Origin of the sequence: uncultured Campylobacter sp. (assembly GCF_937981295.1) — a bacterium.
Classification (GTDB): domain Bacteria; phylum Campylobacterota; class Campylobacteria; order Campylobacterales; family Campylobacteraceae; genus Campylobacter_B.
The window spans coordinates 1-55073 of sequence record NZ_CALJPC010000067.1 but is presented as its reverse complement, the minus strand read 5'-3'; the positions used below and the strand labels follow the sequence as shown (position 1 = coordinate 55073).

Here is a 55073-nt window from a genome sequence, read left to right as displayed (position 1 = left end):
CCCAGCGCGCAGGATGCTAAGATTATCGCGAGCAGAATTTTACGTAAAATTTTAAGTGATTGGACTTTGGATGTTGCGTAGATGACGTGCGCACAAAGTATTATAAAAAAGGCGCCTGCGACAAAATCGAAAAATATGTAATAAGCAAATTCTCCAAATATCCCCAAATCATAGCTGCTTTCTAAAATTTTTTGATCTATGATATATAGCGTGCCGAATTTCGCCGCTAAAAACGCAGCCGTAAGCAGGATCGGATGCAGCAGCGCCCTGCCTGCAAGCAGGTCTGCGCAAATGTGCCTCAGGAAATTTATCAATCTTTTTACGCTAGGCTCCTTTGAGATTTCGCCGCTTGCGGCATCTTTCGTAAAATTTTCGTCGTCTTGGTTAAGTTTAAATTTGATCTTAGATCGAGATAAATTTTAGCTTGAGAGCTTTTAAAAATCGCTTAGCGGCAAAGGCATAAATTCGCGCGTTTGGAGCGGGTCGCGTATTTTGACGCCGTTCAAATCATTTTCCTATCGCAAGCTGTTTTGCGAGCGGGCACATATTGCAAAAGGCGCGGACGAAATAGGGCATCAACTAGCTTGTCCATCCGCTCGTAGCATTCAAAATTTTATCAATCTTTATAGTTTGCGGCGGTAGGTTTGCACGCAGCGAGGTTTGTGTGCGGCCGGCTAGCCTGCAGCATGGTTTACGCAGCATGGTTTACGCAGCATGGTTTACGCAGCAGGCGGCGGGTGGATTAAATTTTGATTTATCGTTAGCGAGGGTGCGCCCCTTTTCGCAGCGGATGCGAAGTAGGGCGCAAATTTTATAAATTTTCGACGGATCGCCGAGTTCAAAGCGTAAAAATTACGCGCCTAAAACTACAGCCGACAAAAGCCCCCATAAAATGGCCTCTATCGCTAGCACCGAGTGAAGTATGGCCTTACTCATCGCTTCTCCTTTGTTTTTAATTTCATTATTTGCTCGGCTCGGGCCGCTAGGGGCGTACCCGATCGATCTATGAGCGGGATTATATAAGATGATTGTGTTCTTAATGTGTCTTTTGAAATTTAGGATAAAATTTCTCCGTTCGTTGCAAAGCACGAGCGAGCGGCGGCAGATTTCAGGCAAAATTCGGCCGTCTGCGTTAAGGCGCGGCAAATTTAAGCGAGCCTGCCGCCCGCCGTAATGTGCGGTAAAGTCGTAAAGAGCGGCAAAGTCGTAGCACGCGGTAAATTTAAAGCAGATTTCCGACCTCGTCGCGGCGCACGAGGCGTCCGCTGCAAATCGATATAAAATTTAAAGTAGAATTTTATGTGAATGCGGCGCGCGACACGCCCGCACTTTTTTACGTCGTCAAAGCTTGCATCATCAAAGATTGCATCGGCCAGGATTGTGCCGTCAGGGCCCGTATCGTCAAAGCTTGCATCGGCGTGGCTTGCGCCTGTGGGGCGAAATTTTACGGCGAGTTATGAATTGCAAGACGCAGATCATCCGCACCGTCTTGATCTGAAATTTAAAGCGGAATTTTAACGCGCGCCTCGGTTCCGACGCCGGGTTCGCTTTCGTATTCGATCTGGCCGCCTAAAAGATCAAGCGCCGTGCGTACGATGCTAAGTCCAAGCCCGCTGCCGAGCTCCTTATGCGATTCCTCGCACTGATAAAATCGGTCAAAAATTTTATCCAGCTTCTCGCGCGAGATGCCGATGCCTTCGTCTTTGATGCTCACCTGCGCAAAGCCATCGCAAGCGCGGCAACAAACGAAAATTTTACCGCTCGGCTGCGAGTATTTAAGCGCGTTTTCGATCAAATTTCGCCAAATTTGATTTAGCAGTCCCGCGTTTGATCGCACGCTAAGCGGCGATAAATTTAGCTCAAACTCGTGCCCTTCGTAGCTTTGGCTCAGCGATATGATGCATTGCCTAAGCTGCTCGTCGATACGTACCGTCTCATCTAGGTGCACCGCCGCGCCGCTATCAAGTCTCGTTAGCTTTAGCATATCGGTGCAGAGCTTGCTTAGGCGGTTTGCTTCCGCGCCGATGGAGGCTGCGTATCGCACGGCGCGCTCCTCGCTCACGCCGCCCTCTATCATCTCGCTTAACGCGGCGATCGAAGAGATCGGCGTTTTCATCTCGTGCGAGACGTTTGAGACGAACTCCTTTTGCAGCTGCTCGTGCTTTTGCAGCTTCTGCGCCATTTTATTGACGTTTACTACGAGCTCGTCCAGTTCGTGCATATAGACGTAATCAGTGCGGTGTCCGTGTAGCTTGCGCTCGGCACGCGCCTTAAAATCGCCGTTTGCGATCGCGGTGATCGCGCCTAGTAGCCGCTTGATCGGGCGAAATAAAATTTTAAGTCCGAAGTAAAGCAGGGTAAAATTTAGCGCCATCGTGATTAGACAGATGATCGCGCACAGCGCCACTCCGTCCCAAAAGCCGCCGATCTTGCCGCCGATACCGATGTAAAAAAGCATGCAAACCGCAAAGCAGACGATGAAATTTATCACGCCGAATGCGAACGAAGAGTAAAACGCGATGAAGCTTTTAAGGCCGATGAGGTATTTTTTCATGCTCGCTCCTTTTTTACGGCTTTGTAGCCGAGCCCACGCACGGTGATTATCTCAAAATCCTTGGAGTTTTCAAATTTCGCCCGTAGCTTTTTGATGTGCGTATCGACGACGCGCTCGTCGCTGTCCGTTTCGTAACCCCAAATTTCGCTCATTATCTCAAATCTCGTAAAAATTCTGTCCGCATAGCTTAGCAGCAAAAACAAAAGACGAAATTCCTTCGGCGCTAGGCTTATCCGCTCGCCCTCGGTGCGGATGCTAAGCGTATCGTAGTCAAGCTCGCTTCCGCCGATGAGAAGTCGCTTTTCGTTTGCGATCTTCGCGCGCCGCAGTAGCGCATGCACGCGCAGCACGAGCTCTTTTAAATTTATCGGCTTGCTCATATAATCGTCCGCGCCGCTTTTAAAGCCCGTCTGCATATCCTCGATCTCGCTTTTTGCCGTTATAATCAGTATCGGCTGGCTCTTGCCGTCGCGCCTAACGTATCTGCTAAGCTCAAAGCCGTCCATCTTAGGCATCATCACGTCCGAGATGATCAGATCGAAGTGCGCCTCGTCTAACGCCTCTGTCGCCTGCTTGCCGTCGAAGGCGCAGCTCACGCTAAAACCCTCATCAAGCAGCTTTTCTCTTATCGCCGAGCTCAAAGCCTCGTCGTCTTCGACCAGTAAAATATTAAGCATAATCGCTCCCGTTTTGCTAAATTTATGCGCTTAAATTTATACATAAAATTTTAAGAAACAATGAGATATTATACGTAAATTTTTTCAAGGAGTAAAGAATGAATTTCAAAAAAACCATATCGGCTGCCGTTATTGCAGCTTCGGTTCTGGCGCTATTTAGCGGATGCGCGAAAGAGAGTTCTCGCGTAGTGCAAACCCCTACGGTAGCGAGTCTAAATACCAACTACTCGGGCGAGCGGATCGCCGTGTCGGTAGGACGTTTTAACAACCAATCCTCTTACAACAACGGGGTGTTCTCCGACGGGGAGGACAGACTGGGCAACCAAGCGCAGACAATTTTGATCTCAAGCTTACAACAAACAGGACGTTTCTCAGTGCTTGATCGCACGAATATGCGCGCCATTAAAGAGGAAAGCGCAATCTCTAAAAGCGCACAAAGCTTAAAAGGTGCCAGATATGTTATCACCGGCGACGTGACTGAGTTTGGCCGCAAGACGACCGGAGATCATCAGCTGTTTGGAATTTTGGGTAAAGGAAAGACCCAAACCGCGTATTCTAAAGTAAATTTAAACATCGTTGATGTTAGAACGTCCGAGGTGGTCTTTTCGACTCAGGGCGCGGGCGAGTATGAGCTATCAAACCGCGAAGTGTTAGGTTTCGGCGGCACTGCGGGCTATGATTCGACGCTAAACGGCAAGGTGCTAAGCCTAGCGATCATCGAAGCGGTCAATAATCTCGTAAACGGCCTTGAAAACGGCGCGTTTAAAGTGAGATAAGGATTAAATTTGAAAGCAGGTAGCGCTCTTGCGCTTGCCGCTGCTGCCGTGATCTTTTGCGGCTGCGGCGGCGGGACGCGGAATCAAATTTATTACTGGGACGGCAGCTACACGGACTCGACCTATCAGTATCTAAAGCAGGAAGGCGACGTGGGCGAACAGATCGAAGCGCTTGAAAAATCTATCCAAAAGGCATACGAAAAGGGGCTTAAAGTCCCGCCGGGGCTTTATTCGCATCTGGGGCTTTTGTATCTAAGCGCGGGCAACAGCGCGAGGGCGAGGGAGAGCTTTGAAAAAGAAGCTCAGGCCTTCCCTGAATCAAAGCCGTTTTTGACCTTCGTTACAAACCCAGCCGCGCTTAAAAAGGCTGAGGCTGCGACCAAGTCGGGCGCTGATAAAGTCCAAGGATCAAGCGGACGCGAAGCCGCCAAAGCAGCCTCTGCGAAGCAAGGCAAAGCTGCCGCGAAACAGGGCGGCAAAACGAATAAAAAGGCTAAAAAATGAAAAATAAAGCTCAAATAGCGATTTTTAGCGTATTCGTGGCGCTGTTTTTTAGCGCGTGCGCTCTAAGTGAGCCTGAAATTTACGACTACTCGGCGCTTCAGCAGGCTAAGCCGCGATCGATTTTGGTGCTGATGCCGACAAACGAGACTACCGAAGTGGATGCGGGTCCCGCCGTGCTTGCCAACGCGATCTATCCGCTAAGTGAGGCGGGCTATTATGTATTTTCGCCTGCGCTCGTGCATGAGACCTTCAAAAATAACGGAATTTACGAGGCGAGCGAGATCCAAAACGTCTCCGCGCACAAGCTAAGACAGATTTTCGGCGCAGACGCCGTGCTATACATGGATGTCGTCAAATACGGCACTTCGTATATGCTACTAAATAGTGCGACCGTCGTGGCGGTCAATGCCAAGCTCGTGGATCTGCGAAGCGGCGCGACGCTTTGGGAGGGCTCGGCGCAGGTAAGCGACGACTCGAGCAGAGGCAGTAGCGATCTTGTAGGCATGCTGATCTCCGCGGTTATCAAACAGATCGGCGATACCGTCTCCGATGCGGGATACAAGCTCTCTGCGAGCGCAGATGCGATGCTTCTAGCTCAGAACTGCAAAAAATGCTTGCTCTACGGTCCGTATTCACCGCACTACGGCCAAGATAGGCAGCTTGGCGGCGGCAAATAAATTTAAAAAGGACGAAAATGAAACTAGCCGAGGCGCTGATACTGCGCGCAGATATACAAAAACGCATCGAGCAGCTAAAATCAAGGCTCGCGGACAACGCGAAGGTGCAAGAGGGCGAGAATCCTAGCGAAGAACCAAAGGCGCTGCTAGCCGAGCTAGACGTGCTTACAGGCGAGCTTGAGCGGCTAATCGTTCGGATAAATTTAACCAACTGCACCGCAAAAGCAGACGGCAAGAGCCTAACCGAGCTAATCGCTAAGCGCGACATACTCACGCTAAAAGCGGGCGCGCTGCGTGCATTCGCGCAAGCTGCCGCGCAAAAGGTGGACGTTTATTCGCGTAGCGAGATTAAAATTTTAAGCACGGTCGACGTCGCGGCGCTGCAAAAGCAGGTGGACGAGCTAGCAAAGCAGATCAGGCAGCTTGATACGACGCTGCAAGGCGCGAACTGGCAGACCGATCTGATCGAAAGCTAAAACCGTTAAATTTAAAATTTCGGGTAAGTATCGCAAGAGGCGAGTACGAAACTCACCTGCGAAGCAGGTTTATGGCAGCGCTCGCGGAAACGGGCGCACCCCTTTTACGATTTATTTTCAGTAAATTTACAGGGGCAATGTAACTACGCAATGTAACTACCGCGTACTGATCTAGCGATACCGAGGGCGGGAATGGGGAAATTTTAAACGAAATTTTGATTTTAACGACGCGATTTGCGGGATTGCGGTAAAATCTAGCGGCGATTTGGACGGGCTTGATGCTCAAATTTTGCGTTAAATTAAGGCGCGCTTGCTATTTTGCATTTGACCCGTCTGGCGTCAAATTTTACAAAAATCATAAATTTAGCCAAATTTAAAGGATGAAATTTGAAATTTAAAACCCTTGCGCTAACGGCCGCATTTTGCTTTGCGACCGGCGTAAATGCGGAGCTTGCGACAGAAGCGAATTCCATAAATTTTAGAAAAACGAGCGGCGCGGAACAAAATCTCGCGGACGCAAAAGACGTCAAATTTAAAGACGCGCATTTTAAAGATACAGATACCGCGGCGCACGGCGCAAGCCCAAACTCATCTCAAAAAGCAACTCTCATTGACGAAGCGAAAAATTTCTACCGCGTGGACGAGCGGCTGTTTCGCAGCGCGCAGCTTGACGGGAGCGATGCCGCGAAACTGCATGAGCTTGGCATCAAAAGCATCGTAAATCTGCGCCATTTCAGCAGAGGCGGCGACAGAAGGGCGTTTGGGGATCAATTTTGGCTCTCGAACAAGCCGCTTCAAAGCTGGGAGATAAGGCCCGCGCAGATAGCGGACGTCTTGCGCACCATTCGCGAGCGCCAAAAGGAGGGCGCCGTGCTCGTGCACTGCTATCACGGAGCCGATCGCACGGGGCTTGTGGTGGCGATGTACCGCGTGATCTATCAGGGCTGGAGCCTGGACGCCGCGCGCAGCGAGATGATAGACGGCGGATACGGCTTTCACTCCATGTGGCAGGATATCGCGGACTTTTTGACGCCGCAAAACGAAGCGCTCGTAAGAGCCGAGCTTGGAATTTAGACGAAATTTCGCCCGTCCGTCAAACGGCGGCAAAATTTGTAAATTTAATAATGACAAAGTGCCGTTTATAACGAAATTTTAGAATACGAGCTACGTATATTTTCTAGGGCGAGGCTCGAGATACACCAAAATGGGAGGGCAAAAAACGAGCTGCAAAGACGCGCGGAATTTGAGCAAAAATTTGAGGCGTGCAAACAAAAGGCGCGGGAAATTTTAAATTTATAGATATCGATAAAATTTCACTCTTTGCGGCAAGTTAAATTTAAAACCGCAAATTTCTGCAAAAACAAAGAGGCCTTAAAATAATAAAATTTAAGTTGTAAAATTTTACGCATTTTTCTACTTAAAATTATCATACTCTTTTTTCAAATATGCGCTCATATCGCTCCGGTGTGCGTACCACAACCAAAATCAGCTAAATTTTAAAAGCCTGATTTGCGCTTGCGGCGACGGGGCGCGTAAAACGCCGCAAATATCAGACAAAATATCTGTAAATTTAGCCGAAACGCAGTAAAATTCGAGCGGCAAATTTAGCAAAAGGAGCGATCGTGGAAAATTTATTACTAGCGCAGTTGCGCGAGGCGCTACCGCAGGACATGCGCGTGCCAAGCGAACTTGAGACGCTTTATGCGTGGATCGAAGCAAACGGCTTTTATGACGACGCTGGCGGGCGCAGACGCGGCTATCTCTACCCGCAGGATCGGCTGAAGCAGAGCTGGAGCGACGATGAGCGCGAGGGCGGCACGGACATCGTCTTTTTCACGGATGAGCCGAAAAATCGCGACGAGGAGCTAAGGTATTGGTTTTACGGCGAGGATCGTGAGCTTGCCGCGGAGATCAAGCAGAGGCTTTGCGTGTTCGCAGGCAGCGGCTCGGAGGGCTCGATGTGCGCGCTGTGGCTGGATGATGCGGGCGAGACGAAGATCGTACATATGGGCTCCGGCTCGGGCTCGACCATGACCTGCGTTTTGGCTCGCAGCGGGCTTGATTTTTTGCGATTGCTTGCGATCGGATACGATGAAATCTGCTGGGATGAGGATTTTGGCGCTCCGCCAAACAGCAAGGATGACGATTTTATCGTGCATCCAAACGTGAAATTTCAGCAGTGGGTAACACAGACGTTTAAAACGACGATCCCGCAGACTGCGCTTGAGCTCGTCACTCCCGCGCATCTAGACGACGAGAACCCGAGCGATGAGTTTTTGATCTGGGTAAATCGCGTCGCGGAATAAAATTTAAAGCGGCTTTTGCGCCGTTTAATGAAGTATTGCGGGGTTTGCTTTTGCTGGAAACCTTGAAATTTAAGCTTTTACTGGCTAATTTAAAAAGCGCAAATTTAATGGATATCTTTTTATTAAAATTTGGCGGCGGTATCCATATAGAAAAGCATTAATCATCTATTACTATTTCTGCTGTTCTTAAAATTTTTAATAAATCCACTCGATAGAATTTAACTCTTTGCAGTGTGGCAGCGAAATTTCGCAGTTATCTGAAATGCGGGTGCGATGTAAGTTGCCGCGTCTTTAGGAATTTAAATGGAATTTAGCTAAGTTCCTTGTGGATAAGCTGATGATATACCAAACACATGGAGGTTCTGTCAGTTTATTAGTAAAGAACTGATTGAGACTAAATTCTAAAGCAGAAAAAACAAGGCTAAAAGCTTTTCAGTAGTTTTGGCGATAGGTTGTCTTTAAGTGTCGCATCAGAGAAAATTGTGACTGCAGCGACGTTAGGCAACGCGCAGAGCGAAAAAATGGCGCGAGCATCTGTATCGGCGTAGCGCTTTTAGGCTTCGTACGAAAGATCGTATCCAAACGATCTCTATTGTCAAATATCTGCATAAATTACGACGGATTTTTATCGAGGGCATGGGGGCGAGCTACAAGGTATATCCAGCGAATACGTCTTTGCAGCTAGCTGCGCGCAGGCATTTAAAAGACGGAAAGTAAAAGCGAACAGGTTGAAATCTGAAAGTATTAATAACTGCGCAATAGGTAAATTGCGCTCAGTGGCGAAGTGAGCGCAAACTTTTTGGCAGCTTTGAGCTGTTTGCACGCGCGTAGGGTGGCAGGCGCTACTTTACTTTAAATCTCTTTTTGGATCTTGGGTTTGCGCGCGCAGAGCAGCAAGCACTAAGCAGCTCGGCGCGGAGGTATCGTATTTTGCACCGCTTTCGCAGTAACTCTCCTTGATACCTGCCAGCTGACGCACTTTCTAGCAAGATGAGTGATTGTTGTTTTAGCATTGATGAGGATGAGCTTGGCAGGCTCATACAGCGTATACAAGCCCGGTAGCGTATAGTGAACGCGCGACTTTACGCGTTTAATTAATTTAATGGAGAGTTTGAAGTAGTGCTGTGGCGGATATGCATAGTTTTTTAGCGCCTTGTGGAAATTTAAGACGAATGTTATTGCGAGCGGGTGCAAATTTTTAGGTAAAATTTTATGCTCATTGATTTTTATATGGCTGCACTAAAGCATGCTCTATACGGAAAAATTTCGTATAAATTTTTAACGTAAACTTTGCCCATTTAGGGGGAGAGGAGAAGGGAATAAAATTTTACGATCAAAAGGGTGGGGGATTATTCAGCAGGCTGCGTGTGCAACGCAAAAATAGCGATGCAGGAAGCGTATCGAGTAGTGCGGATGAAACGAGACGATCTTCATCCGCCACTTTTTAAAATAAAATTTCGCGACTAAAAAAGCGATTTCGCCTTTGTAAATTTTAAAATTTTGCTAAAAATTCTTTGTATTTTTCTGCACTTTTTGCGATATATTCGCTATCTGGATGAAATGAAAATCCATAGCCAAAGTGGCACGGCAGGAGTTTAGCACCCGTAAAATTCATCGCGCATTTAAAAGGCGTGATAACTTCCTCTATGTCAAATCCGATCGTGCCGTCTTTTTTATAGTTGTTTCGCTCGTCGCCGATAGTGATCGCTAGGGCGAATTCTTTACCTTTTAGCTTGTCGCCGGTGCTGCCGTAAGCCCAGCCGTAGGCAAATACATCGTCGAACCATCGCTTTAAAAGCGGCGGATAGCTGTACCAATAAAGTGGAAACTGAATGATAATTTTATCGTGGCTCAAAAGTAACTCCTGCTCGCGCGCTACGTTTATTTTGCCGTTCGGATAAGCAGCGTAAATTTCGTGAATATCAAATTTATCCGCTTGCTTTTTGGCTACCTCGCGCCACGCCTTGTTTGCGTGCGAGCTTGCCATATCGGGATGAGCGATGATGATGAGATTTTTCATATTTTATCCTTGTTTTAAATTTCTTACATTATATGTTTTTTGGCTGAAATTTTGATTTATCATCTAGCATAATATGGATATGAAATTTCAAATGAAATTTTACTCCCACTCAAACTTTACTAGCAGGCTTGTAGTTTTTGCATGCGATTAGAAGTTAAATTTATAAGCAAATACGGCAGGCCCCAAAATCGATAGAATTTTATCTATTAAATTGTATTAAAAATTTTAAATGGTATGAAAAATGCGCCGAAAAATTCGGCGCAAATGAAAGGAATACTAATCTTAGATTAGCGCAGGAGCTACTAAAAATCCTAGAGCGACCGAAAGCGCAACCATAATGGTTCCCGGAAGGAAGAACGAGTGGTTAAATACAAATTTACCGACTCTAGTCGTTCCGGTATCGTCCATGGCGATCGCGCCGAGCGTCGTAGGATAAGTAGGGAGCACGAACAAGCCCGAAACGGCTGCAAACGATGCGACCAAGATCCAAATTTGACCTGAATTTTCAGGGCTGGTCATTCCAAGCGCGGCGGCGACGGCAGGCATCATAACCTTTGTGGTCGCAGCCTGCGAGTATAGCAAGCAGCTTAGGAAGTATAGCGCGACGGCTAGTACGAAAGGATACTGCGTAACGACATTTTTAGCTACCTCTTTGATGCTGTCGATGTGACCGTTAACGAAAGTAGTACCGAGCCACGCGATACCGATGACGCAGATGCACGCATTCATACCGCTTTGGAAGGTGCTGGTAGAGAGCAGCTTGCCCGTATCGATCTTGCACAAAACAGCGATAAGAAAGCCGATAGTTAGCATAAAGCTGATGATCGCGCTATCTCTTGAAAGAATCGGTTTTTCTACCAAGCCGACGCTCTTTGAGATCGCAAGCGCATAGCAAACAACGATCAAAACGCCGATAGCAAATATCGCAACCGATCTTTTCGCGTAAGGCTTCGGCTCTTTATACTCCTCGGCTTTGATCTCGGCTACAAGACCTTTTGAAAGTCTCTCTTTGTAAACAGGGTCTTTTGAAAGATCAAGATCGTAGAATTTATTTACAATGAAAGCCGTGATGATCATAGCTACGAAGGTAGTAGAGATGCAGATAAACAAGAGTTTAGGATAGCTAACGCCTAGCTTCTCGCACAGACCGCTCATAGCGACGAACGCCGCCGAAATAGGGCTCGCAGTGATCGCTACTTGAGACGAAACGACCGAGAGCGCAAGAGGAGCGGAAGGCTTGATGTTCTGTGTCTTTGCGACCTCGACGATAACCGGGATCATAGAAAACGCAGTATGTCCGGTGCCCGCAAGTATCGTAAGTAGATAGGTAACGATAGGCGCTAGGAAGTTGATCTGCTTAGGATTTTTCCTTAAAATTTTAGATGCTACCTGAACCAAATAATCAAGTCCACCTGCGACTTGCAGCGCCGTAATCGCGGAGATTACCGATGCGATAATTAGGATAACGTCAATCGGGATATCCTTCATATCAACCTTCATGCCCAAAATGGCTAGGACGACAACGCCCAAGCCGCCTGCATAACCGACGCCCATGCCGCCTAGCTTAACGCCTAGGTAGATGCCGCCGAGCAACACGATAAATTGCAATATCACCATAAAGTCCATTGCAAAACTCCTTATAAAGTAATTTTTTTAACGGCGCGCAGAATTCTAAAGATTTCAGCAGGTAAAATCCGAATTATCTTTATAATTCAGTGGTCGGAATTCTATGCGGAATTTTATCCTAAAATTTCGCAAGTGGAATTTTACTCCACGGAAGCTAAATCTAACTTGATGAAATTCTGCATCTACGGAATTCTGCACGATCAATTTTATCTATTAGAATTCTACTTTGCGGAATTTTGCCTATTAAATTAACCGACGAAATTCCGCGCCGCACCTAGTTTGAAACTATTTTTTGCTCATATGTGGGTTGAGCATAGATTTAGGCTCTAGGATCTTATCGATCTCCTCTTTTTTCAAATATCCGCGCTCTAGGCAGATTTCGCCGACGGATTTTCCGGTCTGAAGTGCCTCTTTGGCGATACTTGCGGATTTCTCGTAGCCAATGTAAGGATTAAACGCCGTAACGATACCGACGGAATTTAACACCGATTTTAGGCAAGCTTCAGGGTTTGCTTTTAGATGTTTGATAGCTTTTTCAGCTAGTGTATTCATCGCATTTTCCAAAAGCACGATCGAGTTAAATAGCGCATATGCGATGCCAGGCTCAAACGCATTAAGCTCAAATTCTCCGCGCTCGGAGCAAAGCATAATCGTAACGTCATTGCCGATAACCTCATAGCAAGCCTCGCCTACAACCTCAGCGATGACTGGATTTACTTTGCCCGGCATGATGGAGCTGCCCGGTTGCATCTTAGGAAGCTCTATTTCGCCTAGACCGCATCTAGGACCGGAGTTCATAAGACGTAGGTCGTTTGCGATTTTACTTAGGCGGACGGCTGCTGTTTTTAACGCGCCGCTAACGTGAACGAAATCGGCAGTATCTTGTGTAGCGGCGATGAAATCCTCTGCGGCTTTAAATTTAACGCCGGTGATCTCGCCCAGTTTTTTCTCGACTACGTTTTTGTAATCAGGGTGGCAGTTGATGCCCGTACCAATCGCCGTAGCGCCCATATTTAGGTAAGTCATCGACTCTCTAGCAGCTTTGATAAGTGCGATATCGGTTTTGATGTAGGTAGCAAAAGCGTTGAAAGTGTTTCCAAGAGTAGTAGGAACGGCGTCCTCAAGCTCTGTCCTTCCCATTTTGATGACATCTTTGTATTCTTTGGCTTTAACTTCAAGCTCTTTTTTCAAATTTTCCATAGCTTTTAGTAGATCGGTTAGCTTGGCGTAAGCGGCGACTTTGATCGAGCTAGGATAGGTATCGTTAGTGCTTTGACCCAAATTTGTGTGATCGTTTGGATGGAGGTATTGGTATTCGCCCTTTTTGTGTCCCATGCTCTCCAAAGCTATGTTAGTAATGACTTCGTTGGTATTCATATTCGTCGAAGTTCCGGCGCCGCCTTGGATCATATCGACTACGAATTGATCTCTGAACTCTCCTGCGATGAGCCTGTCGCAAGCTTTTGCAATCACGTCGGCTTTTTGTGCGTCTAGGACTCCGACCTCTTTATTGGCTAATGCAGCTGCTTTTTTGATTTGCGCAAATGCTTTGATAAAAAATGGATAGTCTTTGAGCGCTCGTCCGCTTAGGTGGAAGTTCTCTAGTGCCCTAAATGTTTGCACACCGTAGTAAAAATCGTCGGAAATTTCTAATTCACCGATGAAATCGTGTTCTTTTCTGGTCTTTGCCATAATAAGTCCTTTCGTTGAAATTGTTAATGGAATTTTAAAGCTTTTAGTATTAAAAGCAGCTTAAAACGTAACGAAAAATTAAAATTTAGAAATTAGTATGATTATTTAAGGCTTTAAATAGAATTTTACTTAAAAAATATTTTGGAATTCGCTACTAAGGCATAATTACACTTTAACAGAAATATCGTATCGCACGCAGATTATGAAAGTGAAATTATAAAAATTCTTGTTTAGCTTAAATTATAATTTGAAAAATTTGAACTTAAAGGCGATAAAATGGAATTTTTCATTGTATTTGTATTTACTGGCGTGAAACTATTTTTTGCGTTTTATAAAATAAACATATAGGAGTGAGATTATAATGACGATGGCAAACATAGCGATCGTAATTAGATGCAGATCTTGCTTGATTAGCTCCTCGTTTTCGCCGATGAAATATCCTAAGCTCATCAGTATTAATGTCCAAATCGCAGCTCCAAGCCCGGTAAATAGCACGAAGCGCGCGACATTCATCTTTGCAAGCCCCGCAGGAAGGCTGATGTATTGACGGATGCCAGGGATTAGGCGGCAGTTAAACGTTGAAATTTCGCCATGGCGGTTAAAAAACGCTTCGAATTTTGCAAATTTCTCCTCGGTGATGCCTACGTATTTGCCGTATTTAGCGATAATCTTACGTCCAAAAAAGTAGCATAGATAGTAATTAAACAGCGCGCCCGTAATACTGCCGCCAAGCCCACAAACAAATGCTAGAGCAAAGCTCATCTGCGATTTTGAGGCCAGATAGCCTGCAGGGATCATCACGACTTCACTTGGGAAAGGAAAGAAGCTGCTTTCTAAAAACATCATCACAAAAATGCCAAGGTATCCCCAACCTGCGACAAATTCTACGATAAAATTTACGATATTAGAAAGCATTTGAATTCCTTGATTTAATGTGTAAAAACCGGCTGTACTTAAAATTCCGCAAAATTTAACATCGGCAGAGCGAATAAATTTAGAATTTAACAATCCGACGATATAAGAGTGATCTTAAAATTTCACAAAATTTAGCGTATATAAAACAAAGGCGCGGGCTAAAATTTATCCCTGCAAGTTGCGCCGCAGCGAACTTGCATATAAATTTAATAGCCTCGCGCCTTAAAATTAAAACTATTTTGCGTATTCGATGTTTAATTTGCCGAATAGCTCGTTAGCCTTATCATCGATTTTTTTGTTTACTTTGCTTGGAAGTAATTGGTTTTTAATGAGATCTTTTACCTTTTCAAACGGCATAGTCTCAGCCTTTTTACTGCTTTCTTTGTAGATTACATGATATCCGAATTGTGTCTTTACCGGCGTTTTGCTCATCTCACCATCTTTTAGTGCAAACGCTGCTTTTTCAAACTCCGGCACCATCATCCCTTTGCCAAAAGAGCCCAAATCGCCACCGTTTTCTTTCGCACTTGGATCGATTGAAATTTCTTTAGCTAGCTTATTAAATTCCTCTTTTAAATTCTCTTTTTTGACTTTTGATAGCTTCGCAATCGCGTTTTTAGCAGCCTTTTCGTCTGCTACTAAGATATGGCTTGCAGTAACGGAATCTGGTTGCATGAAATTTTGTTTATTTTCATCATAAATTTTTTTAGCTTCCTCGTCGCTGACGCTTACGTCTTTAGCTTGCTCGCGTTGCCATAGATTAAATGCGATGCCATCTTTAGCAAGCTCTAGCTGATGTTTATATTCGTCGCTGTTTTCAATGCCTGATTTTTTCGCCTCTGCGATTAGAAGTTTGTATTTGATTAGATCGTCGATTAGTTTTTTCTTCTCATCGGCGGTTGGTTCCTGTCCGCCGTGCTGCATGCCTTGAGCTAAAAACGGTGCGACATCCTCATCCGTAATAGTGATATTTGCGTCTTTTGCAGTAGCCAAAACGCCTGCATTAAGCGAAGATATAGCCATAGCGGCAACAAAGCTGAAAGATAAAATTCTTTTCATTATTTTTCCTTTATTCGGTAAATTTCGCGCAATTATAAAAAAAGATAGTAAACAAAATAGCGAATGCTAGCAAATTCGGCGCGAATCCTGCGCCGAATTTTAAAAAGAGAGGAGTTAAAACGATGGAATGATTGCGCCTTTATATTGCGTCTCGATAAACTTTTTCACTTTCTCGCTTTGAATCGCTTTATCTAGCGCTTTGATTTTAGGGCTGTTTTCGTTGCCCTCCTTAACGCTAATGACGTTGGTGTAAGGATTGCCCTCCGCCTTTTCTAAAAACAGCGAATCTTTGATCGGATTTAAATTTGCGTTAAAGGCGAAATTTGAGTTGATAACCGCAATATCGACATCGCCTAAGGTGCGTGGAAGCGCGGCGCCTTCAAGCTCTAAAATTTCCAAATTTTTAGGGTTTTTCGTGATATCTAATGGCGTGCGAAGTTTAGCGTTTTGATCAACTTCGATGAGCCCCGCGGCTACGAGCAGATCAAGTGCGCGGCTTTCGTTGGTCGGATCGTTTGGCACGGCAACTTTGGCGCCATTTTTAAGATCTTTTAAATTTTTAATCTTATGGCTGTAGATGCCCATCGGCTCTAAATGCACGCCCACGGTCGCTTTTAACTTTGTGCCTTTATTAGCGTTAAATTCCTCCATATACGGCACATGTTGGAAAAATCCGGCATCTACGTCGCCGCTATCGGTAGCGAGGTTCGGGGTTACGTAGTCGTTGAAAACCTTGACCTCAAGATCGTAGCCTTGGGCTTTTAGATCAGGCTTAATCTGCTCTAAAATTTCGGCATGCGGTATCGGAGTAGCGGCGACTACGATTTTTTCGGCAAGAGCGAAGCTGACGACGCTGGCGCTAAGAAGCGAAGCGAGAAGAAATTTCTTCATATTTAATCCTTTTGGTTAAAATTTCTCGGTATTATAGCAGGTAGAATTTTTAATGTCAAGTGTTTTTATATGATTTTTTAAAATTTTATCTAAAATATTCTAAAATTCGATATTTATATATATATTTAAATACTACATTTTATTGTATAATGCAGAATTGGCACGCTTTAATGAGCGCTTTACATAAATTCCGCTAAAATCGCAAAATTTAAAATTTTAAAAAAAGGCTAAAGATGGCAGATTTTTACGACGCAAAAGCCGTAGAGGAGAGCTTTTATAAAATTTGGGAGCAGCGCGGTTACTTCGAGATCGACGGCAATAAAGATATCCAGCAAAAAGGCAAAAACTTTTGCATTATGATGCCCCCTCCAAACGTCACCGGAGTGCTTCATATCGGGCATTCGCTCACTTTTACCTTGCAAGATATCATGACGCGATACAAGCGAATGGACGGCTACCGCACGCTGTGGCAACCGGGATTAGACCACGCAGGCATTGCGACGCAAAACGTCGTCGAGCGCGAGCTTTTGGCGCAAGGGATCAAAAAAGAAACGATCGGGCGCGAAGAGTTTTTAAAGCACGTTTGGCGCTGGAAGGAGCAAAGCGGCGGGCAGATCGTAAAGCAGATGAAGCGCCTGGGCGTCACGCCCGCGTGGAGCAGACAGCGCTTCACGATGGACGAGGGGCTTAAAAACGCCGTGCGCAAAGCCTTCGTAAGCTTATACGACGCGGGGCTCATCGTGCGCGGAAACTACATGGTGAACTGGTGCACGCACGACGGCGCGCTAAGCGACGTGGAGGTCGAGCATAAGGAGAACAAAGGCAAACTTTATCATCTGCGTTATTACTTTGCGGACGGACAAAATTTATCAAATTTAAACGGATGCCGAGCGTCAAATTTAAGTGAGAATTCTGTTTCAAATTTAACTCAAAATGACGAGGCAAAGTATCGCGATGAAGATTTGCAGGTTGTGCAGAATTTTGCGAGTGCAGATAGAACAAATAGTTCATCAAGCGAGCAAAATTCAAACTCTTGCAAAGATTCGAGCGAGACGAGCCGCAACTACATAGTCGTGGCTACTACACGCCCTGAGACCTACTTCGGTGATACCGCCGTAATGGTAAATCCCGCGGACGAACGCTATAAAAATTTGATCGGCAAAAAAGTCGTGCTGCCGCTAATCAGTCGCGAGATAGAGATCATCGCCGACGAATACGTCGATATGAGCTTCGGAACGGGCGCCGTGAAGGTCACGCCTGCGCACGATACCAACGACTACGAGGTCGGCAAGCGCCACGAGCTGGAGTTTATCACCGTTTTTGACGAAAAAGGAATTTTAAACGAGCAGTGCGGTAAATTTCAAGGCCTAGAGCGGCTTGCCGCGCGCGATCAGATCGTAGCGGAGCTTGAGAGGCTGGGTTTTATCGAAAAAATAGAGGATTACGAAAATCAAGTCGGTTACTGCTACCGCTGCAAAAACGTCGTCGAGCCGTACATCTCGCAGCAGTGGTTCGTGCGCGCAGATATCGCAAAAGAAGCAATTGCCAAAGTAAATTCCGGCGAGGCGGAATTTTTCCCAAAGCACTGGATCAATAGCTTCAACGCCTGGATGCGCGAGCTGAAGGACTGGTGCATCAGCCGCCAACTGTGGTGGGGGCATAGAATTCCCGTGTTTTACTGCGACTGCGGCCATCAGTGGGCGGATGAGCGCGAGAGCCCCGATGCCTGCCCGAAATGCGGCGGCAAAAATTTTACCCAAGATCCCGACGTGCTCGATACATGGTTCTCAAGCGGTCTTTGGCCGATCAGCACGCTTGGCTGGGGTAACGGCGAGGTATTAAAAAACGAGAAATGGTTTGAGGAGGATTTGAGCGAATTTTATCCAAATACCATGCTAATTACCGGCTTTGACATTTTGTTTTTCTGGGTCGCGCGTATGATGTTTCAGTGCCAAAACGCCATGGGAGAGCTGCCGTTTCGCGACATCTATCTGCATGCCTTAGTTAAGGACAAAGACGGCAAAAAGATGAGCAAATCGAGCAAAAACGTAGTCGATCCGCTGCTAAAAATCGATGAATTTAGCGCCGATATTTTGCGCTTTACGCTTACGATTTTGTGCGTGCAGGGGCGCGATCTGCGCCTTAGCGACGATAAGCTTTTGATATATCGAAATTTTACGAATAAGCTTTATAACGCGAGCAAATTTTTGCTTTTAAACGCCTCTAAATTTGACGATTTGGACGCGGCGCGGATCAAAACGAGCCTCGGCAAATATATGCTTTCGCGCTTTAACTGCTGCGTGGGCGCGGTGCGGGAAAATTTAGACGAATACCGCTTCAACGACGCTGCGACCGAGCTTTATAAGTTTTTTTGGGACGAGTTTTGCGACTGGGGCATCGAGCTTAGCAAGGCGGACAAGGCCGCGATAGGCGAGCTGGGGATGATTTTTAAAGAAGCGATGAAGCTGCTAAGCCCGTTTATGCCGTTTCTAAGCGAGTATCTGTATCAGGAGCTAAGCGGCACGAAGCTGCAAGACGCACGCTCCATCATGGTGATGCGATACCCACAGCCTGGTGAGCGCGACGAGCGGATCGAAGAGCTATTTTCGCTCGTTATCAAAGCGATCGTTAGCATCCGCCGCGCAAAGGCGACGATCGAGCTCGGCAATGCGCGCGTAGCCAAAGCCTACGTCAAATCCGCAGTCGATCTAAGCGCCGCCGCGGACTATATCAAAACGCTAGCAAAGGTAGATGAAGTGGAATTTACGCAGCAAAATATCGCAAATTCCGCCCGCGACGTGAGCGAGAATTTAGAAAGCTTCGTGCCGCTTGAGGGGGTCGATCTTAGCGGCGTGATTTCGCGTCTTAACGCGCAAAAGGCAAAGCTGCAAAAAGAGATCGAAAAGCTCTCTGCAATGCTTGGCAATGAAAAATTTATCTCCTCCGCGCCCGCTGACGTCGTCGCCGCAAACCGCGAAGGGCTGCAAAGCGCGCAGGAAAAATTCGCCAAAGTATGCGACGAGCTAAAGGCGTTTGGCGAGTAGCCCGCTCGTTTGAGTCTAAATTTAAATCAAGGAGAAAAATATGTCAAAAGGTAGTATCGGTGGATTTACGTTAGGCACGGTCATAGCCGTCGCACTATCGTGGGGAGTCAATAAAAGCATAATGTGGGCGATAATCCACGGATTTTTAAGTTGGTTATACGTGATTTATTATTTCCTACTGAGGTAAAATTTCATCGGCAGCGCGCCGTTTTACGCGCTAAATTTTAAAATTTGAAGGATAAAAAATGAGCGAAAAAATAAAAATAGCAGTTTTAGGATATGGAAATTTAGGTCGCGGCGTAGAGCTTGCCGTGCGAAATAGCAAGGATTTGCAGCTTTCGGCGGTGTTTTCTCGCCGCGAGCCGCACAGCGTGCAAACGTGCGGCGCGCCGGTATTTAGCGCGGATGAAATTTTATCGCACAAGGGCGAATTTGACGTTTTGGTGCTTTGCGGCGGTAGCGCGACGGATCTGCCGACGCAGACGCCCGAGTTTGCGCAGAGCTTTAACGTCGTAGATAGCTTCGATACGCACGCAAAAATACCTGAGCACTTCGCCGCGGTAGACGCCGCCGCCAAAGCGGGCGGAAAAGTTGGTATCATCGCCGTAGGCTGGGATCCGGGACTGTTTTCGCTAAGCCGCCTATTTGGCGAGAGCGTGCTAGAAAACGGCAGCAGCTACACATTTTGGGGTAAAGGCGTAAGCCAAGGCCACTCAGACGCCATCCGCAGGATCGAGGGCGTCGTGGATGCACGCCAATACACCGTGCCGATAGAAAGCGCCTTGAAGCGAGTCCGCGCAGGCGAAACCCCGAGACTTAGCACGCGTGAAAAACACCTGCGCGAGTGCTACGTCGTGGCCGAAGACGGCGCCGATAAAGCGCGCATCGAAAAAGAGATAAAAACGATGCCCAATTACTTTGCCGACTACGATACGAGCGTGCATTTCGTAAGTCTTGCGACGCTTAAAAAAGAGCACGGCGGCATCCCTCACGGAGGATTCGTCTTGCGAAGCGGAGCGACGGGCGAGCGCGGAGAAAATAAACACTTGATCGAGTTTTCGCTAAAGCTTGACTCAAATCCCGAATTTACCGCAAGCGTGCTCGTAGCCTACGCCCGCGCGGCGTATCGCTTGGCGCAAAGAGGCGAGCGCGGCGCGTTTAGCGTATTTGACATCGCCCCGGCGCTTCTTTCGCCAAAGAGTGCTGATGAGCTAAGGCGCGAAATTTTATAAATTTCTGGGGCGTTTCGGCGGAATTATGAACGAGGAATTTTGAGTGATAAAGATAGAAAATTTAAAGAAATTTTACGGCAAGACCTGCGTGATCGACGATGTGAGCCTGGAGGTGAAACAGGGCGAAATTTTTGCTATCGTCGGCCGCAGCGGCGCGGGTAAAAGCACTCTGCTGCGCTGCATAAACGGCCTTGAGGATTATCAAGAAGGAAGCCTCAAGGTAGAAGGCAGGGAGGTAAGAGAGCTAAGCGCCGCGCAGATCCGTGAGCTGCGCAAAAATATCGGTATGATTTTTCAGCACTTCGCGCTTATGAGCCGCCGCACCGTCGCGCAAAACGTCGCCACGCCGTTAGCATTTTGGGGCCATCCCGAGGATCACACGAAGCGCCGCGTCGCCGAGCTTTTGGAGCTCGTAGGGCTTGCGGATAAAGCAAACGCCTATCCCAGCGAGCTTAGCGGCGGACAGAAGCAGCGCGTGGCGATCGCGCGCGCGCTTGCATTAAGCCCTAAAATTTTGCTTTCCGATGAGGCAACTTCGGCGCTTGATCCTAACACCACCGCTCAAATTTTATCGCTTCTGCGCCGCATCAATCGCGAGCTAGGCATCACGATCGTGCTCGTTACGCACGAGATGGAGGTCGTAAAGGGCATCGCGCAGCGAGCGATCCTACTTAAGGGCGGGCGCGTGAGCAACTCGGGCGATATCGTCTCGCTGTTTTTGCACCCGGATGAGAATATGAAGGAGTTTTTGGGCGAGGAGGAGGTGCTGCCCGCAAGCGGCGTGAATATCAGGCTCTTTTTCCCGCCTGCAGTCGCATTTGACAGCGTGATCACGCATATGGCGCGCGCTTTGGAGATAAATTTTAACATCGTCTGGGGCAAGCTCGAGCGGCTTGATAAAAACGTCGTCGGAAGCCTCGTCATCAACGTAGAGCCCGCACACGTCGCGCGCGTGGAGGAGTTTATCAAAAACGCGGGCGTAATCTACGAGATCGTATCGCAGGATGAGATCAAAAGCTGCGCCGCGATCTAGGTGCGATTTCGCGCCCTGTGCGCTTGCGCCGCACTAAATTTAAGGGCTTATGCGGCATAGCGAATTTAAAAGCTCGCGCGAGGTCGCGAACTCAAAGGCTGGCTCGGCGTTTTTGATTTGACGTGCGCGTCGTGGCATTAGTCGTGGCATTATAAATTTAATTAATTTCGCCGGCGGTTTAAATTTCTATTTTGCCGCGGTAAAATAAGCTCGGCAATGCGCTGTTGGTGCGCGCTCTGGCTAGCTTTGATTCGCGTTTAGAATTTGACTAGCCATAGCGAGGCGATTTAAATTTCAGAGATCCGCGACCGACCGAGCGCATTTAAACCGCGCCGCATTTGAAATTACAGGCGTTTAAATTTAAATTTGAATTTTTTCGGAATTTCACACTTACTTCACTTTTGCGGGAGTATAATTCCGCTAATTTTTTTTAAGGAGTACGTAATGAAAAAACTTACTTTGTTTGCGCTTAGTGCGCTATTTGCTGGCACTTTTGCCGTAGCTGCCGATATGGGCATGAAAGATGAGATGAAGGACGCCAATACATCAATGCATAATGGTGCGAAAGAGGTGAAAGCTGAGATGAAACATATGAAGCACGAGACGCATGGTATGAAAAAAGATGCCGTTAAAAAGGGCTCTCATGCAAAAAAAGAGATGAAAAAAGAGATTAAAAAAGAGATGTAGTGAGTAAAATTTTACTCGTAGAGGACGATGAGACCCTTTGCGATCTCATCGGCGAATATTTAAGAAGCGCGGGCTTTGACGTGTGCGTTTGCAGCGACGCTCAAAGTGCCGCAGATCTTGCTTATGAGCAAAAATTTGATCTTTTTATCTTTGACGTAAAAATCCCCAAAGGCGACGGTTTTTCACTTTTAAAAGAACTACGCAAGAACGGCGATCACACTCCTGCGATATTTGCTACGTCGCTAAATACGCTCGATGACCTTGAGGTCGGTTTTAAAAGCGGCTGCGACGATTATCTCAAAAAACCATACGAGCTAAAAGAGCTGCTGCTGCGCGTTAATTCGCTCATAAAGCGAAACTTCAGCCACAATTTTGATGATTTTGTAACTATTGACGACGAGTTTAAATTTTACTTTGCAAGCAAAGAGCTACGCAGATCGGGCGTGCCCGTCGCGCTTTCAAACAAAGAGCGCGAGCTGCTGGCGCTTTTTTTGCAAAATAAAAACAGGCTTTTGAGCAAGGATGAAATTTTCTCCGCGATCTACGCTTTTGACGAAACTCCGAGCGAGGAAGCGTTGCGAACTTATATCAAAAATCTACGCCGCGTCCTAGGCGAAGAGCACATCATAAACCGCCGCAACGCAGGGTATCTATATGTCTGAAAAGACCGCTTTAACGCTTAAAATTTTATCTTTGTATCTCATTTCAAGTGCGTTGTTTTTGGGATATTTTTTCAAGATAAATTACAGGATGAACGAAGCCGCGCTGCTTTCGCACAGGATAAAAGAGCTAAAAGAGATCAAAATAATGATCTATATGAAAGCAAGTATGGATGGGCTGGAATCGCTAGCGGACTTTGAGCGCGAAAAGGGCGTGAGTGCGTGTATATTTAAGCCAAACTCTGATGAAATTTACGGCTGTGACGGCGAGCTTGGCGCACTTGATAAAGCGAAGCTAAAGGCGGAATTTATAAGTGGCGGAAGGCTAGGAATTTATGAGAATCTGCAAAATATGGAGGAGCGAAACGCCTTTTCCAAGGCTAAAATCATTCTGCTTGGAAGTAGCGTGCAGGGCGAAATTTTAACGCTTCGTATCAAAACCGCAGCGATGATGATAGCACTTTTGGGTGTGATATTAGCCGTGGCGTTTTATCTGGTGCGGCTAGGTACAAAGCCGCTTTACGATAAGATTGACACGCTAAATCGCTTCATCAAGGATAGTACCCACGAGATTAATACTCCGCTTAGTATTATCTCCATGAGCGTCGAGACGATGCGGCACGCAGAGCTTGGAGAATACAACGCCAAGCGCGTCGCTAATATCGATCTTGCCGCCAAGACGCTTTCGCGCATCTACGAGGATCTCGTGTTTTTAACCTTCGGTATGAATAAGGAGGGCGAGATTAGCTCGATCGATCTAAAGAGCCTCGTCGCTTCGCGCTGCGAATATTTCGCGCCGTTTATCCAAAAACGCAGACTAAGCCTTAAAACCGATCTTTCGGATGCGAGCATGAGCGCAAATATTTATGAAATTTCGCGCCTGATCGACAATCTGCTAAGCAACGCCGTAAAATACGCCGATGCAGGCGGCTACGTGGATGTGCGGCTAAGGCACGGCGAGCTAGCGATCTCAAATAGCGGCGAGGGGATCGACAGGAAAAAGGGCGACGAAATTTTCAGGCGCTTTGCGCGCTTTAACTCAAGCGAGGGCGGCTTTGGAATCGGGCTTAGCATCGTAAGCGAGGTCTGCAAAAAATACTCCTTTTCTATCTCCTACGACAGCGTGCCGGGCGAGATAACGACCTTTCGCCTTACGTGGCGCGAATAGAATTTTAAAATTTAAAAGCGGCCGCCTGCGGTTTAAATTTAATCGTAGTTTGGTCGCTTAAATTCCGCGCAAAAAAAGGTCTAATCGCAGGGCGTTTAAATTTAATCGTCGCTTGTTTTTGTTCTAAAACGGAGCGCGGAAATTTAATCGCCCGCCCGCTTTGCGCTCGTAAAATGACCCTGAAAGTTATAGGTGCAGAATTTTATTCGTCCGCGATTTTATAAAATTTAGCTTTTATTTCTCGATAGATATATCCAGTGGACTATATTACTGAATAAAATCGGAACAGACATACCAAAAAACATTGAGCCGCCTCCAAAAAACGATAGCCAACCAAACAGGCTCTCTCTGCTCGCAAAAGTTGGAAACGTCCGCCCGTTGCCTACTTTGTGTGGGATGCCGTTTATGGCAAAATCGGCGTAGAAATAATTATTTAGAAGCCAATAGATAAAAGGTATGCCGATAAGCATAATTAGCTGCGTCTTGACGGCGGGAAGCTCTTTTTCATATAAGAATACGGCGATTGGATAATACACGCAGCTTAGCGCGAAAGCCGTTAAAATAGGTATCCACAATGCCGCGACGTAAAATTCCGCAAGCTGCGTGTGCGGGCTTATTTTGCCGATTGCGGCGATGTTTGGAAAAAACCGCTTCATAAATCCAACGAAGTCCGCGCATGCCGCGCTTACGTCTAAAATGTTTTCGGGTAGCACGAATACGCTAAGCGCCGTGATCGCAAACAGCGCAAAAACCGCCGCGTAAAGTCGCCCGAAAAATTTAGTGAATTTCGTATCGGGATACGGCGTATCTTGCTCTTGCGTGCCTTGTGAATTCGGCAAATCGCTCATCGTTCGCTCCTTTAATAAAGTTTGCGTGCCAAAACCCGGCTTGCGCTAAATTTTAAAATTTTATGCCTTATTATCCGGTAAATTTCACAATAAGGACCTGTTTTGGAATTTTACGGTCTAATTTGAAGCCAAATTTATTAAATTTAACCAGCAAAGCTTTGTTTAAAAACAAAGCGTCGCCACCTCTAACGCGCAGTGATCTAGGCGGGGTTTGGGCGGTAGACCTGCTTGCGTGCTAGCCGAAGCAAAGTAAAAGGGCGCTTCGCAAGTATAGCCCCTTCCGCTCCGCCTCTTCCGAGCAAGAATTTAAGCCTTATCGGAAGCGACAAATAAAATTTAAACCCGCGCGTAGCGTAGCAATTTCTCGTATCGTCTTAGCAGAAAGCCACTAAAATAAAGAAAGCCCTTTCATTTCACGCAAGCTCACAGCCAAGACCCAAAATTTAATTGCCTAACAAAAAAGCAAGTTGGCGTTGCTGCTCGCGAAATAACCGCGGAATCCTGCTAAATAAAATTTAAATTTAAAATTCCGAGTATTTCTGATAGTCGATCTGCGCGGAGTTTTTATTGATCGTATCGACCGTAGCTTCAGCGATCGCAAGTTCCTCGTTGGTGGGAATTACGAGCGTTTTGATTTTGCTATCTACCGCGCTTAAATTTCTAATCGAGCCGGTATTTTTTGCGTTTTTTGTCGCATCGATTTCGATGCCGATATGAGCGAGCCTCTCGCAGACATTTTGCCTAAAATGCGGCGCATTCTCGCCGATACCGCCGGTAAAGATCAAAGCGTCCACGCGCCCGAGCACGGCATAATACGCTCCGATCATCTTAACGACGCTGTACACGAGCATCTCAAACGCAAGTTTCGCGCGCGGCTCGCCATCCTCCATCTTTTCATATACCTTTCGCAGATCGCTTGCACCGCAGATGCCGAGCAGCCCGCTTTTCTTGTTCATTATGACATCCATATCCTGCGCGTTGTAGCCCGCGACGCGCTCGATGTATGGGATGATCGCAGGATCGATCGAGCCGCATCTGGTGCCCATGATGATCCCCTCAAGCGGCGTTAGCCCCATTGAGGTGTCGATGCACTTGCCGTTTTCTATGGCGCTCACGCTAGAGCCGTTGCCAAGATGTAGCGTAATGGCGTTGAAGTTTTCGTATTTTTTACGCAAAAATTTCGCTCCCATCGTCGAGACGAACCAATGCGACGTGCCGTGCGCGCCGTAGCGACGAACTTTGTATTTTTCGTAGAATTCATACGGCAGCGCGTACATATACGCATAAGGCGGGATGCTTTGATGAAATATCGTATCGAAAACCGCGACGTTTGGAATTTTAGGAGCGATCTTTAGGCAGGATTTGATGCCCGCTAAATTTGCAGGATTGTGTAGTGGTGCAAGCGGCGCAAGCTCGGCGATTTTAGCCATTACGTCATCATCTATGAGCGCGGGAGCGTCGAAATAATCCGCACCTTGGACTATTCTATGCCCGATGCCGCCTACTTGAGTTAGATCGTTGATTACTCCGCTTTGTTTTAAAAGATTGATCGCGATCGCGATCGCGGTCTCGTGATTTGGAATTTGCTCGTTTTCAACTTTTATGCTTCGTCCGTTGGCGCAATTGATGCTTCCGCTTGCGTGCGTCGAGCCGATCTCCTCGATGAGCCCACTTGCGATGCAGGCGTGATTTAGCATATCGTGGAATTTAAATTTAACCGAGCTCGAGCCAGAATTTATGACTAGGATATCCATTTAATTCTCTCCTGCTTGAATGGCGCTGATAAGTATCGTGTTTACGATATCGGCGACCTTGCAGCCGCGGCTTAGATCGTTTACCGGCTTTTTTAAGCCCTGTAAAATCGGTCCGATCGCCACGGCGCCTGCGGTGCGCTGAACGGCCTTATAACAGATATTTCCACAGTTAAGATCAGGGAAGATAAATACGTTCGCGCGCCCTGCGACCGCGGAGCCTGGCATCTTTTTCTTAGCGACCGCTGCATCGACTGCGGCATCGAATTGCAGCGGTCCGTCGATTAAAAGCGCCGGCGCCTTTTCGCGCGCTTTCTGCGTCGCAGTTTTTATGAATTCCACGCTTTCACCGCTACCACTATCGCCACTGGAGTAGCTCAGCATCGCCACACGCGGCTCAAGCCCGAACGCCTTTGCGGTCGCGGCGCTTGAGATCGCGATACCTGCCAGATACTCCGCGCTCGGGTTCGGCGCTACGGCGCAGTCGGCAAAAAGCAGCGCCTGCGTATCCAGGCACATTATAAATGCGCCGCTAACGCTCGCGATACCGGGCTTTGTCTTGATGATCTGAAGTGCGGGGCGGATCGTCTCCGCAGTAGTCGTGCTTGCGCCGCTTACCATCGCATCGGCTAGCCCTTCATACACGAGCATCGTGCCGAAATAGGTGCGGTCGCGAACGAGATCGCGCGCCTGCGCCTCGCTCATACCCTTTGCCTTGCGAAGCTCATATAGATCGCGCGCAAATTTTTCTAAGCTCGCATCCGTCTGCGGATCTAAAATTTTAACGCCGCTTAGATCGAGCCCCAGCTCGCTCGCGCTTTTTTGCACTTCGTCTTGCCGCCCTAAAAGGATCAAATTTGCCGCGCCGCTTTGTTTTATAATCGCAGCCGCGCGCAGAATTCTCTCATCGTCGCTTTCTGGTAGCACGACGGTTTTAACGTTCGCGCGAGCCTTGGCGTAGAGCTTGCTTTCAAATTTCAACGGGGTTAGAATTTCACAGCGCGTGGAGTTTGCGGCGTCCGTGAAGTAGCTCTTGTCGGCAACGACTTTATCAAGCTCTATCGCGCCGCTTTGGCAAGCGGAATTTTCGTCGTGAAATTTTGCATCGCTTTCGCAAGCAGAATTTTTGCCGCAAAGCTCCGATTTTTTAGAATTTGCACCCTCTTGTGCAGGTCTTAGCGCAGAAAATGAAATTTTATCCTCATATATGCTGGCAAAGCTTACCGCTTTTGCTGCGGTGATCAAGCGCGTGCCGATGCGCGCGGCAATTTCGTTAGGATAAAATCCGCAAACGGGGATATTTAGATCCTTTGCGATTTGTAAATTTAGCTCGCGCAGATCAGCTCCCGCTACGCCGCGAACCAGCACAAAATTACACTGCTCTAAAATTTGTGCGAAGCGCTCTATCGCCGCCTTTCGCACGCGCTCATCCTGCCCGTTTGCGAGCGCTTTTTCAAGTTCGCTCCTGCTAAAAAGGGCATTATCGCCAGCGATGCAAAGTTGCAAAACGTTGTGAAAGCTCATGGATAAAATTTTATCTAGTTTTTTTAGCTCGGATTGATAGGCGGCGGGTTCGTCGCATAGGAGCAAAATTCCGTTCATCGGTTGATCCTTTGAAATAAGATAGGCAATTGTAGCAAAATTTTGCTTGCGTGTTAATCAAAGATTTATCGTGAGGGTTTAGAATTTAGTAACTTTCAACAAAGGAGCGCACATGAAAAATTTAGTGATTTTGGCTCTTTTAGTGAGCCTCGCCGCGGCGAAAATCAACATAAACGAAGCTAGTCGCTACGAGCTGATGACGATCGGTGGGCTTGATGCGGGTAGGGCGGATATGCTTATGCAATACCGCCAAAAGCGCGAAATTTCAAGTGCAGATGAGCTAAAGGGCATCAACGGCTTTGCAAGTTACGATACCGCCAAACTGCAGAAGAGCTTTGAAATATCGCCTAGAGCTAACGTGCAGCAGCCGGTGCAGCCTGAGCGCGACATAGTCGTGGTCGAAAAGACCCGCACCCGCACGGTTTACGGAGGCTCTACTTATAGACGCGTGGAAAATTACGGAAACGGTATCACTATTACCGAAACCGGTACTTTTCCGCCTCCACCTCCACGAGGATATGATAGACGCGGCGGCATGCCGCCTCCTCCGCCACCCCCACCTCCTGGTGGTATGATGCCGCCGCCTCCCCCGCCTCCTGGTGGCATGATGCCTCCTCCGCCTCCGCCGCCGCATGGAGGGATAAAACCGCCTCCTCCACCGCCACCTTCGCGTGATGATTATTCTCGCAGGAGAAGTTCTGACAGTATGAGCGATAGCGATATCGGCGGAAGCTCGCGCCGTAACATGCCGGTGCCTATGCATATGGGAACGATCCGCTCAAAAAGATCCAGTAGCGTCACAAGCTTCGGCGACTGCGATCCGCAAAGCGGCAACTGCGCTAGCGTGGGCGTAGGCGTGCAGGTAGATAGAGGGTTTTAAAATTTAATTTTACGCAGGCGGGATTTAGAATTTTATAATAAAGATTCCGCCCGCCCTAAATTTACGGCTAAATTTTAAAATTTCGTAACGTAGAATTTAAAATTTCGCAGGAGTTGCTCTGTGCTACGATAAAATTCCAAAAAATTTTATAAATTTAATCGAGCCTAGCGTGGTAAAATTTCAAGCCAAAATTTTACGTTAAAACTGATGCGCCGCGTTTTGTCAAGATAAAATCTGCACCTTAAAATTTTAAATCTGAACATCCCGTCCGTTTTAAATTTATGGCTAAATTTTAAATTTGCCTTTTCTACTCTCGCTAAATTCCAAAATTTCGCCCTGTCTTGCTGCTATTAAATTTGAAATTCGACCCGATTTAGCGCCTAAAATTCGTGAAATTTAATTTACAAAATAATATAATCACAAAATTATTCCAACGAAACAGGATGGGCGTATGAAAGAAATTAGCGGATCGCAGATGATCGTGGAGGCGTTGCGGCAGGAGGGGGTCGAGGTTGTTTTCGGCTACCCGGGCGGCGCGGCGCTAAATATTTATGATGAAATTTACAAACAAAAATATTTCAGACACATTTTGGTGCGCCACGAGCAGGCTGCGGCGATGGCTGCGGACGGATATGCGCGCGCTAGCGGCAAGGTCGGCGTGGCGGTCGTCACGAGCGGACCCGGATTTACGAACGCGCTTACGGGGCTTGCTACGGCGTATAGCGATAGCATCCCGATCGTGCTTATCAGCGGACAGGTGGCGACCTCGCTCATCGGCACCGACGCCTTTCAAGAGATCGATGCGATCGGAATTTCACGCCCTTGCGTCAAGCACAACTATCTAGTTAAAACGATCGAAGAGCTGCCTAGAATTTTAAAAGAAGCCTTTTATATCGCTCGCAGCGGCAGACCTGGACCCGTGCACGTCGACATCCCTAAAGACGTAACGGCGAAGCTTGGTGTTTTTGAATATCCTAGCGAAATCAAGATGCAGACTTACAAGCCGAATTATAAGGGTAATTCTAAACAGATCAAAAAAGCCGTCGAGCTAATCTCAAACTCCAAAAAGCCTATCCTCTACATCGGAGGCGGCGTTATTAGCGCGGGCGCAAGCGAGCTGGTGCGCGAGCTTAGCGAGTTTGCGCAGATCCCGGTCGTGCAAACCCTTATGGCGCTAGGAGCCGTGCGAAGCGACGATAAATTAAATTTAGGTATGGTCGGCATGCACGGTAGTTACGCCGCAAACATGGCGCTTAGCGAGTCTGATCTGATAATCTGCTTGGGTGCGAGATTTGACGATCGCGTCACGGGTAAGCTTAGCGAATTCGGCAAAAACGCAAAGATCATCCACATTGATATCGATCCTAGCTCGATTTCAAAGATCGTAAACGCGGATTATCCGATCGTGGGCGACGTGAAATCGGTGCTAGAGGAGATGCTGCCGCGCATTAGAAGCGAGGTCAGCCCTGCAAATTTCGAGCAGTGGCGCGAGCTCATCCGCAAATACGATGAAATTCACCCGCTTAAATTTAATGACAGCGATGAAATTTTAAAGCCGCAGTGGGTTATACAAAGTACCGCAAAAATCGCGGGCGAGGACGCTATCATCGCTACGGACGTGGGGCAGCATCAGATGTGGGTCGCGCAGTTTTATCCGTTTTGCAAGCCACGCACTCTGCTAAGTAGCGGCGGGCAGGGCACGATGGGCTACGGCCTTCCTGCGGCATTGGGCGCGAAGGCCTATGCGGGAGATAGACCCGTTATAAATTTCAGCGGCGACGGCTCGATTTTGATGAATATCCAAGAGCTGATGACTGCGAGCGAGAGCGGCTTAAACGTCGTAAATATCGTATTAAACAACAATTTCTTAGGTATGGTGCGGCAGTGGCAGAGTCTATTTTACGGGCAGCGCTTCTCAGCGACCGATCTTAAAGTTCAGCCCGATTTTATAAAGCTTGCTGAAGGCTTCGGCGGCGTGGGCTTTAGCGTTAGCACCAAAGCGGAATTTGAAGATGCGCTGAAGCAGGCTCTTGCTAGCAAAAAGGTGAGCGTCATCGAGGCCAAGATCGATCGCTTTGAAAACGTCTGGCCGATGGTGCCCGCAGGCGGCGCGCTTTATAATATGATTTTTGAGCAGGAGTCTTAGGATGAATAGCATAAGAAGAGTAATATCGGTCGTCGTTACCGATGAGCACGGCGTTTTGTCGCGGATCTCGGGGCTTTTTGCAGGGCGCGGCTATAATATCGACAGTCTCACCGTTGCACCGATCCCAAATACCGGTCTATCGCGCCTTAGCATCGTCACTTCGGGCGACGAGCGCGTCATAGAGCAGATCACTAAGCAGCTTCATAAGCTGATCCCCGTCTACAAGGTCATTGAGGATGCAAAATTCGTCGAAAAGGAGATGGTTTTGGTAAAGATCGCGCTGGGCGAAAATTTAGCGGGGCTTGCTGCCGTTTTAAAAGCCTACAACGGCAGCATCGCAAACAGCGACGACAGCAAGATCGTCATCATGGCGTGCGACGACGCAGACCGCATCGACGGATTTTTAAAGACGATAAAAAAATACAATCCGATCGACATCGTCCGAGGCGGCAGCGTCGCGCTGGATATGTAAGCGGCGATAAAATTTAATCAAAGGAGCGCAAATGAAATTATCTAAAATTGCCGAAATTTTAAACATAGAGCTTAGCGGAGCGGATGCGGAGATCACCGCGATAAATTCGCTTCAAAACGCAAGGCAAAGCGAGCTAAGCTACTGCGATAGCGACAAAAACGAGAAATTTTTATTCGCCACCAAAGCAGCCGCCGTATTGGTAAAAATCGGCACCGCAGCCCCAAGCGGCGTGCGAGCGCTGGAGTGCGAAAACCCGCATCTAGCCTTTGCGATCTTAAGCGCGCATTTTGCTAAGCCGCTCATTCGCAGCGGCGCGCCCGCAAAGATCGCCGCCAGCGCGCAGATCGGGCAGGGCGTGCATATCGGCGTAAATTCCACGATCGGTGAGAACTGCGTCATTTTAAGCGGCGCGTATATTGGCGATGACGTGCATATCGGAAGCGGCTGCGTAATCCACGCAAACGCCGTCATCTACAATGACACGATCATCGGCGAGCGCTGCATAATCCACGCAAACGCCGTCATCGGAAGCGACGGTTTCGGCTACGCGCACACCAAAACGGGCGAGCACGTTAAAATTTATCACAACGGCAACGTCGTGCTGCAAGACGAGGTCGAGATCGGCGCGTGCACGACGATTGATCGCGCGGTGTTCGGCTCTACGATCGTTAAGCGCGGCAGCAAGATCGACAATCTCGTTCAGATCGGGCACAACTGCGAGCTAGGGCAAAACTGCCTCATCGTCTCTCAGGTGGGGCTTGCGGGCTCGACGACGCTTGGGCGCAACGTCGTGATGGGCGGACAGAGCGGCAGCGGCGGGCACGTAAGCGTGGGCGATTTCGCTCAGATCGCGGCGCGCGGCGGCATAAGCAAGGATCTAGCGGGCGGTAAAAACTACGCAGGGCATCCTATAATGGAGCTTGGCGAGTGGTTCAAGCTGCAAGCTAAGATCGTTAGATTTTTTAAAGATAAAAAGCACTAGCCGTTTTACCTTGGTTGACTTGCTTTAGTCGGTTCGGTTGATCGGCTTGATTTGATCGTTTTGATCGTTCGCTCTGATAGACTCCTCTAGCTAGCCTAGCAGGCTCGCGTCGTTTTAATGAAGTTTGAAGGCAGTTGGTGATTGTGGAGTGGTTTGCGTTGCCGTTTGGGTTTTGGCGTATTTTGTAATCGCTGCGGCGGTAAATTTTGCCCTTTTATCGGCACAATTCTGTCCGCGCTATTTTTCATCGTGCGCTTGCTTTGTGGGCGCGGTAGAATTTACTCTGCTAGTTTGGGTCGCATTGCTCGCAGTCATTGCGGCCAAGCTTTACGAGCGCTTTAAATCAGCGCAAATTTAATGAAAGGAAAAACTATGATAGAGATGTTTTTATGCTCCTATTTTGCGGGTGCGGCGACGCTTTTTGAGGACTATGCCGGGCAAAATATCCGCGCTAAAGAGGTGCTTTTTATCCCGACCGCCGCAAACGTCGAGGAGTACCGAGACTACGTGGACGAGGCGAAAGAGGCATTTGCCAAAATGGGCTTTGAGGTTCAAATTTTAGACGTTTCCAAGGCAAGCGAGGCCGAAGCCAAGGCAAAGATCGGCGCAGCGCAGGTGCTTTACGTAAGCGGCGGCAACACCTTTTATCTTTTGCGCGAGCTTAAAAAGAAGAATCTCGCAGGCCTGATCGCTAGTCGCGTCCGAAGCGGTGAGCTCGTGTATGTGGGCGAGTCGGCGGGCGCGATGATCGCGGCGCCTAACGTGGAGTACGCGAGCGTGATGGACGATGCGGGCGACTACGGAGCGGCGGTGCAAACGGGGCTTGATCTGGTGAAATTTTACCCCGTGCCGCACTACGGCGAGGAGCCGTTCGTGCAAAGCTCGGCCGAAATTTTGAAAATTTACGGCGGCAAGCTAAATTTGACGCCGATAAATAACGCCGAGGCGATCGCGGTGTACGGCGATAAATTTGAAATTTTAGGGTGGTAACTGCAGCGTAAAAGTAAAATTTAGTAATTAAACGCTTCATAAAATTTACGCTTATATTTTCGCATAGGGCTGCGAAGTGAAATTTTAACTTAGGTGTGCGAGCGTCGCTAACGAATAAATTTAATCAAAGGATTAAAATGAAAATACTACTTATCAACGGCGGAGCGCCGTTTAACGGCAAAGGCGGCAAGCTAAACAAAACTTTGCACGAGCTAGCCAAAAAAACACTACAAACCCTAGGGCACGAAACGCGCGAAACCACGATACATGAGGGCTACGACTTAGAGGGCGAGGTGGAGAAATTTCTATGGATGGACTCCGTGATCTGGCAGATGCCCGCGTGGTGGATGGGCGAGCCTTGGCTAGTCAAAAAGTACGTTGACGAGGTGTTTATGGGCGGCATAGGCAAGATAGTGGCAAACGACGGGCGACACAGCGCAAATCCAAACGACGGATACGGCACCGGCGGGCTGATAAAGGGCAAATCGCACATGCTAAGCGTCACTTGGAATGCGCCGCTTCAGGCATTTGACAAGCCAGGCGATTTTTTCGAGGGCGTGGGCGTGGACGGCGTTTATTTGCATTTTCATAAGGCAAATGAATTTTTAGGCACGAAAAGGCTGCCTACTTTTATGTGCAACGACGTCATTAAAAATCCCGATATGGAGCGCTTTATGAGGGATTACGAAGCGCATTTAAAAAGGGTTTTCGGCTAGTCTTAACGGACTCAAACGAGTTTATCTATTCGCAATACAGCACCAGACGAGCTAAAACGGATTTATAAAACGCTTCTTAAGTTCGGATATTACGTCGTTTGTGAAATTTTAAAATAATGCCAAGCAGTACTTGTTTGAGTGAGGCTTGCGACGCGCGAGGTTTTCGCAAACGAGATTCGAGCTTTGCTTGGCTGACTGACACTGCGTGATGTGCGGGAAGTGTGAAATTTGCGGCGTTGCGGCGTGAAATTTCAAGTCTTGCGGCGCGCGATTTATGCAGTCACTATATAAAATTTCATACGGCTGTCGCAGCTTTTAAATCTGTGCGAAATAAAACTTGCGAAACAACGTGGCATTTTGCGATCGTTTTTAATTTTGCAAATGCGCTGTATTTTGGCTCGGTGCGAGATAAAATTTTACGCGGCGCACTTTTATGTGATGTACGCGTCTGGCTTGCCGTTGCTCGTTAGTGCCATGTCAGCGAGTGCTAAGCATGGATGAGCGCGATGGCTGGCTCGTGTAACTATTAGCGTGCCGTTCAGTGCTGCTAGTGGCTTTAAGAGGCGCGATGTGTGTTTACAGGGGAAGAGATGCTAAAAATCGATATGCTAAAATTTCTTCGCTCGGGCGAGTTTGCAGGCGTAAGAAGCGGCTTGAGTTGCGCGCAGATCGCCTCGATGTTTGGCCCCGCAGACGCGAGCTTTAAGAGCGCGGGGGCTGAAATTTTAAGATACGGCGCCTTTGAGTTTCACTTTTTTCGGGACGAAATTTTTATGATTTTTTCGGATCATTTCAGAAGCGAGTCTCTAAATTTCGGCGGCGCAAGGGCGCGGCAAATCGAAATAGAGCCTTGGATATTATCGGGCTGTCCTGCTCCTATGGGTCTTGCGGCGGCAAAAGGCGCTTTAAATCGCGAGCGGATCGAGTATCGCGAGCGCGCAACGGATGAGGGTTTGGAGTTAAACTTAAACAGCGGCGTTACGCTTGCGTTTGAAAGCTTGAGCGGGTTGGGTGAGCCCCGCGGATACGAGCTTACCGCGTTTTGGATAAAATTTTAGCGGAATTTAAAAAGAGAAATATTTTCTTTTGCGCGCTTTTTAAATTTAGCTTTTAAATTTACTCTTCGTTGAATGAAAATGAATGAAAATCCAAGCTAAATTTCGGCAGAAGCGGCGCCTTGTATTGCGCACAGCACTGGAAAAAACCGAGCCGTATTAGCTGAAGAAATGCGGATTTAAAGATCGCGATAGCTTATAGCGACGTAGCTCCGCTTTTATGCCGCTACGGCGCGCCAGGATGAAGCGCCGAAATAAAATTTAAACAAAAGAGAATTTGATGCTTTTTGATACAAAATACGATGAAAAAAAGATCGCTAGCTTTAATCAGATGAATACGCTTTTAAGATGCGTGCTGCTGTTTTTTATCCTTGGCGCGGGTGCGGCGCTGTATATGTCCTACACCGCGGTGCTACCGTCTAGCCCAGAGGATTTGCAGACCATATAGGGGCGCGTCATATATGTGCAAACGAATAAGAGTAGAGGGGCTAGTTACTATAGGTTAAATTTAGTGGATAGCGCGCTTAAGCAGAGGCGTTTTTCTTTAGATGTTTACGGTACGCAGATAGACGGATACAAGGCCGCGATATACGACAAGGACGTAAAAATTTAGTACCAAAGGGTCAGGGGCGATACCGACCTTGCACGGCAGATCGCCCTTAAAGACGGGCAAATGGTTTTAAAATACGATTATGCTTTTGCAACCAGATTTTATTACAATACCATATCCGATTCCTATAGAATCACATATTTGAAATGGGGCGGCGGTACGCTTGCGCTTTTGATCGTTCAGATCGTTTTGACTCGGATAGCGAGGAGAAAATACCGCGCCAAATGGGGTTACTACGACAAGCCTACGAATAAAATTTAAAATCGGTCGTCGCCGAATAAATTTAGGCAAAATTTTGACCCGGTAAAATTTCGGATCGGCTTTTGCGCGCCGATTAAATTTACGCGTCCGCTGCGCCGCGAAATTTAAATCTTAATTTAAAGAGCGAAATCAAAGGAGTGAAAACGCTGCTTAAATTTCGCTTTTTAAAAATCGTTTTAGTAAAAGGGCGGGCAGAGATCGGGATTTTATCGCGGAATTTTGTTTTGGCAGCTCGCGAGAGCGGCGGAAACGCGCCCTTTGCTTTTTACTTGCGCGGTCAAGTTGGTGCTTTAAATTCTCGCCTTGAAACAGCGGTTTGGCTGTCGATGTAATCTTAGTCGCAAACTCATACTTTAAAATTTAGCTTTAGTGAAATGGCAGTGCAGCTTAAGCGTAAATTTTATCGTTATGCCTAAGTTTTACTTCAACGTCATGCGCGGTAAATTTATAAATTTCACGCTGCGCAATGTAAAAAAATCGGTCTGTAAATTGCAAAATAGGCGGCAAAATTTAGCCCAGATTTAGGGCTAAATTCCACGCGCTTACTAATTTTTCTAGGCTAATTTTGTCTCGATAAGTTTTAAAATTTCATCCGCGCTTACGCTCTGCCGCTTTAGGCCTGCGCGAGTGATGAACTCGACGCTTCCCTCTGCTAGGGCTTTGCCCACGAGCACCGCGTACGGAAAGCCCATCAGCTCGAAGTCGTTCATCTTCACGCCGAAACGCTCCGCGCGATCGTCGAGTAGCGTGCGAACGCCCAGCACGCGGCACTGCTCGTACAGTTTCTCGGCAAATTCTACCGTAGCCGCGTCTTTGTGATTTGAAATGATGATCTCAAGCTCGAAAGGCGCCAGCTCGCGCGGCCAGATGCAGCCTCGCTCATCGTGGCTGCTTTCGATCGCCACGGCGATAAGGCGGCTTGCGCCGATGCCGTAGCAGCCCATGTAAAACGCACGAGCCTTGCCGTTTGCGTCCAAAAATCGCGCTCCCATCGGCTCGGAATAGCGCGTGCCGAGCTGAAAGATATGACCCACCTCGATGCCTTTTGTGATGCTAAGCTCGCCGCCGCAGCACGGACAAGCGTCGCCTTCGCTCACGGCGGTAAGATCCGCAAAGCGCGATTCGTTAAAATTTATCACGCTAGCGCCCACATAGTGGTAATCCGGCTCGTTCGCGCCCGCGATCATCTCGCGCGCTCCTTTTAGCTCAGCGTCGATATAAAATTTTGCCCCCTCACCGAGTCCGAAAGGTCCGCAAAAGCCCGCCGTAAAGCCAGCTCGCGCGATCTCCTCCTCGCTAGCATCGACTAGCTCAAGTGCGCCGCAGGCGTTTTGCGCCTTGGTCTCTTGCAGCTCGTCGCAGCCGCGGATAAAAAACGCTACGACCTCGCTGCGATCCTCGTATAGCGCTTTTTTGATCACCGCCTTGATGGTGTAGAATTTATCCACTTTGAAAAATTCCGCCACCGCATCGATCGTTTTCATCGCGGGGGTTTTAAATTTCATCATGCCGTCGGTTTCGGGCGCGGTGGCGTTCGTGGTTTTGGGCGCACGGCGCGCAGCTTCGATGTTTGCGGCATACTCGCAGTGCTTGCACACGACGATATCGTCCTCGCCGTTGTCCGCTAGCACCATAAACTCCTTGCTGCCGCTGCCGCCGATCGCGCCGCTGTCTGCATCGACCGCGCGAAAATTTAATCCCAGTCGCGTAAAGATCCGCGAGTACGCCTGCCTCATCACCTCAAACTCGCGCTTCATATCCGCAGCATCCGCGTGGAAGCTATAGGCGTCCTTCATCGTAAACTCGCGTCCGCGCAGAAGTCCGAAGCGAGGGCGCGCCTCATCGCGGAATTTTGTATTGATCTGATAGATATTTAGCGGCAGCTGCTTGTAGCTCGTGATCTTATCCGCGATCATCAAAACCGCCGCTTCCTCGTTGGTAGGGCTTAGCACGAAGTCGTTATCCTTGCGGTCTTTGAAGCGCAGCAGCTCCTTACCGTATTTGGCGTAGCGACCGCTTTTTTTCCACACATCCGCAGACGTCACGACGCTAAAAGAAACCTCTTGCGCGCCCGCAGCGTCCATCTCCTGCCTGATGACGGCGCAGATCCGCTCTAGCACTATCTTTCCTAGCGGCAAAAAATTATAAAGCCCGCTGCCCAGCTGCTCGATAAATCCCGCGCGGATCAAAAGCGCGTGGCTAGGTAGTACCGCGTCTCTGGGGGCCTCTTTTAGGCTCGGAGCGAAAAGCTTACTAAATTTCATTTTGTTTGTCCTTTTTCTCGTTTTCTTGATTTAAAAATTTTTCGTAGTTTTCTTGCAGTTCAAAAATTTCGACCAGCGCGTTTACTGTGCCGTCAGCATCGTCCGCTTCGCCGAGGTTTTTCAAATTTACCGTCGGAGCGTGCAGAAACGCTTTAAAAACCTGATGGATCAGCTTGCGCGCCTCCTCTGCATCGCTGTGCTTTAGATAGCCCTTTTTAAGCGCTTTGGCTAGCTCCAGCTCAGCTACTTGCTTCGCGCTTTGACGCAAGGCTTTGATGATCGGCGTGGATGCCGCCGCTTTGAGCCATTTGAAAAACTCGTTCGTGCATTTTGCCACGATCGAGTAAGCGATCTGCGCCTGCTCCTCGCGAAGCAGCAAATTTTTCTTTACGATCTCCTCCAGATCATCTACGCTGTAAACTTCAATATCCTCGCTCTGGCTAAGCTCCACGTCGCGCGGCACGGCGATATCGAAAAAATATCGCTTAAAGCTTTTGGGCTCAAGCAAGCTATCGGTAATGATCGGCTCTTGCGAGCCCGTAGCGCTGAAAAATAGGCTATTTACGTTCAGATATTTTTTGAGATTATCAAGGCTATCGATTTTAATACGGGATTGTACCTGCGCGGAGGAATTTGCGCAGGCGGTGGAATTTTTATCGTCCTTGGGATTTTCGCCCGCGAAATTCGCGACATTTCCGGAATTTAAGCCGTCTGAATTTTTTCCTGTGCCGGGATTTTCATCCGCGCAATTTTTCGCATCCAAGGAATTCTCGCCAAGTAGCGAGGCGGCCAGTCTTTGCGCATTAGTCAAATTTCGATTTAAGATCGTGATATTTGCGCCGCTTGCGAGCAGATGTTTGCACGCTAGCTCGCTCATCTCTCCCGCGCCCACTACCACGGCGTTTACGCCCTGCAAGGAGCCTAACTTTTCCTTTGCCATCGCCACGGCGACGCTTGAGACCGAGATCGGGTTTTTTGAAATTTCAGTCTGGTTGCGGATACGCGCCGCGCATTTTAGCGCTTCATCTATCGCTCTTGCGATCTGCGCGCCCGCGTGGGCGTTTTGTTTGGCAAATTTAAAGGCGTCTTTGAGCTGGCCTACGATCTGCGTCTCGCCCACTACGAGGCTGTCAAGAGAAGCTGCGACGGCAAAAAGATGGTGTATCGCGCCGTAATCCTCGTAAATATCGGCGCGCTCGGCTAGCTCGTCGTAGCTCACGCCGCTTACGCGCGAAAGCGCTAAAAGCACGAATTTGCTAGCCGCTTTGAAGTCGCTTACGGCGGTAAAAATTTCTACGCGGTTGCAGGTGCTTAGCACCAAACACTCCTCTATCGCGGAGTTTGAAGCCAAAAGGCGCAAAATTTCTTTTTTACGCACGTCGTTTGAAAACGACAGCTTCTCGCGCACTGTGATGTCTGTGTTTTTGTGGGTGAAGCTCACGCTCATATACGCCATCAAAACTCCCTATCTATCATATCTCGCACGATTTGCTCCAGCTTGTCGTTTTTAAATTCCGCCACGGCTTCGAGCGCCTTTTGCCCGTAGGCACGAGCTTCGTTTATACAGCGCTCGATAATGTCGTGCTCGCTAAGCTTCGCTTTGATCCATAAAATTTCGCTCTCGCGCAACTGCTTTTTAAAAAACGATTTTAGCTTTTGTCGCTCGGAATCATTTAAATTTTCGTATAAATAGATGTAGGGCAGGGTGGTTTTACCCTCCGCGAAATCGCTCAAGCTCGGCTTACCGAGCGCTTCTGAGCTTTGCGTGACGTCTAAGATGTCGTCGATAATCTGAAAAGCAAGCCCCAAATTTTTGCCGTATTCGCCGAATTTTGCGCTCGCGCTTGAAATTTTATCATGATCTTTCGCAGCGTTTGGAATTTCGCCCTCGTTTTTTGCGCCGTTTATATCTGAAATTTCGCCGCGATTTTCTGCGCCGCCGAATTTTAAAAACGCTCCGCAGCGCGCGACCTCTTCGATCAAAGCGGAGGTTTTTAGATAGATCATTTGCAGATATTTGCTCGCATCGTCGTTAAAATCATTGCTTAAGCTCACGTCCATCAGCTCGCCCACGGCAAGCTTCGTGACGGCGCCCGAAAGCGCGGCGGCGATGCGGCTTTCAAATTTAGAAAGCTCGAAGTATGCCTTGGAATAGAGTATGTCGCCCAACATCACGGCGTTTTTGGAGCCGTAGGTGGCGTTTATCGAGGGCTTGCCGCGGCGCACCGAGCTTTCGTCGATGACGTCGTCGTGCAGCAGGCTTGCGGCTTGGATCAGCTCAATGATCGCGCATAGACGCAGCGATTTTTCATCCTTTTGCGCGATGTTTAGTAGCAGCTTGGAGCGCAGTTTTTTGCCTGAGCTAAGTTTCGCAAACATCTCGTTAGCGGGCTCATATCCGCAGTCTGCGATGAAGCTTTTCATAATTAAATCGATTTGATCTTGCATTATTCGTTATTGCTTAGGATATTTCCGCTCATTTGCAAAAATTTGTCGTTTAGCTCGTCTTGTAGATCCTGCTGCGCGATGAAGCTTTCGATCTCGCGCTCGCTAATGCCGCACGCTTCGCAGAGCCGCTCACAGGCGATTAGGCGGATTAGAGCTTCTTCGATTTCGTTTTGCACCAAAGTAGGGCTTGCAGCGGATAAAATTTCAAAAAATTTCTCTCTTGGGCTGCCTTCAAAAATATCCATTTACCTTCCTTAAAATTTCACGATTATAGCAAATATAAAATTTAATTTAGGTTAGAACGCGGCAAACTATCGAGGTTTTTAAACAAGGGCGATTACGCAGATCTTGTGCCTGCGTGCGGTAAATTTTAAGCTTAAACGCGGGATTTTGGGCTTTGAATCTATAAATTTTAAAATTTTACTTGTTTTCGAGATAGGCAGAGCGAGCGGAATTTAAAAATTTAATCTTGGTCGCGTGGCAGATTAAACGCGAAGCTTTTCAGATAGGCGTAATTTTAAATTTACATAATAAGCAGCTTGATTTTTGCGGAAATTTTAAACTTCTATGGCGCGAGTGAAATTTTAGGTTTCGCTTGAGCGGATAGAATTCCGCTTTGTTTGAGCGCTAAAATTCTTGGATTTCGCGTAGGCGGAGAGGATTTTCGCTTTGCTTGTGCGGTAAAATCTTGATTTCTGCACGGCGGATAAATTCTACTTATGCAAAATCTACTCGCGTGCATAACACAGATCAGGCTTTTTAAAATTTTAAAATTCCGCCGCTTTGCGAGAATTTGAAATTTCATGGACGCGGTAGAATGCTAAAATCGCGTTTGGTATTAAATTTTAAGTCTGGCTTTCGAGGCAAATTTTAAATTAAGCCGCGAGAGGGCGTCTTTAAATTTTAAAATTCCGCCACCTTTTACAGATAGAATTTCATTTTTCACGCAGATAAAATACCGCACCACAAAAGCTACTTTTAAAATTTTAAATTCCACTCGCGCAGATGAAATCCTAGTTTCTCGTGCTAGTGGAATTTTTCGCGCAAGGATCACTTTTAAATTTTAATTTCGCTTGCGTTGCACGCGAAGATGGAATTCGCTCCGTTTTAAGAGCCTAAGCGTGATTTTACCCTGCTGCAATACTACTTTTAATTAGCTATGCCTCAAAAGCCAGGCTACTTTAAATTCCGCCGATGATTTCGCGCGCTTGCGTGATGTTTAGGGCATTGCGACTTAGTTCGCTAGGCTCGCCAAACCCCCAGCATACCTGCAAATACTCAAGTTTTGCGCCTCTTAGATCTGCCAAGTTTGCCTGAAAACATCGCGCTACTGCAGCTTGTGCGCTTTCCGTCGCTTCTGCTTTTGCGGAAATCTTAGCGCCTTTAAAGCTTAGTGTTGCCGCCCCGTCAGCACCTGTGTCGTTAGGGCGGAATTTTTCATCTGCGTTAAGATTTTCGCCGCAAGAGCTTAAGCCCTCGCTAGCGCTGAAATTCTTTCTACTAGTGTCACGGCTGGCATTTAAGCTCTCGCCGTCATTGCCGCCTTGAAATTCTAAATTTTGTAAAAATTCTGCGCCACGGATCGCGGCTAACTCATCCTTTTTGCTATCGCCTAAAAAAATCGCGTTTTTGTGCGGTGAGCGTGCGATTACGTGTAGCAGCATCGCAGGGTTGGGTTTTGATGGCATCTGCTCGTTCGCGCCTACGACCAGATCAAATAGCCTGCGCACCCCCGTCTTTTCTAAGATCGCGCTTAGGGTATAGGAAGGCGCATTGGAGGCGACTGCGAGAAAAAATCCTGCTTTTTTGCACGAGTGCAAAAGATCTTCGATACCCTCGTAAAGCACGGCAAAATCGCGGTAATTACTTACGAATTCCTTCTCGAAAAAAGCAAGTTCTTCGGCGCTCGCTTCGGTTTTGCCGTAAAATTCCAAAAAGGCGTTTTTGCTTGGATCGTTGATGGTGTGGACGATGAAATTCTTTTGCAGTGGCGCTAGGCCGTAGAGCTCGCGGCGAGTGTTATTGACGCTGATTTCGATCGCGCGCGAAGAGTCAAGCAGCGTGCCATCCATATCAAAAATCACGGTTTTCATCTAATAATCCTTAAAAAAATCGATTTTGTGCTTGTCTTTTTTGTAACTTTTATTGTTTTTGAGCTTTTGCAGAGCGTTTGCTTCATGCTGTAGCGCCGATCTAAACGCAGCATGGCTGGTCTGTCCTGCCTCGCTAGCATCAAGGACGTTTTTAGCAAAGCTCTCAAGCGCCTTGGTGTAGGGACTATCGAGATTCGTAGCGGCCGCTTTAGATAAAATTTCGTAGTTTTTAGCTATTCGCTTCGCAAAAAGCTCTGCATCGAAATCCTCGCGCTTTAGCAGTGCTACGGCGGATTTTACGAAGCGTTCTAACGCGCGGATATATTTAACGCGCTCATCTTTTTCTTTGATTTGCATGATTTTTCCTTAATTAAAGCGCGCATTATAGCAAAATTCGAAATTTTGGCAAAATTACGCATATTATAAAACTATATTTTAATAACATTTTTTTAGAAAATCCCGTATTATAGGCATTTTAAAACCATATAAAAATACTTGACTTTATTTTAAAATTTCGCTATTATTCGTCAAATTTTTTACAAAGGACAAAAATGCAAAAAGAAACCCTCGCAACTCACTTCGGTTACGACTCCGTCGCAGGCTACGGCACGATGGCAGTTCCCATTTATCAAAGCACCGCGTTTAACTTCGGTTCTAGCAAAAAGGCCGCCGATCGCTTCGCACTTCGCGATCTAGGACCGATTTATGGGCGTTTGACAAATCCTACTACTGATGTTTTTGAGGCGCGACTTGCGGCGCTGGAAAACGGCAAAGCCGCAATCGCGGTCTCTAGTGGGCAGGCGGCGATATTTTTTGCGGTGGCAAATTTAGCCGCAGCGGGCGAAAATATCATCATCGCCGAGAAAATTTACGGCGGCGCAACTACGCTTTTGGCGCATACGATCAAGCGTTTCGGCATCGAAGCTAGGGTTTTTGACTCCGAAACTGCGGATAATTTGGAAGGTTTAATCGATGATAAGACTAGAGCGATCTTTTTTGAGACACTTTCAAATCCTCAAATTTCGGTTGCAAATACCGCTAAAATCGCTACAATCGCAAATAAGCACGGCGTAGTAACGATTGCGGATAACACGATCCCAAGCCCTGCGCTTTACAATCCGCTTGATGACGGCGCCGATGTCGTAATCCACAGCGCTAGCAAATACATAAGCGGACAGGGGCTTAGTATCGCTGGTGCAATCGTTTCGGGCAAAGGATTAAATTCCAAACTCAAAGGCAATCCGCGTTACGCACATTTCAACGAGCCTGATGAGAGCTATCACGGCTTAATTTATGCGGATTTAGTAGATAATTTCGACATTTATACGCTTAGGATTCGCTTGTCCCTGCTTCGCGATATTGGTGCGACGCTATCGCCGTTTAACGCGTTTCAGCTCATCCAGGGGCTTGAAACACTGCCGCTTCGCATGCAAAAACACTCGCAAAACGCGCTAAAGATAGCAGAATTTTTGCAAAATCATCCGAAGGTAAAGCAGGTCAATTATCCGGGGCTTGCAAGCTCGCCATTTAATACCGCGATTAAAGCGAAATTTAAAAACGGCTATGCAAGCAGTCTGATGAGCTTCATCGTAGATAGCGAAGAAACAGCGCTAAAGGCGGTTAGTAAGGTTAAAATTTTCTCTGTCGTAGCAAATATCGGCGATACTAAGTCGATCATCACTCATCCTGCGAGCACGACGCATTCGCAGCTAAACGAGGAGCAGCTAAACCGCGCTGGCGTGCCTGCGAGCTTAATCCGCCTAAGCGTGGGTATAGAGGACGCGAACGATTTGATTTCTGATCTTAGCGAGGCACTGAAATAATGGCACTTTTAAGCACAAAGGGCGTTTATGGGCTGGCTGCGATTTTGCAGATCGCCAAAGCTAGCGAAGTAGCGCCTATAAGTATAAAAGAGATCGCCGAGCGTACGGGAGTTTCTAAGAATTATTTGGAGCAAATTCTAAATACCCTTAGAAACGAGAAGCTAGTGTGTAGCATCAAAGGTAAAAACGGCGGCTATCACCTAGCCAGAGATGCTAGTGAGATTTCTTTCGGTGAAATTTTTACCGCTCTTGAAAAGGATCTGCGGATGACTAGCATTCAGATGAGCGATCCCGGACTGCGGGCGTTTTTTGAGAAATTTGACGTCAAGCTGGCAGAGATATTTAACGAGCCTCTAAGCAGCTATGAGGAGATGATGGCGCGAAGCGTCCAGTATTTAAATTTCAGCATTTAAAGGAAAAATATGAAAATAGCAAACGATGTTACGGAGCTCATCGGCAATACTCCGTTAGTCAGAATCAATACGTTTGGCAAAAATGCCCTCATCCTAGCCAAGGCGGAATTTTTAAATCCGAGCCACTCGGTCAAAGATCGCATCGCGTGGCAGATCGTAAAAGACGCGCTAAGCTCGGGCAAAATCGATAAAAATAGCGTTTTGATAGAGCCTACCAGCGGAAACACGGGCGTAGGGCTTGCGATGATCGCAGCAAAGCTCGGTATGAAGCTAATTTTAACAATGCCAAGCTCGATGAGTATCGAGCGCCAAAAGCTCATCGCGGCATTCGGCGCTAAAATCGAGCTGACCGACCCGAAATTTGGAATGAAAGGCGCGGTAGATAGGGCAAATGAGCTGGCTGCGAGCACTCCAAATAGCTTCATCCCGAGCCAGTTTGATAACCCGAGCAATCCAAAGGCGCATTTTCAAAGCACTGGACCTGAAATTTGGGAGCAAAGCGGCGGTAAGGTAGATATTTTAGTCGCGGGATTTGGTACCGGCGGCACGCTCAGCGGCACGGCGAAATTTTTAAAATCTAAAAATCCAAACCTAAAAGCCTACGGCGTGGAGCCTGCTAGCTCGCCGCTTCTTACGTGCGGCAGTGCGGGTGGGCATAAAATTCAGGGCATCGGCGCAAATTTTATCCCTGATAATCTTGATAGAAGCGTCATCGACGGCTTTTTGAGCGTTGAGAACGACGATGCGTTTGCGGCAGCTAGACAGCTGGCACAAAAAGAGGGCTTGCTCGTGGGCATCTCAAGCGGTGCGAACGTTTATGCTGCCGCGCAGATCGCTGCCAAGCCCGAGAACAAGGGCAAAGTGATCGTTACGATCCTCTGCGATACCGGCGAGAGGTATCTTTCTACCGAGCTTTTCAAATAGACGGCGGTTTTTGCACGAGCAGGCCGTTGGCGCGGTAATTTTACGCATTTTATGCAGACGTGCAGCTTTGCGCGATTAAATTTCACGCTGGCGTCGGAATTGGCGCGATGAGTTTTGCGCGATCGCGCGGGTTATTGCGGCGATTGCGTGATTATATTTTACATTTTTCGCGTTACGTAGGCGCGAGAATTAATGCGATAGTTTCTCTGCGCGAGCGAAGCGATAGTCGCGATGGTTGTGCGATGATTTTATAAGAGCGCAACGATTTTTTAGCTTTGCTGATTTTGCGTTTATTAATTTGTTGATTTATCAGCTCGTCGCTCGCTGCGAGATAAAATTTAGCCCCAAAATAGGGCTAAATTTTAAAATTTCATCTTGCGTGCCTAGCTGATTTTTGGCGCGCTATGTATGGCTGCGTTACCGCGTAATACGCAGGGCATTAAATATAAAACCGCTAGACCTGCTAAATCTGCACGATCCGTTCTTGCCGCAAATTTTATATCGCCGTCCGCACACGCGGCATAAATTTTAAAATCCTATCTGAAATTTTAAAGCTCGCTCGTGCGGCTAAAATTCCAAGCCCGCGCCGTGCATAAATTTCAAACCCGCGCCGTATGTAAAATCTGGATCCCGCCTTTTAAATTTAGCCGAATTTTAAAATTTAATCATAAAAACGCTATCATCGGGGCAAAATTTTTAAGGTTGCAAAATGAGTTTGAGCTTGAAATTTCGCCCCAAAAGCTTAGAGCAGATCGTGGGGCAGGGCAAGATCGTAGCGGTTTTTAAAAAATTCGTCGCCGCAGGCAGCATCCCGCACAGTATATTTTTCGGCGCCGCAGGCAGCGGTAAAACGACGATGGCGCGCGTGATCGCAAGCGAGTTGAACTACGATTTTTACGAGCTTGACGCCACGAGCCTGAAGGTCGAGGATATCCGCAAAATTCTATCCTCGCACGCCGGCTCGCTCATCAAGCCGCTCATTTTCATCGACGAGATCCACCGCCTCAGCAAGACGCAGCAGGAGGTGCTGCTAATCCCGATGGAAAACTACGCCGCGATCATCATCGGCGCGACGACGGAAAATCCGCAGTTCGTGCTAAGCAGCGGCATCCGCTCGCGCTCGATGATCTTTGAGTTCGAACCGCTTAGCTACGAGGATTTGGAGGCGCTTTTAGCGCGCGCTCAGGGCGAAATCGGCTTTGAGATGGACGAGGAGGCGCGAAAATACCTGCTAAACTCCAGCAGCGGCGATGCAAGGAGTATGTTGAACCTGCTCGAATTTGCGCTTTTGGCAGACAGCGCCATTACGCTGGATACGCTTCGCACGCTGCGCGCAAATGCCGTCGCTGCGGGCGTTAGCAGCGACGATCTGCATTACGAGCTCGCAAGCGCGATGATCAAAAGCCTGCGCGGAAGCGACGCCGACGCCGCGCTGTATTATGTCGCGAGGCTGATAGATGCGGGTGAGAGCGCGGATTTTATCGCGCGCAGGATGGTGATCCTAGCTAGCGAGGACATCGGCAATGCCAATCCAAACGCCCTAAATATCGCCGTCAGCACGCTAAATGCCGTCAGTAAGATCGGCTACCCAGAAGCTCGCATTATCTTGGGGCAATGCGCGATCTATCTGGCGCACAGCCCCAAATCAAACGCCGCATATTTGGGCATCAACGCCGCTTTGAAATTCGTCCGCTCCGCTGCACCGCTACCTACGCCGCGCTATCTCATCAACTCGGACAAGCAGATTGCAGACTACAAATACCCGCACGACTTCGGCGGCTGGGTTGAGCAGGCCTATATGAGCGAGGCGGCGAAATTTTACGAAAGCAAGGGGATCGGCTTTGAAAAGACGCTGGATGAGTGGCTGGCGCGATTGCGCAAAGAAAAGATCGATATTAAGGAACGAGAATGAACTTCAGCAGCGTCCTAAAACTAATGAAGCAGCGCTATGGTGCGGACGGCGAGTATCTGTGGGATGAATATCCTAATTTTGCGGTTTTTCGTCACGCAGGAGGGAAGCGCAAGTGGTTTGCGCTTTTGATGCGCGGGCTTGCAAACGAAAAGCTCGGTCGCGCACTTCCTGGCTCAAGCGATGTGATAAATTTAAAAGTTTCGCCCGATTTGGCGGCGATTTTGCGTGACGAAAAGGGAATTTTTGCCGCCTACCATATGAATAAAAAACACTGGATCAGCGTCTGCCTTGATGCGGTGCCGCGTGAACAGATCAAGGATCTAATCGAGCAAAGTAGGGAGCTTACGAGGTAGAATTTGCGCCTGGGCTTAGTTTAAATTTGCGTGCGAAAGAGGCTAAATTTGAACCGAGAGCGCAGATTTTAGCGGCTCGCGGAGCTTAAATTTAAAAATATTCGCAAGGAGCGCGGATGAATGAGCAAAATTTAAAATATATCGCAAATTTGAAAGCGCAGGACGTGCCGTGGAGTAGGCTCACGACAGCTTACGGCAGGGCGAGCGAATTCCCCGAAATTTTTAAGAAACTCGCGCTGGCAATCAAAGCTTGTGATGCGTCGCGCGGCTCGGGCGGCGAGCAAAATTTAGACAGAGTGTTAAATTCAACAACCGAGTCCAGCGCAGGGCAAAATTTAAAAAGCAAGCCCGGTTGCTGGTAAAATTCTACGGATGCAGCAAGATGCGGCGCGGCGCAAAATTCCGTAAATTTAGCGCAAAAGAGTGAGTCGAAATTTAAAAAGGCAGATAACGAAGCGGCGAAATTTAAAGCGGGCGGAGAGACGGAGCTTAAAACGGACGCGGCGAAGTGCGGCGAGGCGGAATTTAAGAGTGCGGATAGCGCGGCGATAAAATTTAAAGCGAGCCAGGCGAGTAAATTTAAAACGAGCGCGGCGGATAAGAGCTCGGATGCGAGCGAGCGGGAGAAATTTGACGCCAAGGACCTTCAGGACGCGCTTAGTAAGATTTTTAACGAGATAGAGCATCAAAGTACGCTTTGGCACGTAACCCCTTTTTGCGCTGCTGTTTTTGGCGCGCATCTTTATGCGGGCTCGCGCTACAGCGGGTAAAAACGCGAATAAAAATAATCAAAACGCTACAGCGGACATAAACGGAAAAAACGAAAACTGCGAAAACGAAGCGGCAGGCTTTATCGCGGCTCGGCTCGGCGGATTTTTTGCGTTTATGCTTGAGATTTGCGATGACGCCGATAAGATCTCGCACGCAGCGCCGCTGGCGAGCTTTTCGGATATGCTTGCGGAAAAATATCTGTGGCCGCAGAGCGATGAGAATGACGAGGAGCGCTGGAAGGAGCATTTTTACGACGATGAGCTATTTTACAGCCTCTATTTTTATTCGCGGGCGGTTTTGGACGCGACGGGAGTGGACTTTGCGCAGTTTAAGCCTGGGCCGGGTGGCGTTTAAGGCTGCGCCATCTCGCCTTTTGATTCTAAATTTAGCGCAACGCGGCGCGCTTTGGCGGCGCTTTGTTTAAATTTAGACTTCAAAAAATTTTAAAATTCTTTAAAAATTTACGGCGTGCAGAATTTACAGATCGTCTTCTTAAATTTAAAATTCGCGCGATTTTTTTGATCGGCGGTATGATTAAGGCGCGGATGACGCTTTTAAATTTAGATCGCCGCGAAGCTACAAACTCGCTTGCGGCGCGGCTTTTTATGTGGTTTTAAAAAGATACCAATTCGGCGCAATTTTTTCTATCATTATAAACTCGCTAGGGCTCATTTGCGGCAGGTCTGCCTCATCTTGCACCCGCAAAAAGCCCACGGAGTTATCGGTGACCCCGCCGATGAGCAGCATAAAATTTCCGCATTGTCGCCGTATAAATTCCAGAATTTATACGCTACTTCGCCGCTTTCAGATCTGTCTAGCATCTTGCCAAATAAATCTCAGAAATTTCATATTGACGTAAAATTCCACATCGTCACGTAAGCTAGCGGCGTTACATAAAATTTATATTCAAAAGCCTATCTCTAACCTCGATATCCTCCAGGTTTAGTTTGAGTTCATCTCTTAAATATTTTTCCAAATTTTTTCGTTCAAAATCGCTTAACATCGCAAGCGGGATACCGACGAATACCCCATTTTCGCTGTCTAAAAATATTAAGACATATAAATTTATGCTTTTTATCCTACCCCTTAGCCGTAAAACGGCAAAGCATATCAAATCCATCAAATACAATATCCACGAAAAAGCCGTTAAAATAAGCTTTTTAAAGGTGCCAATATTTTTATCATAGCTAAATTCTTCTACCGCAAAATCTACGAATTTATAAATCGCTACCTTATCAATACGCGCTATGTCGATAGATTTTTTTGTAACTATCGTTTCTTGATAGTTTGCAGAGGATTTGTTATATTCTATTCTGCCGGGATAGAAGCTTAAAAATTTGTTTTTATTTATCCCTAAAAGACCTATTAAGGTTAAAATCCAAACCCCAACCCAGTAATGCCAGTGAATACCCCTAGTGACGAGTTCAAAAACAAGCATGACGATGGACGAAGTAACGCCCAAATCGATATAAATCTTGGTCCAATAATCTTTGATGATAAAAAGCGGCATTTGCTCTTTTTGCATTAGGGCTTCTTATAGGCTCGCCATCGCTTCAGCGCGCGCAAGAAGCTGCTTTGCGCCCTTTTCGATAAAGCCGCGCGCAAGCTCCGCGCCTACGCTTTGCCACTTACTTTTTTGCGCGACGATGCTTTGGCGGATGCTCTCGCTGCCGTCTGGCAGGCCCACTATCGCGCTGATGTGGATATTTTCGCCGTCAAGGCGCGCGTTGATGCCGATCGGCACCTGGCAGCCGCCCTCCAAAACCCTAACGAAATCCCGCTCTACGGTCGTTTCGATAATCGCGTGCCCATCTTTTAAAAACTCTATCGCGCGCAGGATTTGCGGCTCGTCCACCGCCTCGATGCCGAGCGCTCCTTGCCCCATCGCAGGGATCATCTGCGAGATTTCAAAGGGCGCTACGTGCTTTACCTCGGCGCGTAAATTTAATCGGTTGATGCCCGCCATCGCTAAGATGATCGCGTCGAATTCCCCGTCTTTGAGCTTTCTCAAGCGAGTTTGGACGTTACCGCGCAAGGAGATTATCTCTAAATCAGTTCGCATGCTAAGCAGCTGCATCTTGCGGCGAAGGCTCGTGGTGCCGACTTTTGCGCCGTGGGGTAGCTCGTCAAATTTAGAGTATTTTTCGCTAATCATCGCATCGCGCACATCTTCGCGCGCGCAGATCGCAGCCAGTACGAGTCCTTGCGGAAACTCCACGGGCACATCCTTTAGGCTATGCACGGCGATATGTGCTTCGCCGCGAAGCATACTCTCCTCAAGCTCCTTCGTAAAAAGCCCCTTGCCGCCGATCTTTGCAAGCGGCGTGTCTAAAATTTTATCGCCTTTGGTTTTCATACTTTTTAGCTGCGCTTGGATGCCATGTGCTTCAAGCAGCGATGCGATATGCTCGCTCTGCCACAGCGCAAGCACGCTGCCGCGCGTAGCGATGATCAAATTTTTCATTTTTCCTCTCCTATGCTTTTTCGGATCTCGATTTCGTTCTCCTCGATCACTTCTACGTCGATGACGTCGTCGTTTGCGCGGTGGCGTCGCCAGAATTTTCGTTCGCTTTTTTCGGAATTTTCTCTGCTCGTGTTAAATTTAGGCACGTCGCTGGTGACGCAGTAAAACGACGCAGTGATTACGCAAACGCCCAAAATATCGCCGAAAATGCCAGGCGCAATGAGAAAGACGCCGCCTACGACGAAGCCCACGCCGCTTAAAATTTCTTTCGGCGAGATTTTCATTAGATTAAAAAACCCCATCCACGAGCGGTTTGCTACGACGTAACCGCCTAAAATCGCGCTTATGACGATCTCTACCGCGTATGCCGCGAAGCCGTTTGCGCTTACGAAATAATAGGTCGTAAATGCCTCAATTATCAGATATGGAACGATCAAAAGCCTAAACATATTTTTCCTTGAATTATCACTTTAAGCCGCGCCTCTTTGAAGACGCTAAAATTTAATCGCGGATTTTAGCAAATTCCGTCTGAATTTTTAATGTATCGCAAGAGTCCCTCGCAGCCGCGTTTGATATCTGCGTAGCAGCGCTCAAAATCGCGCGTGTAGTATGGATCGGCGATTTGTAGGTGTTCGGGATGGGTTAAATTTGAACCGGCGCCTTTTAAATTTAAGCCGGTTCGTTTTACCGGGTCTTTGAAATTTCGCGCATCGAGGCTTGTAAAATTTCCCCCTGCAAATTCCAAAAGAAATTTTACCTTAGCCATATCCTTGCCGCGAAAAATTCGCCCCAGCGAGCGCATATTTTCATCGTCCATGCAAAGAATTAGATCGTAGCGCTCGTAGTCTGCGGGCGTGACCTGCACGGCGCGATGCGCTACGAGCGGCACCTTTTGCTCTTTTAGCACGCGCTGCGTCTCATAGTAAGGCGGCGAGCCGATCTCGTCGGTGTGCGTCGCCGCAGAATCCACACTCACGCGCGCACTTAGACCGCTTTGATTAATGAAATTTTGCATCACGGATTGCGCCATCGGCGAGCGGCAGATATTGCCGTGACAGACGAAAAGTAGCCTCACGCGCGCCTACTGCGTGATGATGTCGTAGTTTTTCGGGATTATGGGCTTAAAGATCGCCTCATTCACCGGCGCGTTTTTGCGGACGTTGCTTAGATTAATGACGACTTTATTGTCCATTTTGTCGGTGTAGCTGATCTTGCTCGGCAAATCGCCCTTTAGCTCGATTAGATATTTCACGTCGTCGAAGCTCGCCTCATAAACGCCGTTTTTATTTGGCTTTGCGTTCGCTAGGATCGCCGTTAAATTCGGCGTTTCTTTGATATTCGTGATGATGGCCTGCTCAAGTTCGGGCTCGATTACGACGACCTTTGTGAAGCTAAAAAAGATATTTTTTATCGTAGGGGTCTTATAATGCCACACGGCGTGCTCTTTCGTGGCGCTAAAATCGCCGCCGTAGCTGATTTTCGCATCGTCGCTCTGCACGGTTTGCGAAAAATTTGCGCTCAGCGTATCGAATTCTATCCCGCTTGCGAATGCAAAAATGCAGCTTGCCGCTAAAGAAATAAGAGTTTTTTTCATAAATTTTGCCTTTATTTTTGAAAATTTGCGCGTATTATAGCCGTTTTTCTAGGATTTAATTAAATAGAAACTAAAAATATGTTAATATGCGCGGTTAAAATTTTAAAACTAAGGTTTGAGATGTTTAAAAAGGTCATCCACGGGATTTTCGGTACTAAAAACGATAGGATCGTCAAACAATACGCCAAGCGTGCAGCACAGATCAGTGCGCTTGAAGAAAACTACGCGGCGATGGACGATGCGGCGCTTAAGGCGGAATTTGAAGCGTTAAGAGCGCAAGTTCGCGCGGGCGAAAAGAGCACGGATGACGTGCTTAACGAAGTATTTGCTATCGTGCGAGAGGCGGGCAAAAGAGTGCTAAATATGCGCCACTTCGACGTTCAGCTGATAGGCGGTTTAGTGCTAAACGACGGCGCGATCGCAGAGATGAAAACGGGCGAAGGAAAGACCCTCGTAGCGACTTTAGCGGTGGTGTTAAACGCGATGGAGGGCAAGGGCGTGCATGTCGTGACCGTAAACGACTACCTAGCTAAGCGCGATGCTGCGCAAATGGGCGAGCTATATGAATTTTTAGGGCTTAGCACCGGCGTGATCGTAGGCGGTGAATACGATGACGCCAAGCGCAAAGCCGCATACGCGTGCGACATCACCTACGGCACAAACAACGAGTTTGGCTTTGACTACCTGCGCGATAATATGAAATTTAGCGCGGATGAAAAGGTGCAGCGCGGGCATCATTTCGTAATCGTAGACGAGGTCGATAGCATACTAATCGACGAAGCACGAACGCCACTTATCATTTCAGGTCCTACGAACCGTACTTTAGACGGCTACATCAAGGCAAACGAAGTAGCTCGCCAAATGATCCGCGGCGAGGCGCCAGCCGATCCGAAAGGCAAAGCTACGGGTGATTTTACCGTAGATGAGAAAAACCGCGCCGTTTTGATCACGGAGGCAGGAATTTCAAAAGCCGAGAAGCTTTTTGGCGTCGATAACCTCTATAGTCTCGAAAATGCCGTGCTTAGCCACTACCTTGATCAAGCACTTAAGGCGAATTATCTATTTGAAAAGGATGTGCACTACGTCGTGCGCGACGGGCAGGTCATAATCGTGGATGAATTTACGGGTCGTCTTAGCGAGGGGCGCAGATTCAGCGAAGGCTTGCATCAGGCTCTTGAAGCTAAAGAGGGCGTGCAAATCCAGGAGGAGAGCCAAACTCTTGCCGACATTACCTTTCAAAACTACTTCCGCCTTTACGAAAAACTCGCTGGTATGACGGGTACGGCACAGACGGAAGCAACGGAATTTTCTCAAATTTACAAACTCGAAGTAGTCTCTATCCCTACGAACGTGCCGGTTATCAGAAAGGATCAAAACGATCTTATCTACAAGACCGAGCGCGAGAAATTTGACGCCGTCATAAATGAGATCAAGCGGCTAAATTCTAAAGGTCAGCCCGTGCTAGTGGGTACGGCGTCGATTGAAAAGAGCGAGAAGCTGCACGAGCTTTTGGTCAAAGAAAACATCGCGCACTCCGTGTTAAACGCCAAAAATCACGAGCGTGAAGCGCAGATCATCAAAGACGCGGGCGTAAAGGGCGCGGTGACGATCGCAACGAATATGGCCGGCCGCGGTACGGATATAAAGTTGGGTCCAGGTGTCGCAGATTTAGGCGGTCTCGTGGTGATTGGTACTGAGCGGATGG

At 47.8% G+C, this 55073-nt stretch carries 58 protein-coding genes; 32 read left to right on the top strand and 26 right to left on the bottom strand.

Annotation, left to right across the window (positions count from 1 at the left end; genetic code table 11):
* Both Q0135_RS05745 and Q0135_RS05740 read right to left on the bottom strand, forming a co-directional pair.
* Positions 1-314, bottom strand: a 314-nt coding sequence (locus Q0135_RS05745) for a hypothetical protein (RefSeq protein WP_297989083.1), incomplete at its 3' end; no start/stop codon positions are given.
* A 538-nt stretch (positions 315-852) separates the two neighbouring features.
* On the bottom strand, positions 853-1116 hold the full coding sequence (locus Q0135_RS05740) for a hypothetical protein (RefSeq protein ID WP_297989081.1): 264 nt from the start codon (positions 1114-1116) through the stop codon (positions 853-855).
* A gap of 185 nt (positions 1117-1301) precedes the next feature.
* On the opposite strand from Q0135_RS05740, the gene Q0135_RS05735 reads away from it, so the two are divergent.
* Positions 1302-1460 (top strand): hypothetical protein, encoded by a 159-nt coding sequence (locus tag Q0135_RS05735; protein WP_297989079.1) that lies wholly within the window; start codon positions 1302-1304, stop codon positions 1458-1460.
* A 41-nt stretch (positions 1461-1501) separates the two neighbouring features.
* Here the strand turns inward: Q0135_RS05735 and Q0135_RS05730 are convergent, their stop codons facing one another.
* Positions 1502-2554, bottom strand: coding sequence for a HAMP domain-containing sensor histidine kinase (locus Q0135_RS05730; RefSeq protein WP_297989077.1), 1053 nt, complete (start codon positions 2552-2554; stop codon positions 1502-1504).
* Positions 2551-3231 (bottom strand): response regulator transcription factor, encoded by a 681-nt coding sequence (locus Q0135_RS05725; protein ID WP_297989075.1) that lies wholly within the window; start codon positions 3229-3231, stop codon positions 2551-2553. Before Q0135_RS05725 ends, Q0135_RS05730 begins: the two co-directional genes overlap by 4 nt.
* 98 nt (positions 3232-3329) lie before the next feature.
* Between Q0135_RS05725 and Q0135_RS05720 the strand changes: the two genes are divergently transcribed.
* From Q0135_RS05720 to Q0135_RS05695, 6 genes are all read left to right on the top strand, one after another.
* The gene (locus Q0135_RS05720; protein WP_297989072.1) at positions 3330-4007 is read left to right on the top strand and encodes a CsgG/HfaB family protein; all 678 of its coding nucleotides are present in this window, start codon (positions 3330-3332) and stop codon (positions 4005-4007) included.
* A gap of 9 nt (positions 4008-4016) precedes the next feature.
* Positions 4017-4511, top strand: coding sequence for a DUF4810 domain-containing protein (locus Q0135_RS05715; RefSeq protein WP_297989070.1), 495 nt, complete (start codon positions 4017-4019; stop codon positions 4509-4511).
* The gene (locus Q0135_RS05710) at positions 4508-5188 is read left to right on the top strand and encodes a DUF799 domain-containing protein (protein ID WP_297989068.1); all 681 of its coding nucleotides are present in this window, start codon (positions 4508-4510) and stop codon (positions 5186-5188) included. The genes Q0135_RS05715 and Q0135_RS05710 overlap by 4 nt, the downstream gene beginning before the upstream one ends.
* A gap of 17 nt (positions 5189-5205) precedes the next feature.
* Positions 5206-5664 (top strand): DIP1984 family protein, encoded by a 459-nt coding sequence (locus Q0135_RS05705; protein WP_297989066.1) that lies wholly within the window; start codon positions 5206-5208, stop codon positions 5662-5664.
* Positions 5665-6051: 387 nt separating this feature from the next.
* Positions 6052-6738: a tyrosine-protein phosphatase gene (locus tag Q0135_RS05700; protein ID WP_297989063.1), complete on the top strand. Its 687-nt coding sequence runs from the start codon at positions 6052-6054 to the stop codon at positions 6736-6738.
* Positions 6739-7286: 548 nt separating this feature from the next.
* Complete coding sequence (locus Q0135_RS05695; RefSeq protein WP_297989061.1) at positions 7287-7970, top strand: SMI1/KNR4 family protein; 684 nt, start codon at positions 7287-7289, stop codon at positions 7968-7970.
* Between the two features lie 1492 nt (positions 7971-9462).
* On the opposite strand, the gene Q0135_RS05690 is transcribed toward Q0135_RS05695, so the two are convergent.
* The 6 genes from Q0135_RS05690 to Q0135_RS05665 form a co-directional block, all read right to left on the bottom strand.
* A complete protein-coding gene (locus tag Q0135_RS05690) occupies positions 9463-9990 on the bottom strand; it encodes an NAD(P)H-dependent oxidoreductase (protein WP_297989058.1) in 528 nt (175 codons plus the stop codon).
* Positions 9991-10272: 282 nt separating this feature from the next.
* Entirely contained in the window at positions 10273-11616 is a 1344-nt protein-coding gene (locus Q0135_RS05685) for an anaerobic C4-dicarboxylate transporter (protein ID WP_005870691.1), read from the bottom strand.
* Between the two features lie 285 nt (positions 11617-11901).
* Entirely contained in the window at positions 11902-13308 is a 1407-nt protein-coding gene (locus Q0135_RS05680; protein WP_297989054.1) for an aspartate ammonia-lyase, read from the bottom strand.
* A gap of 315 nt (positions 13309-13623) precedes the next feature.
* On the bottom strand, positions 13624-14223 hold the full coding sequence (locus tag Q0135_RS05675) for a DedA family protein (protein ID WP_297989051.1): 600 nt from the start codon (positions 14221-14223) through the stop codon (positions 13624-13626).
* 234 nt (positions 14224-14457) lie between these two features.
* The gene (locus Q0135_RS05670) at positions 14458-15282 is read right to left on the bottom strand and encodes a peptidyl-prolyl cis-trans isomerase (protein ID WP_005870679.1); all 825 of its coding nucleotides are present in this window, start codon (positions 15280-15282) and stop codon (positions 14458-14460) included.
* Positions 15283-15396: 114 nt separating this feature from the next.
* Positions 15397-16173: a MetQ/NlpA family ABC transporter substrate-binding protein gene (locus tag Q0135_RS05665; RefSeq protein ID WP_297989049.1), complete on the bottom strand. Its 777-nt coding sequence runs from the start codon at positions 16171-16173 to the stop codon at positions 15397-15399.
* 233 nt (positions 16174-16406) lie between these two features.
* Here Q0135_RS05665 and Q0135_RS05660 point away from each other — a divergent pair, with 233 nt between their 5' ends.
* The 7 genes from Q0135_RS05660 to Q0135_RS05630 all read left to right on the top strand — a co-directional run bounded on the left by Q0135_RS05660 (position 16407) and on the right by Q0135_RS05630 (position 23996).
* Positions 16407-19217: a valine--tRNA ligase gene (locus Q0135_RS05660; protein WP_297989046.1), complete on the top strand. Its 2811-nt coding sequence runs from the start codon at positions 16407-16409 to the stop codon at positions 19215-19217.
* Between the two features lie 40 nt (positions 19218-19257).
* Positions 19258-19404, top strand: a complete 147-nt coding sequence (locus tag Q0135_RS05655) for a hypothetical protein (RefSeq protein WP_297880516.1) — start codon at positions 19258-19260, stop codon at positions 19402-19404.
* A gap of 58 nt (positions 19405-19462) precedes the next feature.
* Complete coding sequence (locus tag Q0135_RS05650) at positions 19463-20449, top strand: diaminopimelate dehydrogenase (RefSeq protein WP_297989043.1); 987 nt, start codon at positions 19463-19465, stop codon at positions 20447-20449.
* A gap of 43 nt (positions 20450-20492) precedes the next feature.
* Positions 20493-21482, top strand: a complete 990-nt coding sequence (locus Q0135_RS05645; RefSeq protein WP_297989040.1) for a methionine ABC transporter ATP-binding protein — start codon at positions 20493-20495, stop codon at positions 21480-21482.
* A gap of 444 nt (positions 21483-21926) precedes the next feature.
* Entirely contained in the window at positions 21927-22169 is a 243-nt protein-coding gene (locus tag Q0135_RS05640) for a hypothetical protein (RefSeq protein WP_297902676.1), read from the top strand.
* Positions 22169-22831, top strand: coding sequence for a response regulator transcription factor (locus tag Q0135_RS05635; protein WP_297989038.1), 663 nt, complete (start codon positions 22169-22171; stop codon positions 22829-22831). The genes Q0135_RS05640 and Q0135_RS05635 overlap by 1 nt, the downstream gene beginning before the upstream one ends.
* Positions 22824-23996 (top strand): HAMP domain-containing sensor histidine kinase, encoded by a 1173-nt coding sequence (locus tag Q0135_RS05630; protein WP_297989036.1) that lies wholly within the window; start codon positions 22824-22826, stop codon positions 23994-23996. Before Q0135_RS05635 ends, Q0135_RS05630 begins: the two co-directional genes overlap by 8 nt.
* 227 nt (positions 23997-24223) lie before the next feature.
* On the opposite strand, the gene Q0135_RS05625 is transcribed toward Q0135_RS05630, so the two are convergent.
* The 3 genes from Q0135_RS05625 to pta all read right to left on the bottom strand — a co-directional run bounded on the left by Q0135_RS05625 (position 24224) and on the right by pta (position 28197).
* Positions 24224-24844, bottom strand: a complete 621-nt coding sequence (locus Q0135_RS05625; protein ID WP_297989034.1) for a hypothetical protein — start codon at positions 24842-24844, stop codon at positions 24224-24226.
* Between the two features lie 521 nt (positions 24845-25365).
* Positions 25366-26598, bottom strand: a complete 1233-nt coding sequence (locus Q0135_RS05620) for an acetate kinase (RefSeq protein ID WP_297989031.1) — start codon at positions 26596-26598, stop codon at positions 25366-25368.
* Positions 26599-28197 (bottom strand): phosphate acetyltransferase, encoded by a 1599-nt coding sequence (pta, locus tag Q0135_RS05615; protein WP_297989028.1) that lies wholly within the window; start codon positions 28195-28197, stop codon positions 26599-26601.
* 112 nt (positions 28198-28309) lie between these two features.
* Here pta and Q0135_RS05610 point away from each other — a divergent pair, with 112 nt between their 5' ends.
* The 10 genes from Q0135_RS05610 (at position 28310) to Q0135_RS05565 (ending at position 36309) form a co-directional block, all read left to right on the top strand.
* Positions 28310-29077 (top strand): helix-hairpin-helix domain-containing protein, encoded by a 768-nt coding sequence (locus Q0135_RS05610; protein WP_297989026.1) that lies wholly within the window; start codon positions 28310-28312, stop codon positions 29075-29077.
* Between the two features lie 451 nt (positions 29078-29528).
* On the top strand, positions 29529-31223 hold the full coding sequence (locus Q0135_RS05605; protein WP_297989023.1) for an acetolactate synthase large subunit: 1695 nt from the start codon (positions 29529-29531) through the stop codon (positions 31221-31223).
* Between the two features lies 1 nt (position 31224).
* Complete coding sequence (ilvN, locus tag Q0135_RS05600) at positions 31225-31695, top strand: acetolactate synthase small subunit (RefSeq protein WP_297989021.1); 471 nt, start codon at positions 31225-31227, stop codon at positions 31693-31695.
* A gap of 31 nt (positions 31696-31726) precedes the next feature.
* Entirely contained in the window at positions 31727-32677 is a 951-nt protein-coding gene (gene lpxD / locus Q0135_RS05595; protein WP_297989019.1) for a UDP-3-O-(3-hydroxymyristoyl)glucosamine N-acyltransferase, read from the top strand.
* A 372-nt stretch (positions 32678-33049) separates the two neighbouring features.
* Positions 33050-33667 carry a Type 1 glutamine amidotransferase-like domain-containing protein gene (locus Q0135_RS05590; RefSeq protein WP_297989017.1) on the top strand — a complete coding sequence of 206 codons (618 nt, stop codon included), beginning with the start codon at positions 33050-33052 and terminating at the stop codon, positions 33665-33667.
* Positions 33668-33804: 137 nt separating this feature from the next.
* On the top strand, positions 33805-34383 hold the full coding sequence (locus Q0135_RS05585; RefSeq protein WP_297989015.1) for an NAD(P)H-dependent oxidoreductase: 579 nt from the start codon (positions 33805-33807) through the stop codon (positions 34381-34383).
* A 572-nt stretch (positions 34384-34955) separates the two neighbouring features.
* On the top strand, positions 34956-35441 hold the full coding sequence (locus Q0135_RS05580) for a hypothetical protein (RefSeq protein ID WP_297989011.1): 486 nt from the start codon (positions 34956-34958) through the stop codon (positions 35439-35441).
* Positions 35442-35718: 277 nt separating this feature from the next.
* The gene (locus Q0135_RS05575) at positions 35719-35886 is read left to right on the top strand and encodes a hypothetical protein (protein ID WP_297962823.1); all 168 of its coding nucleotides are present in this window, start codon (positions 35719-35721) and stop codon (positions 35884-35886) included.
* 15 nt (positions 35887-35901) lie between these two features.
* Complete coding sequence (locus Q0135_RS05570) at positions 35902-36051, top strand: hypothetical protein (RefSeq protein ID WP_297962825.1); 150 nt, start codon at positions 35902-35904, stop codon at positions 36049-36051.
* A 60-nt stretch (positions 36052-36111) separates the two neighbouring features.
* Positions 36112-36309 (top strand): hypothetical protein, encoded by a 198-nt coding sequence (locus tag Q0135_RS05565; protein ID WP_297962827.1) that lies wholly within the window; start codon positions 36112-36114, stop codon positions 36307-36309.
* A 554-nt stretch (positions 36310-36863) separates the two neighbouring features.
* Here the strand turns inward: Q0135_RS05565 and Q0135_RS05560 are convergent.
* The 7 genes from Q0135_RS05560 to Q0135_RS05530 all read right to left on the bottom strand — a co-directional run bounded on the left by Q0135_RS05560 (position 36864) and on the right by Q0135_RS05530 (position 43471).
* Positions 36864-38573, bottom strand: coding sequence for a proline--tRNA ligase (locus Q0135_RS05560; protein WP_297989008.1), 1710 nt, complete (start codon positions 38571-38573; stop codon positions 36864-36866).
* Positions 38563-40029: a glutamyl-tRNA reductase gene (hemA, locus tag Q0135_RS05555; protein ID WP_297989006.1), complete on the bottom strand. Its 1467-nt coding sequence runs from the start codon at positions 40027-40029 to the stop codon at positions 38563-38565. Before hemA ends, Q0135_RS05560 begins: the two co-directional genes overlap by 11 nt.
* Positions 40029-41021 carry a polyprenyl synthetase family protein gene (locus Q0135_RS05550; RefSeq protein ID WP_297941527.1) on the bottom strand — a complete coding sequence of 331 codons (993 nt, stop codon included), beginning with the start codon at positions 41019-41021 and terminating at the stop codon, positions 40029-40031. The genes hemA and Q0135_RS05550 overlap by 1 nt, the downstream gene beginning before the upstream one ends.
* The gene (locus tag Q0135_RS05545) at positions 41021-41266 is read right to left on the bottom strand and encodes a DUF2018 family protein (protein WP_297941526.1); all 246 of its coding nucleotides are present in this window, start codon (positions 41264-41266) and stop codon (positions 41021-41023) included. Before Q0135_RS05545 ends, Q0135_RS05550 begins: the two co-directional genes overlap by 1 nt.
* Before the next feature lie 320 nt (positions 41267-41586).
* Positions 41587-41826, bottom strand: a complete 240-nt coding sequence (locus Q0135_RS05540; RefSeq protein WP_297989004.1) for a hypothetical protein — start codon at positions 41824-41826, stop codon at positions 41587-41589.
* A 376-nt stretch (positions 41827-42202) separates the two neighbouring features.
* The gene (locus tag Q0135_RS05535; RefSeq protein ID WP_297989002.1) at positions 42203-43114 is read right to left on the bottom strand and encodes an HAD family hydrolase; all 912 of its coding nucleotides are present in this window, start codon (positions 43112-43114) and stop codon (positions 42203-42205) included.
* Entirely contained in the window at positions 43115-43471 is a 357-nt protein-coding gene (locus Q0135_RS05530) for a hypothetical protein (RefSeq protein ID WP_297988999.1), read from the bottom strand. It lies immediately after the preceding gene.
* 194 nt (positions 43472-43665) lie between these two features.
* Here Q0135_RS05530 and Q0135_RS05525 point away from each other — a divergent pair, with 194 nt between their 5' ends.
* The 7 genes from Q0135_RS05525 (at position 43666) to Q0135_RS05495 (ending at position 49664) form a co-directional block, all read left to right on the top strand.
* Positions 43666-44937: an aminotransferase class I/II-fold pyridoxal phosphate-dependent enzyme gene (locus Q0135_RS05525; protein WP_297988996.1), complete on the top strand. Its 1272-nt coding sequence runs from the start codon at positions 43666-43668 to the stop codon at positions 44935-44937.
* A complete protein-coding gene (locus tag Q0135_RS05520; protein ID WP_005870604.1) occupies positions 44937-45350 on the top strand; it encodes an Rrf2 family transcriptional regulator in 414 nt (137 codons plus the stop codon). The genes Q0135_RS05525 and Q0135_RS05520 overlap by 1 nt, the downstream gene beginning before the upstream one ends.
* A 9-nt stretch (positions 45351-45359) precedes the next feature.
* A complete protein-coding gene (gene cysK, locus Q0135_RS05515) occupies positions 45360-46274 on the top strand; it encodes a cysteine synthase A (RefSeq protein ID WP_295151870.1) in 915 nt (304 codons plus the stop codon).
* 709 nt (positions 46275-46983) lie between these two features.
* Complete coding sequence (locus Q0135_RS05510) at positions 46984-48186, top strand: replication-associated recombination protein A (RefSeq protein WP_297988994.1); 1203 nt, start codon at positions 46984-46986, stop codon at positions 48184-48186.
* Positions 48183-48539 (top strand): MmcQ/YjbR family DNA-binding protein, encoded by a 357-nt coding sequence (locus Q0135_RS05505; RefSeq protein ID WP_297988991.1) that lies wholly within the window; start codon positions 48183-48185, stop codon positions 48537-48539. Before Q0135_RS05510 ends, Q0135_RS05505 begins: the two co-directional genes overlap by 4 nt.
* Positions 48540-48655: 116 nt before the next feature.
* Entirely contained in the window at positions 48656-48901 is a 246-nt protein-coding gene (locus Q0135_RS05500) for a hypothetical protein (RefSeq protein WP_297988990.1), read from the top strand.
* Between the two features lie 382 nt (positions 48902-49283).
* Positions 49284-49664, top strand: coding sequence for a hypothetical protein (locus Q0135_RS05495; RefSeq protein WP_297988987.1), 381 nt, complete (start codon positions 49284-49286; stop codon positions 49662-49664).
* 249 nt (positions 49665-49913) lie between these two features.
* On the opposite strand, the gene Q0135_RS05490 is transcribed toward Q0135_RS05495, so the two are convergent.
* The 6 genes from Q0135_RS05490 to lolA all read right to left on the bottom strand — a co-directional run bounded on the left by Q0135_RS05490 (position 49914) and on the right by lolA (position 53368).
* Positions 49914-50057, bottom strand: a complete 144-nt coding sequence (locus Q0135_RS05490; RefSeq protein WP_297988985.1) for a hypothetical protein — start codon at positions 50055-50057, stop codon at positions 49914-49916.
* 142 nt (positions 50058-50199) lie between these two features.
* Complete coding sequence (locus Q0135_RS05485; protein ID WP_297924082.1) at positions 50200-50835, bottom strand: hypothetical protein; 636 nt, start codon at positions 50833-50835, stop codon at positions 50200-50202.
* 9 nt (positions 50836-50844) lie between these two features.
* Entirely contained in the window at positions 50845-51774 is a 930-nt protein-coding gene (gene hemC, locus Q0135_RS05480) for a hydroxymethylbilane synthase (RefSeq protein WP_297988984.1), read from the bottom strand.
* Complete coding sequence (locus Q0135_RS05475; RefSeq protein WP_297988983.1) at positions 51771-52223, bottom strand: FxsA family protein; 453 nt, start codon at positions 52221-52223, stop codon at positions 51771-51773. The genes hemC and Q0135_RS05475 overlap by 4 nt, the downstream gene beginning before the upstream one ends.
* Before the next feature lie 65 nt (positions 52224-52288).
* Entirely contained in the window at positions 52289-52849 is a 561-nt protein-coding gene (locus Q0135_RS05470; RefSeq protein ID WP_297988981.1) for a low molecular weight protein-tyrosine-phosphatase, read from the bottom strand.
* 6 nt (positions 52850-52855) lie between these two features.
* Positions 52856-53368 carry a LolA-like outer membrane lipoprotein chaperone gene (gene lolA / locus Q0135_RS05465; protein ID WP_297988978.1) on the bottom strand — a complete coding sequence of 171 codons (513 nt, stop codon included), beginning with the start codon at positions 53366-53368 and terminating at the stop codon, positions 52856-52858.
* A gap of 120 nt (positions 53369-53488) precedes the next feature.
* On the opposite strand from lolA, the gene secA reads away from it, so the two are divergent.
* Positions 53489-55073, top strand: a 1585-nt coding sequence (gene secA / locus Q0135_RS05460; protein WP_297988975.1) for a preprotein translocase subunit SecA, incomplete at its 3' end; no start/stop codon positions are given.

Coding starts and splice junctions, on each gene's coding strand:
- Q0135_RS05730 (WP_297989077.1), bottom strand. CDS start 2,554: ATGAAAAAATACCTCATCGGCCTTAAAAGCTTCATCGCGTTTTACTCT.
- Q0135_RS05725 (WP_297989075.1), bottom strand. CDS start 3,231: ATGCTTAATATTTTACTGGTCGAAGACGACGAGGCTTTGAGCTCGGCG.
- Q0135_RS05720 (WP_297989072.1), top strand. CDS start 3,330: ATGAATTTCAAAAAAACCATATCGGCTGCCGTTATTGCAGCTTCGGTT.
- Q0135_RS05710 (WP_297989068.1), top strand. CDS start 4,508: ATGAAAAATAAAGCTCAAATAGCGATTTTTAGCGTATTCGTGGCGCTG.
- Q0135_RS05705 (WP_297989066.1), top strand. CDS start 5,206: ATGAAACTAGCCGAGGCGCTGATACTGCGCGCAGATATACAAAAACGC.
- Q0135_RS05690 (WP_297989058.1), bottom strand. CDS start 9,990: ATGAAAAATCTCATCATCATCGCTCATCCCGATATGGCAAGCTCGCAC.
- Q0135_RS05685 (WP_005870691.1), bottom strand. CDS start 11,616: ATGGACTTTATGGTGATATTGCAATTTATCGTGTTGCTCGGCGGCATC.
- Q0135_RS05680 (WP_297989054.1), bottom strand. CDS start 13,308: ATGGCAAAGACCAGAAAAGAACACGATTTCATCGGTGAATTAGAAATT.
- Q0135_RS05675 (WP_297989051.1), bottom strand. CDS start 14,223: ATGCTTTCTAATATCGTAAATTTTATCGTAGAATTTGTCGCAGGTTGG.
- Q0135_RS05670 (WP_005870679.1), bottom strand. CDS start 15,282: ATGAAAAGAATTTTATCTTTCAGCTTTGTTGCCGCTATGGCTATATCT.
- Q0135_RS05665 (WP_297989049.1), bottom strand. CDS start 16,173: ATGAAGAAATTTCTTCTCGCTTCGCTTCTTAGCGCCAGCGTCGTCAGC.
- Q0135_RS05660 (WP_297989046.1), top strand. CDS start 16,407: ATGGCAGATTTTTACGACGCAAAAGCCGTAGAGGAGAGCTTTTATAAA.
- Q0135_RS05655 (WP_297880516.1), top strand. CDS start 19,258: ATGTCAAAAGGTAGTATCGGTGGATTTACGTTAGGCACGGTCATAGCC.
- Q0135_RS05650 (WP_297989043.1), top strand. CDS start 19,463: ATGAGCGAAAAAATAAAAATAGCAGTTTTAGGATATGGAAATTTAGGT.
- Q0135_RS05640 (WP_297902676.1), top strand. CDS start 21,927: ATGAAAAAACTTACTTTGTTTGCGCTTAGTGCGCTATTTGCTGGCACT.
- Q0135_RS05630 (WP_297989036.1), top strand. CDS start 22,824: ATGTCTGAAAAGACCGCTTTAACGCTTAAAATTTTATCTTTGTATCTC.
- Q0135_RS05625 (WP_297989034.1), bottom strand. CDS start 24,844: ATGAGCGATTTGCCGAATTCACAAGGCACGCAAGAGCAAGATACGCCG.
- Q0135_RS05620 (WP_297989031.1), bottom strand. CDS start 26,598: ATGGATATCCTAGTCATAAATTCTGGCTCGAGCTCGGTTAAATTTAAA.
- pta (WP_297989028.1), bottom strand. CDS start 28,197: ATGAACGGAATTTTGCTCCTATGCGACGAACCCGCCGCCTATCAATCC.
- Q0135_RS05610 (WP_297989026.1), top strand. CDS start 28,310: ATGAAAAATTTAGTGATTTTGGCTCTTTTAGTGAGCCTCGCCGCGGCG.
- Q0135_RS05605 (WP_297989023.1), top strand. CDS start 29,529: ATGAAAGAAATTAGCGGATCGCAGATGATCGTGGAGGCGTTGCGGCAG.
- ilvN (WP_297989021.1), top strand. CDS start 31,225: ATGAATAGCATAAGAAGAGTAATATCGGTCGTCGTTACCGATGAGCAC.
- lpxD (WP_297989019.1), top strand. CDS start 31,727: ATGAAATTATCTAAAATTGCCGAAATTTTAAACATAGAGCTTAGCGGA.
- Q0135_RS05590 (WP_297989017.1), top strand. CDS start 33,050: ATGATAGAGATGTTTTTATGCTCCTATTTTGCGGGTGCGGCGACGCTT.
- Q0135_RS05585 (WP_297989015.1), top strand. CDS start 33,805: ATGAAAATACTACTTATCAACGGCGGAGCGCCGTTTAACGGCAAAGGC.
- Q0135_RS05575 (WP_297962823.1), top strand. CDS start 35,719: ATGCTTTTTGATACAAAATACGATGAAAAAAAGATCGCTAGCTTTAAT.
- Q0135_RS05565 (WP_297962827.1), top strand. CDS start 36,112: ATGGTTTTAAAATACGATTATGCTTTTGCAACCAGATTTTATTACAAT.
- Q0135_RS05560 (WP_297989008.1), bottom strand. CDS start 38,573: ATGAAATTTAGTAAGCTTTTCGCTCCGAGCCTAAAAGAGGCCCCCAGA.
- hemA (WP_297989006.1), bottom strand. CDS start 40,029: ATGGCGTATATGAGCGTGAGCTTCACCCACAAAAACACAGACATCACA.
- Q0135_RS05550 (WP_297941527.1), bottom strand. CDS start 41,021: ATGCAAGATCAAATCGATTTAATTATGAAAAGCTTCATCGCAGACTGC.
- Q0135_RS05545 (WP_297941526.1), bottom strand. CDS start 41,266: ATGGATATTTTTGAAGGCAGCCCAAGAGAGAAATTTTTTGAAATTTTA.
- Q0135_RS05540 (WP_297989004.1), bottom strand. CDS start 41,826: ATGAAATTTCAAATTCTCGCAAAGCGGCGGAATTTTAAAATTTTAAAA.
- Q0135_RS05535 (WP_297989002.1), bottom strand. CDS start 43,114: ATGAAAACCGTGATTTTTGATATGGATGGCACGCTGCTTGACTCTTCG.
- Q0135_RS05530 (WP_297988999.1), bottom strand. CDS start 43,471: ATGCAAATCAAAGAAAAAGATGAGCGCGTTAAATATATCCGCGCGTTA.
- Q0135_RS05525 (WP_297988996.1), top strand. CDS start 43,666: ATGCAAAAAGAAACCCTCGCAACTCACTTCGGTTACGACTCCGTCGCA.
- Q0135_RS05520 (WP_005870604.1), top strand. CDS start 44,937: ATGGCACTTTTAAGCACAAAGGGCGTTTATGGGCTGGCTGCGATTTTG.
- cysK (WP_295151870.1), top strand. CDS start 45,360: ATGAAAATAGCAAACGATGTTACGGAGCTCATCGGCAATACTCCGTTA.
- Q0135_RS05510 (WP_297988994.1), top strand. CDS start 46,984: ATGAGTTTGAGCTTGAAATTTCGCCCCAAAAGCTTAGAGCAGATCGTG.
- Q0135_RS05505 (WP_297988991.1), top strand. CDS start 48,183: ATGAACTTCAGCAGCGTCCTAAAACTAATGAAGCAGCGCTATGGTGCG.
- Q0135_RS05500 (WP_297988990.1), top strand. CDS start 48,656: ATGAATGAGCAAAATTTAAAATATATCGCAAATTTGAAAGCGCAGGAC.
- Q0135_RS05495 (WP_297988987.1), top strand. CDS start 49,284: ATGCGGGCTCGCGCTACAGCGGGTAAAAACGCGAATAAAAATAATCAA.
- Q0135_RS05490 (WP_297988985.1), bottom strand. CDS start 50,057: ATGCTGCTCATCGGCGGGGTCACCGATAACTCCGTGGGCTTTTTGCGG.
- Q0135_RS05485 (WP_297924082.1), bottom strand. CDS start 50,835: ATGCAAAAAGAGCAAATGCCGCTTTTTATCATCAAAGATTATTGGACC.
- hemC (WP_297988984.1), bottom strand. CDS start 51,774: ATGAAAAATTTGATCATCGCTACGCGCGGCAGCGTGCTTGCGCTGTGG.
- Q0135_RS05475 (WP_297988983.1), bottom strand. CDS start 52,223: ATGTTTAGGCTTTTGATCGTTCCATATCTGATAATTGAGGCATTTACG.
- lolA (WP_297988978.1), bottom strand. CDS start 53,368: ATGAAAAAAACTCTTATTTCTTTAGCGGCAAGCTGCATTTTTGCATTC.